At 71.5% G+C, this 55,156-nt stretch carries 57 protein-coding genes and 2 tRNA genes (2 of these 59 cut by a window edge); 27 read left to right on the forward strand and 32 right to left on the reverse strand.

Going from position 1 to position 55,156, the window contains the following annotated elements:
* Together CLV46_RS07025 and CLV46_RS07030 are read left to right on the forward strand one after the other, a co-directional pair.
* Positions 1-32: the end of a YdcF family protein gene (locus CLV46_RS07025; protein ID WP_100364116.1), read on the forward strand. Its footprint begins 535 nt before the window's first position; 32 of the gene's 567 nt are visible here — the last part of the coding sequence; its start codon lies off the left edge, out of view; its stop codon occupies positions 30-32.
* A gap of 130 nt (positions 33-162) precedes the next feature.
* Positions 163-1,917 carry a right-handed parallel beta-helix repeat-containing protein gene (locus tag CLV46_RS07030; RefSeq protein ID WP_100364117.1) on the forward strand — a complete coding sequence of 585 codons (1,755 nt, stop codon included), beginning with the start codon at positions 163-165 and terminating at the stop codon, positions 1,915-1,917.
* A gap of 64 nt (positions 1,918-1,981) precedes the next feature.
* Here CLV46_RS07030 and CLV46_RS07035 read toward each other — a convergent pair whose 3' ends face one another.
* From CLV46_RS07035 to CLV46_RS16660, 3 genes are all read right to left on the reverse strand, one after another.
* Positions 1,982-3,289, reverse strand: a complete 1,308-nt coding sequence (locus tag CLV46_RS07035) for a UDP-glucose dehydrogenase family protein (RefSeq protein ID WP_100364118.1) — start codon at positions 3,287-3,289, stop codon at positions 1,982-1,984.
* Between the two features lie 77 nt (positions 3,290-3,366).
* Positions 3,367-4,860 (reverse strand): sugar transferase, encoded by a 1,494-nt coding sequence (locus CLV46_RS07040; RefSeq protein WP_100364119.1) that lies wholly within the window; start codon positions 4,858-4,860, stop codon positions 3,367-3,369.
* A gap of 149 nt (positions 4,861-5,009) precedes the next feature.
* The gene (locus tag CLV46_RS16660; RefSeq protein WP_157802259.1) at positions 5,010-5,153 is read right to left on the reverse strand and encodes a hypothetical protein; all 144 of its coding nucleotides are present in this window, start codon (positions 5,151-5,153) and stop codon (positions 5,010-5,012) included.
* Between the two features lie 414 nt (positions 5,154-5,567).
* On the opposite strand from CLV46_RS16660, the gene CLV46_RS07045 reads away from it, so the two are divergent.
* The gene (locus CLV46_RS07045; protein ID WP_100364120.1) at positions 5,568-6,602 is read left to right on the forward strand and encodes an aldo/keto reductase; all 1,035 of its coding nucleotides are present in this window, start codon (positions 5,568-5,570) and stop codon (positions 6,600-6,602) included.
* Positions 6,603-6,639: 37 nt separating this feature from the next.
* Here the strand turns inward: CLV46_RS07045 and CLV46_RS07050 are convergent, their stop codons facing one another.
* From CLV46_RS07050 to glgX, 4 genes are read right to left on the reverse strand one after another with little or no spacing between them, the layout of a single operon-like run.
* On the reverse strand, positions 6,640-7,608 hold the full coding sequence (locus tag CLV46_RS07050; protein ID WP_100364121.1) for an LLM class F420-dependent oxidoreductase: 969 nt from the start codon (positions 7,606-7,608) through the stop codon (positions 6,640-6,642).
* A gap of 31 nt (positions 7,609-7,639) precedes the next feature.
* Entirely contained in the window at positions 7,640-9,403 is a 1,764-nt protein-coding gene (treZ, locus tag CLV46_RS07055) for a malto-oligosyltrehalose trehalohydrolase (protein WP_100364122.1), read from the reverse strand.
* Positions 9,400-11,772 (reverse strand): malto-oligosyltrehalose synthase, encoded by a 2,373-nt coding sequence (gene treY / locus CLV46_RS07060; protein ID WP_100364123.1) that lies wholly within the window; start codon positions 11,770-11,772, stop codon positions 9,400-9,402. The genes treZ and treY overlap by 4 nt, the downstream gene beginning before the upstream one ends.
* Positions 11,769-13,973: a glycogen debranching protein GlgX gene (gene glgX, locus CLV46_RS07065; protein ID WP_100364124.1), complete on the reverse strand. Its 2,205-nt coding sequence runs from the start codon at positions 13,971-13,973 to the stop codon at positions 11,769-11,771. The genes treY and glgX overlap by 4 nt, the downstream gene beginning before the upstream one ends.
* Before the next feature lie 131 nt (positions 13,974-14,104).
* On the opposite strand from glgX, the gene CLV46_RS07070 reads away from it, so the two are divergent.
* The 4 genes from CLV46_RS07070 to CLV46_RS07085 all read left to right on the forward strand — a co-directional run bounded on the left by CLV46_RS07070 (position 14,105) and on the right by CLV46_RS07085 (position 17,771).
* A complete protein-coding gene (locus CLV46_RS07070) occupies positions 14,105-14,950 on the forward strand; it encodes a DUF3097 domain-containing protein (RefSeq protein ID WP_100364125.1) in 846 nt (281 codons plus the stop codon).
* A 7-nt stretch (positions 14,951-14,957) separates the two neighbouring features.
* Positions 14,958-16,016, forward strand: a complete 1,059-nt coding sequence (locus CLV46_RS07075) for a VIT1/CCC1 transporter family protein (protein WP_100364126.1) — start codon at positions 14,958-14,960, stop codon at positions 16,014-16,016.
* Between the two features lie 104 nt (positions 16,017-16,120).
* Positions 16,121-16,852 (forward strand): hypothetical protein, encoded by a 732-nt coding sequence (locus CLV46_RS07080; protein ID WP_100364127.1) that lies wholly within the window; start codon positions 16,121-16,123, stop codon positions 16,850-16,852.
* A 40-nt stretch (positions 16,853-16,892) separates the two neighbouring features.
* On the forward strand, positions 16,893-17,771 hold the full coding sequence (locus tag CLV46_RS07085; protein WP_245866610.1) for an oxygenase MpaB family protein: 879 nt from the start codon (positions 16,893-16,895) through the stop codon (positions 17,769-17,771).
* A gap of 15 nt (positions 17,772-17,786) precedes the next feature.
* Here the strand turns inward: CLV46_RS07085 and CLV46_RS07090 are convergent, their stop codons facing one another.
* From CLV46_RS07090 to CLV46_RS07105, 4 genes are all read right to left on the reverse strand, one after another.
* Positions 17,787-18,119, reverse strand: coding sequence for a DUF7882 family protein (locus CLV46_RS07090; protein ID WP_100364129.1), 333 nt, complete (start codon positions 18,117-18,119; stop codon positions 17,787-17,789).
* Positions 18,120-18,265: 146 nt separating this feature from the next.
* Positions 18,266-19,915 carry a glutamate--tRNA ligase gene (locus tag CLV46_RS07095; protein WP_100364130.1) on the reverse strand — a complete coding sequence of 550 codons (1,650 nt, stop codon included), beginning with the start codon at positions 19,913-19,915 and terminating at the stop codon, positions 18,266-18,268.
* Positions 19,912-20,715 carry a TerC family protein gene (locus tag CLV46_RS07100; protein WP_100364131.1) on the reverse strand — a complete coding sequence of 268 codons (804 nt, stop codon included), beginning with the start codon at positions 20,713-20,715 and terminating at the stop codon, positions 19,912-19,914. Before CLV46_RS07100 ends, CLV46_RS07095 begins: the two co-directional genes overlap by 4 nt.
* 25 nt (positions 20,716-20,740) lie before the next feature.
* Positions 20,741-21,664, reverse strand: a complete 924-nt coding sequence (locus CLV46_RS07105; RefSeq protein WP_100364132.1) for an LLM class F420-dependent oxidoreductase — start codon at positions 21,662-21,664, stop codon at positions 20,741-20,743.
* 155 nt (positions 21,665-21,819) lie between these two features.
* Between CLV46_RS07105 and CLV46_RS07110 the strand changes: the two genes are divergently transcribed.
* The 4 genes from CLV46_RS07110 to CLV46_RS07125 are packed head-to-tail and all read left to right on the forward strand — an operon-like array spanning position 21,820 to position 25,146.
* Positions 21,820-22,428, forward strand: coding sequence for an ECF transporter S component (locus CLV46_RS07110; RefSeq protein ID WP_100364133.1), 609 nt, complete (start codon positions 21,820-21,822; stop codon positions 22,426-22,428).
* Positions 22,429-23,865, forward strand: a complete 1,437-nt coding sequence (locus CLV46_RS07115; protein WP_100364134.1) for an ATP-binding cassette domain-containing protein — start codon at positions 22,429-22,431, stop codon at positions 23,863-23,865.
* On the forward strand, positions 23,862-24,617 hold the full coding sequence (locus tag CLV46_RS07120; RefSeq protein WP_100364135.1) for an energy-coupling factor transporter transmembrane component T family protein: 756 nt from the start codon (positions 23,862-23,864) through the stop codon (positions 24,615-24,617). The genes CLV46_RS07115 and CLV46_RS07120 overlap by 4 nt, the downstream gene beginning before the upstream one ends.
* Positions 24,610-25,146 carry a nucleoside/nucleotide kinase family protein gene (locus tag CLV46_RS07125; protein WP_100364136.1) on the forward strand — a complete coding sequence of 179 codons (537 nt, stop codon included), beginning with the start codon at positions 24,610-24,612 and terminating at the stop codon, positions 25,144-25,146. Before CLV46_RS07120 ends, CLV46_RS07125 begins: the two co-directional genes overlap by 8 nt.
* A 5-nt stretch (positions 25,147-25,151) precedes the next feature.
* Here the strand turns inward: CLV46_RS07125 and CLV46_RS07130 are convergent, their stop codons facing one another.
* From CLV46_RS07130 to CLV46_RS07150, 5 genes are read right to left on the reverse strand one after another with little or no spacing between them, the layout of a single operon-like run.
* Complete coding sequence (locus CLV46_RS07130) at positions 25,152-26,399, reverse strand: D-alanyl-D-alanine carboxypeptidase family protein (RefSeq protein WP_100364137.1); 1,248 nt, start codon at positions 26,397-26,399, stop codon at positions 25,152-25,154.
* A gap of 43 nt (positions 26,400-26,442) precedes the next feature.
* Entirely contained in the window at positions 26,443-26,796 is a 354-nt protein-coding gene (locus tag CLV46_RS07135) for a metallopeptidase family protein (protein WP_100364138.1), read from the reverse strand.
* Positions 26,793-27,275: a DUF2017 family protein gene (locus CLV46_RS07140; protein WP_100364139.1), complete on the reverse strand. Its 483-nt coding sequence runs from the start codon at positions 27,273-27,275 to the stop codon at positions 26,793-26,795. Before CLV46_RS07140 ends, CLV46_RS07135 begins: the two co-directional genes overlap by 4 nt.
* Positions 27,272-27,556 (reverse strand): ATP-dependent Clp protease adapter ClpS, encoded by a 285-nt coding sequence (gene clpS, locus CLV46_RS07145; protein WP_100364140.1) that lies wholly within the window; start codon positions 27,554-27,556, stop codon positions 27,272-27,274. Before clpS ends, CLV46_RS07140 begins: the two co-directional genes overlap by 4 nt.
* 9 nt (positions 27,557-27,565) lie before the next feature.
* A complete protein-coding gene (locus CLV46_RS07150; protein ID WP_100364141.1) occupies positions 27,566-28,444 on the reverse strand; it encodes an alanyl-tRNA editing protein in 879 nt (292 codons plus the stop codon).
* 220 nt (positions 28,445-28,664) lie between these two features.
* On the opposite strand from CLV46_RS07150, the gene CLV46_RS07155 reads away from it, so the two are divergent.
* Entirely contained in the window at positions 28,665-29,825 is a 1,161-nt protein-coding gene (locus CLV46_RS07155) for an ice-binding family protein (RefSeq protein WP_170028546.1), read from the forward strand.
* Between the two features lie 64 nt (positions 29,826-29,889).
* On the opposite strand, the gene CLV46_RS07160 is transcribed toward CLV46_RS07155, so the two are convergent.
* The 3 genes from CLV46_RS07160 to CLV46_RS07170 all read right to left on the reverse strand — a co-directional run bounded on the left by CLV46_RS07160 (position 29,890) and on the right by CLV46_RS07170 (position 31,445).
* Positions 29,890-29,965, reverse strand: a tRNA-His gene (locus CLV46_RS07160).
* Between the two features lie 61 nt (positions 29,966-30,026).
* Entirely contained in the window at positions 30,027-30,650 is a 624-nt protein-coding gene (gene orn / locus CLV46_RS07165) for an oligoribonuclease (RefSeq protein WP_100364143.1), read from the reverse strand.
* Between the two features lie 9 nt (positions 30,651-30,659).
* Positions 30,660-31,445, reverse strand: a complete 786-nt coding sequence (locus CLV46_RS07170; protein ID WP_100365943.1) for an SGNH/GDSL hydrolase family protein — start codon at positions 31,443-31,445, stop codon at positions 30,660-30,662.
* A gap of 96 nt (positions 31,446-31,541) precedes the next feature.
* On the opposite strand from CLV46_RS07170, the gene CLV46_RS07175 reads away from it, so the two are divergent.
* Together CLV46_RS07175 and CLV46_RS07180 are read left to right on the forward strand one after the other, a co-directional pair.
* Positions 31,542-31,817 (forward strand): oligoribonuclease, encoded by a 276-nt coding sequence (locus CLV46_RS07175; protein WP_100364144.1) that lies wholly within the window; start codon positions 31,542-31,544, stop codon positions 31,815-31,817.
* Between the two features lie 88 nt (positions 31,818-31,905).
* Positions 31,906-32,109 carry a thioredoxin gene (locus CLV46_RS07180; RefSeq protein WP_245866614.1) on the forward strand — a complete coding sequence of 68 codons (204 nt, stop codon included), beginning with the start codon at positions 31,906-31,908 and terminating at the stop codon, positions 32,107-32,109.
* Positions 32,110-32,118: 9 nt separating this feature from the next.
* Here the strand turns inward: CLV46_RS07180 and CLV46_RS07185 are convergent, their stop codons facing one another.
* From CLV46_RS07185 to CLV46_RS07195, 3 genes are all read right to left on the reverse strand, one after another.
* Positions 32,119-33,348, reverse strand: a complete 1,230-nt coding sequence (locus tag CLV46_RS07185) for an MFS transporter (protein WP_245866617.1) — start codon at positions 33,346-33,348, stop codon at positions 32,119-32,121.
* Complete coding sequence (locus CLV46_RS07190) at positions 33,345-33,782, reverse strand: MarR family winged helix-turn-helix transcriptional regulator (protein ID WP_100364145.1); 438 nt, start codon at positions 33,780-33,782, stop codon at positions 33,345-33,347. Before CLV46_RS07190 ends, CLV46_RS07185 begins: the two co-directional genes overlap by 4 nt.
* Positions 33,783-33,900: 118 nt before the next feature.
* Positions 33,901-33,976: transfer RNA gene (locus tag CLV46_RS07195), tRNA-Arg, on the reverse strand.
* Between the two features lie 96 nt (positions 33,977-34,072).
* Between CLV46_RS07195 and CLV46_RS07200 the strand changes: the two genes are divergently transcribed.
* The 4 genes from CLV46_RS07200 to CLV46_RS07215 are packed head-to-tail and all read left to right on the forward strand — an operon-like array spanning position 34,073 to position 40,878.
* A complete protein-coding gene (locus CLV46_RS07200; RefSeq protein ID WP_170028548.1) occupies positions 34,073-36,595 on the forward strand; it encodes a hypothetical protein in 2,523 nt (840 codons plus the stop codon).
* Complete coding sequence (locus tag CLV46_RS07205; protein WP_100364147.1) at positions 36,595-39,282, forward strand: FtsX-like permease family protein; 2,688 nt, start codon at positions 36,595-36,597, stop codon at positions 39,280-39,282. Before CLV46_RS07200 ends, CLV46_RS07205 begins: the two co-directional genes overlap by 1 nt.
* Before the next feature lie 4 nt (positions 39,283-39,286).
* The gene (locus tag CLV46_RS07210) at positions 39,287-40,213 is read left to right on the forward strand and encodes an ABC transporter ATP-binding protein (RefSeq protein WP_100364148.1); all 927 of its coding nucleotides are present in this window, start codon (positions 39,287-39,289) and stop codon (positions 40,211-40,213) included.
* Positions 40,210-40,878 (forward strand): ABC transporter ATP-binding protein, encoded by a 669-nt coding sequence (locus tag CLV46_RS07215; protein ID WP_100364149.1) that lies wholly within the window; start codon positions 40,210-40,212, stop codon positions 40,876-40,878. Before CLV46_RS07210 ends, CLV46_RS07215 begins: the two co-directional genes overlap by 4 nt.
* Positions 40,879-40,902: 24 nt before the next feature.
* Here CLV46_RS07215 and CLV46_RS07220 read toward each other — a convergent pair whose 3' ends face one another.
* The 4 genes from CLV46_RS07220 to CLV46_RS07235 all read right to left on the reverse strand — a co-directional run bounded on the left by CLV46_RS07220 (position 40,903) and on the right by CLV46_RS07235 (position 43,759).
* Complete coding sequence (locus CLV46_RS07220; protein ID WP_100364150.1) at positions 40,903-41,364, reverse strand: NUDIX hydrolase; 462 nt, start codon at positions 41,362-41,364, stop codon at positions 40,903-40,905.
* Positions 41,365-41,403: 39 nt separating this feature from the next.
* Positions 41,404-42,324 (reverse strand): hypothetical protein, encoded by a 921-nt coding sequence (locus CLV46_RS07225; protein ID WP_211282162.1) that lies wholly within the window; start codon positions 42,322-42,324, stop codon positions 41,404-41,406.
* Between the two features lie 89 nt (positions 42,325-42,413).
* Positions 42,414-42,653: a hypothetical protein gene (locus CLV46_RS07230; RefSeq protein WP_100364151.1), complete on the reverse strand. Its 240-nt coding sequence runs from the start codon at positions 42,651-42,653 to the stop codon at positions 42,414-42,416.
* Between the two features lie 101 nt (positions 42,654-42,754).
* Complete coding sequence (locus CLV46_RS07235; protein WP_100364152.1) at positions 42,755-43,759, reverse strand: aldo/keto reductase; 1,005 nt, start codon at positions 43,757-43,759, stop codon at positions 42,755-42,757.
* 101 nt (positions 43,760-43,860) lie between these two features.
* On the opposite strand from CLV46_RS07235, the gene msrA reads away from it, so the two are divergent.
* The 6 genes from msrA (at position 43,861) to CLV46_RS07265 (ending at position 48,129) form a co-directional block, all read left to right on the forward strand.
* Positions 43,861-44,388: a peptide-methionine (S)-S-oxide reductase MsrA gene (gene msrA / locus CLV46_RS07240; RefSeq protein ID WP_100364153.1), complete on the forward strand. Its 528-nt coding sequence runs from the start codon at positions 43,861-43,863 to the stop codon at positions 44,386-44,388.
* A 70-nt stretch (positions 44,389-44,458) separates the two neighbouring features.
* Positions 44,459-44,677, forward strand: coding sequence for a methyltransferase (locus CLV46_RS07245; protein ID WP_100364154.1), 219 nt, complete (start codon positions 44,459-44,461; stop codon positions 44,675-44,677).
* Between the two features lie 186 nt (positions 44,678-44,863).
* Positions 44,864-45,322 (forward strand): single-stranded DNA-binding protein, encoded by a 459-nt coding sequence (locus CLV46_RS07250; protein WP_100364155.1) that lies wholly within the window; start codon positions 44,864-44,866, stop codon positions 45,320-45,322.
* A 64-nt stretch (positions 45,323-45,386) separates the two neighbouring features.
* Positions 45,387-45,878 (forward strand): DUF6993 domain-containing protein, encoded by a 492-nt coding sequence (locus CLV46_RS07255; protein ID WP_245866619.1) that lies wholly within the window; start codon positions 45,387-45,389, stop codon positions 45,876-45,878.
* Positions 45,879-45,953: 75 nt separating this feature from the next.
* Positions 45,954-47,636 carry an energy-dependent translational throttle protein EttA gene (gene ettA / locus CLV46_RS07260; RefSeq protein WP_100364156.1) on the forward strand — a complete coding sequence of 561 codons (1,683 nt, stop codon included), beginning with the start codon at positions 45,954-45,956 and terminating at the stop codon, positions 47,634-47,636.
* 10 nt (positions 47,637-47,646) lie between these two features.
* Positions 47,647-48,129 carry an acyl-CoA thioesterase gene (locus tag CLV46_RS07265; protein ID WP_100364157.1) on the forward strand — a complete coding sequence of 161 codons (483 nt, stop codon included), beginning with the start codon at positions 47,647-47,649 and terminating at the stop codon, positions 48,127-48,129.
* 42 nt (positions 48,130-48,171) lie between these two features.
* On the opposite strand, the gene CLV46_RS07270 is transcribed toward CLV46_RS07265, so the two are convergent.
* Positions 48,172-48,702 (reverse strand): DUF2231 domain-containing protein, encoded by a 531-nt coding sequence (locus CLV46_RS07270; RefSeq protein WP_100364158.1) that lies wholly within the window; start codon positions 48,700-48,702, stop codon positions 48,172-48,174.
* Positions 48,702-49,175, reverse strand: a complete 474-nt coding sequence (locus CLV46_RS07275) for a QcrA and Rieske domain-containing protein (protein WP_245866621.1) — start codon at positions 49,173-49,175, stop codon at positions 48,702-48,704. Before CLV46_RS07275 ends, CLV46_RS07270 begins: the two co-directional genes overlap by 1 nt.
* 120 nt (positions 49,176-49,295) lie before the next feature.
* On the opposite strand from CLV46_RS07275, the gene CLV46_RS07280 reads away from it, so the two are divergent.
* Together CLV46_RS07280 and CLV46_RS07285 are read left to right on the forward strand one after the other, a co-directional pair.
* The gene (locus CLV46_RS07280; protein WP_100364160.1) at positions 49,296-49,802 is read left to right on the forward strand and encodes a sigma-70 family RNA polymerase sigma factor; all 507 of its coding nucleotides are present in this window, start codon (positions 49,296-49,298) and stop codon (positions 49,800-49,802) included.
* Positions 49,799-50,470, forward strand: a complete 672-nt coding sequence (locus tag CLV46_RS07285; protein ID WP_100364161.1) for an anti-sigma factor family protein — start codon at positions 49,799-49,801, stop codon at positions 50,468-50,470. Before CLV46_RS07280 ends, CLV46_RS07285 begins: the two co-directional genes overlap by 4 nt.
* A 22-nt stretch (positions 50,471-50,492) precedes the next feature.
* Here the strand turns inward: CLV46_RS07285 and CLV46_RS07290 are convergent, their stop codons facing one another.
* On the reverse strand, positions 50,493-51,359 hold the full coding sequence (locus tag CLV46_RS07290) for an acyl-CoA thioesterase (protein WP_100364162.1): 867 nt from the start codon (positions 51,357-51,359) through the stop codon (positions 50,493-50,495).
* Between the two features lie 20 nt (positions 51,360-51,379).
* On the opposite strand from CLV46_RS07290, the gene CLV46_RS07295 reads away from it, so the two are divergent.
* The gene (locus CLV46_RS07295) at positions 51,380-52,057 is read left to right on the forward strand and encodes a DUF8185 domain-containing protein (RefSeq protein ID WP_100364163.1); all 678 of its coding nucleotides are present in this window, start codon (positions 51,380-51,382) and stop codon (positions 52,055-52,057) included.
* Positions 52,058-52,214: 157 nt separating this feature from the next.
* Here CLV46_RS07295 and CLV46_RS07300 read toward each other — a convergent pair whose 3' ends face one another.
* The 3 genes in view from CLV46_RS07300 to CLV46_RS07310 are tightly spaced (at most 34 nt apart) and all read right to left on the reverse strand, a layout consistent with a single transcriptional unit that may run on beyond the window.
* Entirely contained in the window at positions 52,215-53,906 is a 1,692-nt protein-coding gene (locus CLV46_RS07300) for an FAD-binding dehydrogenase (protein WP_245866624.1), read from the reverse strand.
* Between the two features lie 34 nt (positions 53,907-53,940).
* Complete coding sequence (locus tag CLV46_RS07305) at positions 53,941-54,360, reverse strand: globin (RefSeq protein ID WP_245866627.1); 420 nt, start codon at positions 54,358-54,360, stop codon at positions 53,941-53,943.
* Positions 54,357-55,156, reverse strand: the 3' portion of a protein-coding gene (locus CLV46_RS07310; protein ID WP_245866628.1) for a mechanosensitive ion channel family protein. Its footprint extends 244 nt past the window's final position; only the last 800 of its 1,044 coding nucleotides appear in the window; the start codon falls outside the window, past its right edge — the gene reads right to left on this strand; it ends in the stop codon at positions 54,357-54,359. Before CLV46_RS07310 ends, CLV46_RS07305 begins: the two co-directional genes overlap by 4 nt.

Consider the following 55,156-nt stretch of genomic DNA (forward strand, 5'->3'; position numbering starts at 1 on the left):
TCAAGGCGCTCACCGTCGCGACGGACTGCTGAGCCGCTTCACCCCCGCGCGGGTGCCCCCCGGAAACGGTGGAAGACAAATCGCTCCGGCTTCCTTACACTGAAACTGCGCCACGGTCGGGGGATCGGGCGTTTTCACTGAGACTTCCGGGGGGAAAAGTCCATGCTTCGTCGTTCGTCCACGAGGAACCGCCACCGCATCGGTCGTCGGCTGGCCATCGCCGCCGCCACCGTCGTCGCCGTCGCGGCCGGTTCGATCTCGTCCATCGCCCTCCTCCAGCCCGCCGCCGTGGAGGCGGCCGAGCCGACCGTCGTGACGCCGGGCTACTACGAGGAGACCTCCGCCGCGCTCGTCTACGAGGGCAGCTGGCGGGTCATGAGTTCCGCGAGCGACAGCGCGCGGGCCTCCAACTATCTCAACGGCGCCGGCTCGGTGTCGCTGACCTTCCGCGGTCAGGGCATCAAGTGGATCAGCCGCACGACCGCGAGTTCGGGCATCAACGACGTCTACATCGACGGCGTGCTCGTCGAGCGGGTCGACCGCTACTCGCCGTCCAACGTCTTCAAGAAGGTCGTCTTCGAGAAGAACGACCTCAGTGACGGGGTGCACACCATCCGGATCGAATGGACCGGCAAGCGCAACCCGGCCTCGACCGGCGGCAACGTGCTCGTCGACGCGTTCGAGGTGCCGAACCTGCGCGCCGTGCCGGCTCCCGCCGAGGTGCGGGCGGATGCGGTGGCCGTGCGCGGGATCACGCTCGGCTGGAGCCCGGTCGCGGTCTCCGATCTCGCCGCGTACCGCGTCTACCGCGCGCTTGCGGGGGAGACGCTCGAACCGATCGCCCAGCTGCCGGCGACGCAGACCACCTACGAGGACATCGGCATCGAGTCGGCCCGCACCTACCGTTACGCGATCACCGCGGTGCGCGCGAGTGGCACCGAGTCCGACCACAGCCCCGAGCTGCAGGTGAAGTCGGCTCCGATGACCGGGACCGTCGGCGCGCGTGCGGCGAACTGCCCCGCGGCGACCGTCGTCGTGCGCACCTCGGCCGAGTTCAAGGCCGCCCTCGCCGCGGCCGGACCCGGCACGAGCATCCACATGGCGCCCGGCACCTACCGGCTGAAGGGCGGGTTCAAGGTCTACGCCTCGGGCAGCGCCACCGACCCGATCTGGATCTGCGGTTCCGCACAGTCGGTCATCACGACCGGATCGCTCACGGCCGACCACGGCATCATGGTCAACGGGGTGCACGATGTCGTCCTGACCGGATTCGCCATCGACACCGCGCACAAGGGCGTCACGATCATCTCGAGCTCGCGGGTGGTCGTCTCCGACCTGACCGTGCAGAACATCGGCTACGAGGCCATCCACCTGCGCAACCAGACGACCGACGCCGAGGTGAGCTACAACACCGTGCGCAACACGGGCCTGGTCGAGCCGCGCTTCGGCGAGGGCGTCTACGTGGGCACCTCCGACGAGAACTGGTGCTCGGTCAACAACTGCCAGCCGGACCGCACCGACCGCGTCCGCGTGATGAACAACACCTTCTCGGGCATCGGCACCGAGCCGATCGAGGCGAAGGCCGGTACGAGCGACGGCATCGTCGCGGGCAACGTCTTCACCGACGCCCGTGCCGACGGCGTCGAGGACGCGTGGGTGCTCGTGAAGGGCAACGGCTGGTACGTCGCCGACAACCGCGGCTCCGAGAGCCCCGCCAACGGCTACGCCGTCAACGCGAGCGTCGTGGGTTGGGGCGAGAGCAACGTGTTCGCCCGCAACACGGCGATCGACGTCGCCGGCTACGGCACGTGGCTGCACCAGCCGGCCGGTCGCGGCGACCTCGGCAACCGGGTGGCGTGCACGAACGTCGTGCAGGACGCCGCGCTCGGCTACTCGAACGTGAGCTGCATGCCCTGATCCCGTGTGATCGATACGAAGCCCCGCGCGGATTCCGCGCGGGGCTTCGTCGATGCAGCAGGGGTCAGGGGCGGCCGAGCGCCCGGTAGCGCCAGCCGGCGGCGCGCCACTCGATCGGGTCGAGGCAGTTGCGACCGTCGACGACCGCGGGCGTACCCACCTTGGTGATGAGCTGCGACGGGTCGAGCTGCCGGTACTGCTTCCACTCGGTGAGCACCATGATCGCGTCGGCGCCCGAGACGGCCTCCTCGACGGTCTCGACGTAGGTGAGCTCGGGGAACCGGCGGCGGGCGTTCGGAATCGCCTCGGGGTCGGTGCACAGCACCGAGGCGCCCTGCAGCTCGAGCTGCGCCGCGACGTTGAGGGACGGCGAGTCGCGCACGTCGTCGCTGTCCGGCTTGAACGCGAGGCCGAGCACCGCGATCTTCTTGCCCAGGAGCGATCCGCCGCAGACCTCGCGGGCGAGATCGACGGCGCGGGCGCGACGGCGCATGTTGATCGAGTCGACCTCGCGCAGGAAGGTCAGCGCCTGGTCGGCGCCGAGCTCTCCGGCGCGGGCCATGAACGCGCGGATGTCCTTCGGCAGACAACCGCCGCCGAAGCCGAGTCCGGCGTTGAGGAACCGGCGGCCGATGCGGGCGTCGTGACCGATCGCATCCGCGAGCTGGGTCACGTCCGCACCGGTGACCTCGCACACCTCGGCCATCGCGTTGATGAACGAGATCTTCGTCGCGAGGAACGCGTTGGCGGCGACCTTGACCAGTTCGGCCGTCTCGTAGTCGGTGGTGATGCGCGGGGTGCCCGTCGCGAGGGCCTTCCCGTAGATCTCGTCGAGCATCGCCCGAGCGGTCTCGCCGCTCGCATCCTTCGACAGTCCGTACACGAAGCGGTCGGGCGTGAGCGTGTCCTCGATGGCGAAGCCCTCGCGGAGGAACTCGGGGTTCCAGGCGAGCATCGCACCGGATGCCTCGACCTTCTCGGCCAGGGCTCGCGCGGTGCCCACGGGGACGGTCGACTTGCCGGCGACGAGCGACCCCTCCTTGAGATAGGGTAGCAGCCCGTCGACGGCGGCGTTCACGTACCGCAGATCGGCGGCGTTCTCGCCCTTCTTCTGCGGCGTGCCGACGGCGATGAAGTGCACATCGGCCTCGGCCGCGGCGGACATGTCGGTCGTGAACTGCAGGCGGCCGCTGGCCATCGAGCGTTCGAGCAGTTCGGGCAGGCCGGGTTCGAAGAACGGCGCCTGAGCCGCCTGCAGCGCGGCGATCTTCGCCTCGTCGACGTCGATGCCGACCACCTCGTGGCCGAGTTCGGCCATGCTCGCGGCGTGCACCGCGCCCAGGTAGCCGCAGCCGATGACGGAAATGCGCACTTGTTCCTCCGTTGTGCTCAGGATGGGCGCACCGGACGGCGCACCCCTTCGGTGAAGTGGGGGGACGGGGTGAGCCGTCAGTACGCGCCGTCGCGTGCGAGCACGGCTTTCGCCGTGCGCCAGAGGATGATGAGGTCGCCGGTCATCGTCCAGTTCTCGACGTAGAACAGGTCGAGCCGCACGCTCTCCTCCCACGAGAGGTTGGAGCGGCCGCTCACCTGCCACAGGCCGGTGATGCCCGGCTTGACGAGGAAGCGGCGGTGCACGTGCCGCTCGTACTCCTCGACCTCGCTCTCCAGCGGGGGACGCGGACCGATGAGCGACATCGACCCCATGAGCACGTTGATCAGCTGCGGCAGCTCGTCGAGGCTGAAGCGCCGCAGCACGCGACCGATCGGCGTGACCCGGGGGTCGTCCTTCATCTTGAACATGACGCTGTTGCCCGCGTCGCGCTCGCGGTCGCGGAGCTCCTCGAGCACCGCTTCGGCGTCGGGCACCATCGAGCGGAACTTGAGCATGGTGAACGGCTCGCCGTTCTTGCCGATGCGGTTCTGGCGGAACAGCACAGGGCCGGGGGTGCTCAACCGCACGGCGGCGGCGATGAAGATCAGCACGGGGCTCAGCAGGAGGATGAGCAGGGACGAGACGACGATGTCGAAGATGCGCTTCGAATAGGTCTTGCCGCCCGCGTAGCGCGGGGTCTCCACGTGGATGAGCGGGAACCCGGCGACGGGACGCGTGTGGATGCGCGGACCGCCGATGTCGGTGAGGCTCGGGGCGACGATGAGGTGCTGACGGCCCGGTTCCAGCTGCCAGCTCAATTCCCGCACGCGGTCCGGCGGGAGCGCGTCGGAGCTCGTGATGATGACGGTGTCGGCGCCGCTGGCCTCGATGGCCGCGAGCAGTCGGTCGAACTCGCCGATGATCGGGACCTCGGCGGCCATGTTGATGTCGGTGGCCTGCCCGGGCGGCACGCACGCGCCGAGCACGTGGTATCCGGCTTCGGGCACCCGCGCGAGCTCGCGCGCGGTGTGCGACACCGAGACGGCCGATCCGACCAGCAGCACCTTGGCCGCGAACTCGCCCTCCTTGCGCTTGGCCGTGAGCCAGAGCCGCCAGAGGTGACGCACGAGCACGAGCGTCGCGAGCCCGATGGGAAGGGCGATCAGGAAGTAGCCGCGCGCGAGTTCCAAGTCGAACAGGTACGCGATGATCGCGAGCGACCCGAAGGTCGCGAACGACGCCTGCAGCACCCGGCGGTACTCGGTGAAGCCGATGCCAACCACGCGGCTGTCGCGGCTCGCGAAGAAGGCGAGCGCGGTGAGCCAGGCGATCGTGAGCACTACGGAGTAGACGGTGCCGAAGGGCACCGCCTCGCGGACGGGGACCGGCTCGCCCTCGAGGAACGAGAGCAGACGGACCCAGACGATCTGGGCGCCGAAGACGGCGGAGATGACGACGAGCGCATCGGTGAGCAGGAGCCGGCGCGCGTAGCGCGTCTCCCAGCCCACCCGAGCTGCGCGGTCGATGATCGTCGGTTCGTCGATCTCGTGGCGCAGCGCAACAGACATTATTCGATCCTTCGCTGGGGGGATTCCCTCAAGCTACCGCGAGCCCCCGACGGAGCGAAGCGCGGTCAACCGAAATTAATGAATGTGACAACGAGGTTTAACATCCTCGTAACACCCCCCACACGGGGGGTCCTCTATACGGGGGACAGTCAGGGCATCGACATCGCGACGACCACGATGATGGTCGTCAGCACGGCGCCTCCGGCGATCGAGGCCCAGGCAAGCAGGTCGGCGGCGGAGCGCGCGGGGCGGCGTCCCGTCAGATCGACGGTCTTGACATCGGAAAGGGCCATACCGCCAGAGTATTGATGCGCGCTCAGGCGCACTCGTCCCACTTCGGGGGACGTGTAGGCGGTCACCGGGATCGTGCCGGTGTTGGGTTCGGGTAGTGCTCGAGTCCACTTCATCGTGTGCTCCTCGTATGGGTGAGGTCAGGCTAGACCCAACGGGAGCGCGATTCAAGACCCTGATACGCGAGTGTCGTCCCCTCCGGCGCCGTCGGTGCCGTCGTGCTCGCCCGGTTCACCGTCATCGGAGCCGCGGGGTACAGAGTCCTCGTGGGTCGCCTCGACGGACCGTACGGCATCCGCGAGCTCGCGGTCGGCTGGTGAGTCGCTGGGCGTCGTCTCGCGTTCCATGCCGTCAGGGTAGGCGGGCGTATCGTCTCGACGCGGGTGTGCGGAGCGCACGCCCAGGAAGGCAGGACGATGGAGTACCGGAATCTGGGCGCGAGCGGCACGGTCGTGTCGGTGCACGCCCTCGGCACGATGACCTTCGGGGCGGAAGCGGACGAGAAGACCTCGCACGCCATCCTCGACCGCTACCTCGAGCGCGGCGGGAATCTCGTCGACACGGCCGACGTTTACAGCGCCGGCGTGTCCGAGGAGATCATCGGACGCTGGCTGAGCGCGCGGTCGGGCATCCGCGATCAGGTCGTGATCGCGACGAAGGGGCGGTTCCCCATGGGGGAGGGCCCGAACGACCACGGCACCTCGGCGAGACACCTGCGGGTCGCGCTCGACGCCTCGCTGCGCAGGCTCGGCGTGGAACACATCGACCTGTACCAGATGCACGCGTGGGACGCGCTGACGCCGATCGAGGAGACGCTGCGCTTTCTCGACGATGCCATCAGCTCCGGTCGGATCGGGGCCTACGGGTTCTCGAACTACCTGGGCTGGCAGATCACGAAGGCCGTGCACCGCGCGGATGCCCGCGGCTGGGCGCCGCCGGTGACGTTGCAGCCGCAGTACAACCTGCTCGTGCGCGACATCGAGCACGAGGTCGTGCCGGCCTGCCTGGATGCGGGCATCGGCCTGCTGCCCTGGTCGCCGCTCGCGGGGGGCTGGCTGAGCGGGAAGTACCGCAGGGACGAGCCGCCGCGCGGCGCCACCCGACTCGGCGAGAACCCGGAACGCGGGATGGAGGCGTGGGCGGCGCGCAACGCGGACGAACGCACCTGGCGGGTCATCGACACGGTCGACGCGATCGCGAGCGAGACCGGGTCCACCGCCGCGCGCGTCGCGCTCGCCTGGCTCGCCCAGCGGCCCGTCGTCACCTCGGTGATCCTCGGCGCCCGCACGATCGAGCAGCTCGACGACAATCTGGCGGCAGCGGAGTTGCACCTCGACGACGAGGCGATGACCCGTCTGACCGAGGCGAGCGCACCGCGCATCGACGACTACCCGTACGGCACGGCCGGCGTCGCGCAGCGCGAGCGCCGCATCGGCGGTGGGCGGGGCTAGAGAGGGTCGGGGCCGGCGCTGAGCCGGCCCCGAACGCTCACAGCGCGCGCAGCTTCTCGAGCAGCGGGCCGGCGGCCTCGTCGAGGAAGCGGTCCTGCCCCTCGTCGCCGACCTGCACGAGCGCGATGTCGGTGAAGCCCGCGTCCACGAAGGCGCGGAAGCTCTCGGCGATCTCGTCGAGATCCGGCCCGCACACGATCTGCTCCGCGACGTCCTCCGGCCGCACGTACTTGCTCGCGCCCGCGAAGCCGGCGGGGGTCGGCAGGTCGGCGTTGACCGCCCAACCGCCGGCGAACCAGCGGAACTGGTCGTGGGCCTTCGCGATCGCGGTGTCGCGATCCGGATCCCAGCAGATCGGGATCTGGCCGATGACCCGCGAGGAGCGGTCGCCCTTCTTCTCGTGCCAGGCCTCCACGAGCTCCTTGTCAGGCTCGGTGGTGATGAGGTGGTCGCCGAGCGGCGCGAAGTGCTCGATCGACTTCTCGCCCGAGACGGCGATGCCGATGGGGACGCCGCCGTCCGGGGCATCCCAGATCCGGGCGGAATCGACGCGGAAGTACTGCCCCTCCCAGGTGACGAGGTCTCCCGAGTGCAACTCGCGGATGATCTGTGCCGCCTCGACGAGCATGTCCTGGCGCTGATCGACCGGAGGCCAGCCCTCGCCGACGACGTGCTCGTTGAGGTTCTCGCCCGATCCGAGGCCGAGGATGAACCGCCCGTCCGACAGCTCCTGCAGGGTCGCGGCCTTCTGGGCGACGACGGCCGGGTGGTAGCGGATCGTCGGGCAGGTGATGTACGTCGCGAGCTCGACGCGTTCCGTCGCCTGGGCGACCGCGCCGAGCACCGTCCACGCGTAGGGGGCGTGACCTTGCGACATCAGCCACGGCGAGTAGTGGTCGCTCGACACCTCGAAGTCGAAACCGATGCGCTCCGCCGCGACGGCGTAGCGCACGAGGTCCTTCGGACCGCTCTGCTCGGTCATCAGGGTGTAGCCGAAACGGGTCATGTCTCCTCCTCGGGGCGGTGCAGGGGGTGGATCAGCGGGCGACCGTCGGGTCGATGCGGCGGATCACCGCGCCGGAGCGCGGTGCGAGCACGAGCCCGTCGTCGTCCAGGCGCGCGTCCGAGGTCGCGAGCAGGATCTCGCCGTCGGCGTCGAACCGCTGCTCGCCGTCGCCGAAGTTGACTATGACCTCGACGTCGCCCGCCTCGATGCCGGCGCGCACGAGCCGGAACCAGCGCGGGTCCTCGCTCGCCGTCGCCGACAGGGTCGGGAAGCGCGGATCGGTGAGCTCGGGCACCTCGCGGCGCAGTCGCGCGAGCGACCGGTAGAGATCGAGCAACCGCACGTGCGCCGATTCCCCGGCGTCGGGGTACGGCTCCGACCAGTCGAGCTTGGAACGCTCGAACGTCGCCGGGTCCTGCGGGTCGGGCACCACGTCGGGATCCCAGCCCATCTTCTCGAACTCGGCGATGCGCCCTTCGGCGGTCGCCTTGCCCAGATCCGGTTCGGGGTGCGAGGTGAAGAACTGCCAGGGCGTCGATGCGCCCCATTCCTCGCCCATGAAGAGCATCGGGGTCGACGCGGCGGTGAGGGTGAGCAGGGCCGAGAGGGCGAGTCCCCGCTCGTCGAGCGTCTCGCTCAACCGGTCGCCGGTCGCCCGGTTGCCGATCTGGTCGTGATCCTGGGCGAACGTGACGAGACGGAAGGCCGGGATGTGCGGGTCGATCGGATGCCCGTGGTCGCGTTCCCGGAACGACGAGTAGGTGCCGTCGTGGAAGAACCCCTTCGTCGAGGTCTTCACGAGCGCGTCGATCGGCTCGAAGTCCTCGTAGTAGCCGGTCGTCTCGCCGGTCAGGGCGACGTGCACGGAGTGGTGCCAGTCGTCGCTCCACTGGGCGGTGAGCCCGTATCCGCCGGCCTCACGCGCGCTGATGAGCTTGGGGTCGTTCATGTCCGACTCGGCGATGAGGGTCAGCGGCCGGCCGAGGTGCGCCGACAGCGCGTCGGTCTCCTCGGCGAGCTGCTGGAGGATGTGCGTGGGGGAGTCGTCGAGCAGCGCGTGGACGGCATCGAGACGCAGGCCGTCGACGTGGAGGTCGCGCATCCACATGAGCGCGTTGTCGACCACGAAACGTCGCACCGGCTCGAGACTGAAGTCGACCGAGTCGCCCCAGGTGTTCCGGCTCGCCTCGCGCAGGTAGGGGCCGAATCGCGGCAGGTAGTTGCCGCTCGGTCCGAGGTGGTTGTACACGACGTCCTGGATGACCGCGAGGCCGCGGGCGTGGCACGCGTCGACGAAGCGCTGATACGCGGCGGGACCGCCGTAGTTCTCGGTCACGGCGTACCACAGCACGCCGTCGTAACCCCAGTTGTGGGTGCCGTTGACGGCGTTCACCGGCAGCAGTTCGACGAAGTCGACTCCGAGGTCGACGAGGTGGTCGAGGCGCTCGATCGCCGAGTCGAGGGTGCCCTCGGGGGTGAACGTGCCCAGGTGCAGTTCGTAGATGAGTCCGCCGGCGAGCTGCCGGCCCGTCCACGACGCGTCCTGCCAGGGGTGCTCGGCGAGGTCGACGGTGCGGCTCAGCTCATGCACCCCTGCAGGCTGACGACGTGAGCGCGGGTCCGGCAGCGGTCGCTCGTCGTCGTCGAGCAGGTAGCCGTAGTCGATGCCGGCCTGCACGGGCAGGTCGGCGGCTCCGGCCCACCAGCCGTCGCCGACGGCCTCGAGATCGTGCCGGGTGCCGTCCAGTTGGACGGCGACACGCGTCACGCGCGGCGCCCACACCTCGTACGTCATGACTGCTGCTCCGTCTCCGTGTGCTGGGGGGTCTCGGTCGTCGGCTTCGCATGTGCGGCGTCGACCGGGGCGAGGAGAGCGACGGGGAACTCGCGCAGCACGTCGCGCACGCGCGTCACCCCGCCCGCGTGCCGCCGCCGGGTGAGTACGTCGATCCAGTGGCCGGCGGGCAGCACGATGCTCGTGTCGCCCCAGCCGCCGCGTTCCTCGAGTCCGAGCGGCAACCGGGTGGCGAGGGTGATGGCTCCGCCGCGATCGAACGAGACGAGGTGCTCGGACGCCTCCCCGGCGGCGGGAAGAGGCCGGTACCGGGTGAACAGCTCGGGGTGATCGCGTCGCAGGCGCAGGGCGCGCGAGGTGACGAGCAGCTTCGCGGCCCCGCCCTCGTCGACCTCCGGCATGCCTCCGGCGTCGAGGGCTGCGAGCAGCAGGCGGCGCTCGTCGAAGTCGACCGGCCGGCGGTTGTCGGGGTCGACGAGCGAGGTCTCCCAGAGTTCGCTGCCCTGGTAGACGTCGGGCACTCCGGGTGCGGTGAGCTGGATGAGCTTCGCCGCGAGCGAGTTCGACCAACCGGCCGGGGCGATCTGCTCGACGAACGCGTGGAGGATCGCCGTGACCCGCTCGTCGTCGAACGCGGAGTCGACGAGCGCGTGCATCCGCGCTTCGAATTCCTCGTTCGGAGCGGTCCACGTGGTACTCGAACCGGCCTCCCGCGACGCCTTCTCGGCGTACGCGTGCAGGCGTTCGCGGCTCGCCGGCCACGCCCCGATGATCGAGCTCCAGAGGATCGACTCGAGCGGCCCGTCGCCGAGGGGGGCGAGCTCGCGCAAGCGGTCGAGAGTGGCCGCCCATCGGTCGGGGATCTCGGCGAGGGCCGTGATGCGGGCCCGCGTGTCCTCGCCGCGCTTCGTGTCGTGCGTGGACAGCGTCGTCTGCGAGTGCGGCCATGACGACTGGCGTCGGCGCTGCGCGTCGTGGAACTGCTCGAGGGTGAGCGAGAACTCGGCGGGGTCGCCACCCACCTCGGTGAGGCTCGCGAGTCGCGCGTACCGGTAGAACGCCGTGTCCTCGACGCCCTTGGCCATCACCATGCCCGAGGTCTGCTGGAACCGGATCGCCGCGGGATGCGCGGGGTCCGACAGCAGCGGCACGAGGGCGTCGATGCGGTCGCCGAGGTCCGGGCGGTGGCGACGGGCGAGCTCCGCCGCCTCGTGCAGGTGCTCGATCCCGAGCGGCAGGTACGAGCGGTACACGGGGAAGCACGCGAGCAGTTCGGCGAGGGCGTCGTCGAGCTGGTCGACGCTGAAGTCGCCGGGCAGTCCCGCCCGCTCGATGTCGCGGGCGAGCCGCAGCACCTCCGAGCGGAGGATGCCGTCGGCGATCGCGCGCTTGGTCCCGCGGATGAGTCCCGCGAAGTCGGTGGGGTCGTCGCGGCCCGACAGGCGCGCCTCGAGCGCGTCGAGCTGCTCGCGGCCGGCGGGATCGACGAGCACGCGTTCGATCTCGGCCAGCGCGTCGTATCCCGTGGTGCCGTCGACCGGCCAGTGCGCCGGCAGTTCCTCGCCGTTCTCGAGGATCTTCTCGACGAGCAGGTAGCCGGTGCCGGTCGCCGCATCGAGCCGCTCGAGGTAGGCGCCGGGGTCCATCAGCCCGTCGGGGTGGTCCACGCGCACGCCGTCCACGAGGCCCTCGCGGAACCAGCGCACGATCTCGGCGTGCGAGTCGTCGAACACCCGGGGGAGTTCCACCCGGATCGCCGCGAGCGTGTTCACGGCGAAGAAGCGCCGGTAGTTCAGGTCGCCGTCGGCCCGGGTCCAGTGCACGAGCTCGTAGTGCTGCCGCGAGTGCACGGTCGCCGGGTCCGCTCCGTCGTCGGCGGTTCCGGACGCGAGCGGGAAGCGGTGGTCGTAGTACCGCAGCTCGCCGTCCTCGATCGTGAGGGGCGGATCCTCGTGCTCGCCGAGCACGGGGATGCGCAGGCGGCCGTTCCCGAAGTCCCAGTCCACGTCGAACGCGTCGGCGTACTCCGACTCGCGACCGTGGGTGAGCACGTCCCACCACCACGCGTTCTGCGCGGCGTCGGCGACACCCATGTGGTTCGGCACGATGTCGACGAGCACGCCCATCCCGTGCTCACGCGCGGCGGCCGAGAGGGCTTCGAGACCCGCGGCTCCGCCTCGCGCGGGGTCGATCGTCGTCGTGTCGGCGACGTCGTAGCCGTGGTCCGACCCCTTCTCCGCCGTCAACAACGGCGAGAGGTAGACCCAGTCGACGCCGAGCTCGTGGAGGTAGTCCACGAGGTGGGCGGCGTCGCGCAGGGTGAACGATTCGCGGATCTGCAGGCGGTACGTCGAGACCGGCGCGGTCATCGGCTCTCCTTCGACGGGATGGGTTCGTTGCTCTGCGGGATCCGGCCGAGGATCAGCGCGGCCGACGCGGCGGGAGACGGGTCGGGCTCCGGGGCCGGCGGGCGGTAGGCGCGCAGCACGACCGTGGACTTCGCCTGCAGCTCGAGCGCAGACCCGGCGGGACGCTCGGTGGGGTCGGCCTTCGCGGCCGTGTCGACGACGATCTCCCACGCCCGGGCGTACTCGTCCTGCGGCAGGGCCGCCTCGACGACGTCATCGTGGGCGTTGAAGTAGACGAGGAAGCTCGAGTCGACGATCCGCTCGCCGCGCTCACCGCGACCGCGGATGCCGTCGCCGTTCAGGTACATCCCGAAGCTGCGGGCGTAGCTGGTGTCCCAGTCCTCCTCCTCCATCGGCGTGCCGTCGGTGTTGAGCCACACGATGTCGGGCAGCGGTTCGCCGACGCGCCGGCGCACCGGGCGTCCGTGGAAGAAGCTGCGGCGGCGGAAGGTGGGGTGGCGTTCGCGCAGAGCGACGAGCGCCGAGGTGAACTCGATGAGCGGCGTGTCGGCCTCGTCCCAGTGCACCCAGCTGATCTCGGAGTCCTGCGCGTAGCTGTTGTTGTTGCCGTGCTGGGTGCGTCCGAGCTCGTCGCCGTGCAGGATCATCGGCACACCTTGCGAGATCATCAGCGTCGTGAGGAAGTTGCGCTGCTGACGGGCGCGCAGTTCGACGATGCGCGGATCGTCGGTCGGTCCCTCCACCCCGAGGTTGTAGGAGCGGTTGTGCGACTCCCCGTCGTTGTTCCCCTCGCCGTTCGCCTCGTTGTGCTTCTCGTTGTACGAGACGAGGTCGGCCATCGTGAACCCGTCGTGCGCGGTGACGAAGTTGATCGATGCCACGGGGCGGCGACCCGAGGTCTCGTACAGGTCCGCCGAGCCCGTGATGCGGGAGGCGAACTCACCGAGGGTCGCCGGTTCGCCGCGCCAGAAGTCGCGGACGGTGTCGCGGAACTTGCCGTTCCACTCCGACCACTGGGGCGGGAAGTTGCCGACCTGATATCCGCCGGGTCCGACGTCCCAGGGTTCGGCGATGAGCTTGACCTGCGACACCACCGGATCCTGCTGCACGAGCTCGAAGAAGCTCGAGAGACGGTCGACGTCGTAGAACTCGCGGGCGAGGGTCGAGGCGAGATCGAAGCGGAAACCGTCGACGTGCATCTCGGTGACCCAGTACCGCAGCGAGTCCATGATGAGCTGCAGCGCGTGCGGGTGACGCACGTTGAGCGTGTTCCCGGTGCCGGTGTAGTCCATGTAGAACTGCGGGTCGTCGTCGACCTGGCGGTAGTACGCCTGGTTGTCGATGCCCTTGAACGACAGCGTCGGCCCGAGGTGGTTGCCCTCGGCGGTGTGGTTGTAGACCACGTCGAGGATGACCTCGATGCCGGCCGCGTGCATGGCGCGCACCATCGCCTTGAACTCCTGCACCTGCTGGCCCGGTTCGTCCGTGGCGGCGTAGGAGCTGTGCGGGGCGAAGAACCCGATGGTGTTGTAGCCCCAATAGTTGCGCAGCCCCTTCTCGATCAGGGTGTTGTCCTGCACGAACTGGTGTACCGGCATGAGCTCGAGCGTCGTGATGCCGAGCTTCTTGAGGTGCTCGATGACGAGCGGGTGGCTGAGACCGGCGTAGGTGCCGCGCTCCTCCGAAGGGATGCCGGGGTGCAGCTGCGTGAGGCCCTTCACGTGCGCCTCGTAGATGACGCTGCGGCTGTACGGCACGTCGGGGGACCGGTCGCCGGCCCAGTCGAAGAAGGGGTTCACGACGACGCCGAGCATCATGTGCGACGCGGAGTCCTCGTCGTTGCGGGAATCCGGGTCGTCGAAGTCGTACGAGAACAGCGAGGGGTGCCAGTCGATCTCGCGGGCGGTCGCCTTCGCGTACGGGTCGAGCAGCAGCTTGTTCGGGTTGCAGCGGATTCCGCGCTCGGGTTCGTAGGGCCCGTACACGCGGTATCCGTAGAGCTGTCCGGGCTGCACCTCCGGCAGATACGCGTGCCAGACGTACGCGTCCATCTCGGTGAGCTCCACACGGGTCTCCGTGCCGTCTGCGTCGAAGAGGCAGAGCTCGACGCGTTCCGCCACCTCGCTGAAGAGGGCGAAGTTGGTGCCGTTGCCGTCGAAGGTGGCTCCGAGCGGGTAGGGGTTTCCAGGCCAGGTGATCACGTGACTCCTCCGGTCGTCGTCGCACACGATAACGGGCGACGCCGTCGGGGACGGCCCTCCCTGGGAGTCCGCCCACACGCTTCCGAGCGTGCCGCCCCCGCGCACGGCTCGACACGTTCTACCCTCGTGCGGTGACCTACGACCGCTACGGATCCGATGTGCTCGCCGCGGCCCGCGCCCGCCGGAAGCCGACCCCGCGCAAGGTGCCGGCGGAGCGGGACCTCGTCGTCGAGCACGCGGCGAGCGGGTACACGGGGGCGGTGGTGCGCGTGCAGAAGGGCGTCGTCGAGCTCGAGGACCGGCACGGTGCCGTGCGCGGCTTCCCCCTCGGTACGGGCTTCCTCATCGACGGGGTGGGGGTCGAGCTCGTGCCGGCCGTCGCGGCACCGGCGGGGAGGCTGCGCAGTGCGAGCGGCTCCTTCGCCGTGACGGACGCACCCGCCCGCGTCGCCCGTGCCGGACGCATCCTCGTCGAGGGTCGTCACGACGCCGAACTCGTCGAGAAGGTGTGGGGGCACGACCTGAGGGTGGAGGGCGTCGTCGTCGAGTACCTCGAGGGCGTCGACCTGCTCGAGCAGACCCTCGCCGAACGGCGTCCCGGTGCGGATGCCCGACTGGGCGTGCTCGTCGACCATCTCGTGCCCGGTTCGAAGGAGAGCCGGATCGCCGAGGCTGTCGCGCGCGGCCCCTACGCCGACCACGTGCTCGTGGTGGGCCACCCGTACGTCGACGTGTGGCAGTCGGTGCGCCCGCAGCGCCTCGGGCTGCGGGCGTGGCCGCAGATCCCGCGGAACATCGAATGGAAGCGGGGGATCTGCCGTGCTCTCGGCTGGCCCGCGGAGGACCAGGCCGACATCGCCCGCGCCTGGCAGCGCATCCTCTCGCGCGTGACCACCTACGCCGACCTCGAACCGGCGCTGCTCGGCCGGGTCGAGCAGCTCATCGACTTCGTCACCGAGCCCGCACCTGCGGGATGATGGGGTTATGACGCCCGCCCCCGATGCACGCCAGGTGCGGCGGTGGCGACGCTACCTCGCCGACGAACGCGCCGAGGCCGCCGTGTACCGCGACCTGGCGTCGCGCCGCGACGGTGAGGAGCGGGAGATCCTGTTGGCGCTCGCCGAGGCGGAGGGCCGTCACGAGGCGCACTGGCGCACGCTTCTCGGCGACCGCGTCGGATACCCCTTGCGCGGCGACCTCCGCACGCGCGTGCTCGGCTTCCTCGCCCGCCGGTTCGGCGGCGTCTTCGTGCTCGCTCTCGCGCAGCGCGCGGAGGCGCGGTCGCCGTACGCCGGCGACTCGGACGCGACCGACACGATGGCTGCCGACGAGGTCATCCACGGCGAGGTCATCCGCGGCCTCGCCGACCGCGGCCGCAGCCGGCTCTCCGGCACCTTCCGCGCCGCGGTGTTCGGCGCGAACGACGGTCTCGTGAGCAACCTCGCGCTCGTGCTCGGTGTCGGCGCGAGCGGACTGCCGACCTCGGCCGTCCTGCTGACGGGTGTCGCCGGTCTGCTCGCCGGCGCGCTCTCGATGGCGGCGGGGGAGTACGTGTCGGTGCGCTCGCAGCGCGAGCTGCTCGCGGCATCTCGCCCGGCGCCCGAGGCGGCCGCCGCCCTCCCTCTGCTCGACATCGACGAGAACGAGCTCGCCCTCGTCTACCGCGCCCGCGGTATGGACGAGGCGCAAGCCCGCCGGCACGCGGACGAGGTGCTCGCGGGCGGTCACGGCGACGCCCAGCCGGAGCACGACGACCACGAGGCCATCGGCAGCGCCCCGGCGGCCGCGGCGTCGAGTTTCGCGTTCTTCGCCTCCGGCGCGATCGTGCCGGTGCTGCCGTACCTCGTCGGGTTGAGCGGCGTCGCCGCGGTCGCGGTGGCCTCCGCGCTCGTCGGACTCGCGCTGCTCGCCACCGGCGCCATCGTCGGTGTGCTCTCCGGCGCCTCGCCGGGCAAACGCGCCCTGCGCCAGCTCGCGATCGGGTACGGGGCCGCGGCGGTCACCTACCTGCTCGGGCTCGCCTTCGGCACCTCGCTCGCCTGACGGCGACCGTTCGGCGCGCTGTCGACGAGCGTCGGGCCGGCGCAGAGCGCACTACCAGACGACGTGGATAGCGTTCAGTCATCCCCGATCGAGGAGAGACACCCATGGGACTGATGGACCGCATCTTCGGCCGCGAACCCGAGCAGCCGACCGCCCCGCCCGTGCCCCAGGCGCCGCATCGTGCGGGCGCCTACGACAGCGCGCCGCCGCAGCGGCAACCGCGCTCCGACGACGAGATCGCGATCGAGCGGTACCGCTATCTGCTCCGGACCGCGCCGCCCGAGACCATCGAACAGGTGCACGCCGAGGCGTTCGCGAAGCTGACCCCGGAGCAGCGGCAGCAGGTCTTCCGCGAGCTCAGCGACCAAGCACCCGAGGGTGAGAAGCCGCGCAGCGATTCGCCCGAGGCGCTCGCCCAGTCGGCGACCCGTTCCGAGCTGCGTCAGCCCGGGACGATGGAGCGCACCTTCGCCGGACGTGGCGGCGGCATGGGCGGCGGCATGGGCTTCGGCGGCATGATGGCCTCGTCGCTGCTCGGCACCGTGGCCGGCTACGTCATCGGCTCGGCCCTCGTCGGCGCGTTCCTGCCCGATCCGGGTGCCGATCAGGCCGCAGGCGAGGGCGACGCGGGCGGCGAGGGCGACGGAGGCGGCGACGCCAGCGGCGACGGCGGCGGCGACCCGGGCGCGGACGCCGGCGGCGACGCGGGCGGTGATCCCGGTGCGGATGCCGGTGCCGACGCGGGCGGCGGCTGGGGCGACGGCGGATTCGGCGACTTCGGCGGAGGGGACTTCGGCGGTGGGGACTTCGGCGGGGGCGACTTCGGCGGGTTCTGACGACCGGCGGCGCGAACCCTTCCGTGCCCGCCTCCTGCGGATGTTCTCGGGGGAGCCCGACGGCTCTCCGCCGTGGGTACGGGAACTCGAAGCCGGGGACGACGCCGGATTCTTCGGGCCGGGCTCAGCGGTCTGGGCGGTGCACGGCGGCACGGCGACCCTCGTCGCCGGCATCCGGGCCCTGCTCATGCAGACCCTGCATCCGGGGGCCATGGCGGGAGTGCACGACTGGTCGCGTTACCGCGAGGACCCTCTCGGCCGGCTCGCCGGCACCGTGCGGTGGGTCATCACGACGACCTTCGCCGACCGCGCCGGCGCGCTCCGCGCCTCCGCGAGGGTGAGCCGGCTGCACGAGCGGGTGCACGGGGAGTACATCGCGCACGACGGCGCGTCCACCGACTACTCGGCCAACGACGCCGAGCTCGTCGAGTGGGTGCACTGCGCGTTCACCGAGTCGTTCCTGGTCTGCCACGAGATCTGGGGCGGCCCGATCCCCGGCGGTTCCGACGCGTATGTGCGCGAGTGGGCGGCCGCGGGCACCGCGATGGGGCTGCCGGAACCGCCCACCGATCGGCGCGGTCTGGAACGACGGCTCGCCCACCTCGGCCCGCGCCTGCGCGGCGACGACCGGGTGCGCGAAGCCATCGCGTTCATCCGTCGACCGCCGCTGCCTGCCGGCACGATGCTCGGCTACCGCGTGCTGTTCGCGGGCGCGGTGGCGTCGCTTCCGCCGGCACACCGGCGGCTGCTCGGACTGCGCCGACCGTGGTGGCCGGCCGTCACGGCGACCCGACTCGTGCTGTGGCTCGTCGAGCGCATCCTCGGGCGCCCCTCGACGAGCGAACTCGCCGCGCGCCGTCGGCTGGCACGTCTCGACCGGGAGCGGGACGCGAGTGGCACAGGGGGAGTGTCGCCGTGAGTCCGTTCCGTGGGTTCAGGCGTTCGAGCGCGGCGGATGCCCGTTGTGGTTGCCGGGCTCGTCCATCAGCTGCAGGCCGTGGGAGGAGTGCGCCGACTGCGTGAGCAGTTCGAGCCACTCGCGGTTGATGTCGGGGAGCCGTCCGCCGAAATACTTGAAGTACAGCGGGATGGCGGCGTCGATCCAGATGGAGCTGCGGCCGTCGCCCACGCTGGGGTCGTCGCGCCAGCTCAGGAAGAAGCTCTCGCGGCGGCGCAGCTTGGCGCCGATGACGATCTGCAGATGAGCGAGCGCACGATCGTCGAATTGGATCTCGACCTGCGAGTCGCCGTACAGCAGCTTGCCCACGCCGCCCTCCTTCCGCCCGCGGGGAGCGCGGGTTCACCTTCGATTATGCCGCCCGCCGACACGCCGCGGGGACGGCGGCCGGGAGTTCGCCCCATCATCTCGCGGGCGGCCGGATCCGTCGCGATCCTCGGCCAGAATGCGCGCGTTCAGGCCCCGAGCGCCGAGGCGCGTCGCCGCACCTCGTCGGCCCCGAGCACGCGAGCGACCTCCCACAGGTCGGGGCTGCGCGACGCGCCGGTCAGCAGCACGCGCACGACGTTCGCGACGATCCGGAGCGGGCCCTTGTACCGCTCCGGTTCGGCCTTGAGCTCGGCCGGACCGGGCGCGTACCCGTGCCGCACCGCGAGCTCGCGGATTTGAGCGAACCAGACGTCGCGGTCCGCGTCGTCGCGGTACGACTCGACGAAGTCGCGCGCCACCGCGACGGCCGTTGCGGGCTCGATCTTGCCGAGCCGCTCGTCGGCCGGATCGGTGACGGGGGTGAAGAGCGCGGGGAAGAGGAAGCCGTAGGCCGCGCGCGCGTCCGACCAGCGCGCGAGGTCCTTCCGCACGTTCTCGCTGCCGCTGCGCTCGACGTCGAAGACGCGACGGGCGTACTCGCGGTCGGCCGCGATGACCTCGGCGAGCTCCCGGTCGAATGCGGTCGCCCATCCGGAGACGGCGTCGAGCACCTCGTCGGCGGTGAGGTCGCCGATCACGTCCTTGGCGATGTTGTCGAGCTTGGCCGTGTCGACGAGCGCTCCGGTGACCCCCGCCTCGTCGAGACGGATGGGGGCGGCGAGCGCGTCGGCGATGGGCAGCTCCGCGAGACGGCCGTTGACGAGCCCGCGCAGGTAGTAGAGCACGGCATCCCGTGGATAACCCGCCTCGATGTAGAAGTCGACCGAGGCCTCGGGGTCTTTACGCTTCGAGAGTTTGCGCTTGCTCGAGCCCTCCTGCTTCAGCAGCGGGGCGATGTGCGCGTAGGGGATGCGGTCGAAGCCGAGGGCGTCGAACAACTGGTGGTGCACCGGCACCGACGACATCCACTCCTCGCCGCGGATCACCGGGCTCACCCGCATCAGGTGGTCGTCGACGACGTGCGCGAGGTGGTAGGTCGGCAGCCAGGGGCTCGAATCGGAGCGCTTGAGCAGCACGAAGTTGTTGCGGTTGTCGTCCTGGTCGATGCGGCCGCGGATGAGGTCGGTGAACGATGAACGGGCGCCGGTGAACTCGGGCGCGCGGAAACGCACGACGAACGGGGCGCCGGCGGCGAGCTGTTGTTCGACCTCGGCCTGGCTCGCGTCGCGCCACGGCGCCCAGCGGCCGTAGTAGCCGGGCTGGGCCTTGAGCGCGCGCTGCTCCTCGGTGATCGCCGCGAGCTGCTCCGTCGTCGCGAAGCAGAGGAACGCCTTGCCCTCGCGCAGCAGCTGCCGCACGTAGCTGTGGTAGATCCGCTCCCGCGAGGACTGCAGGTACGGACCGTACGCTCCGTCGGGATCGCTCTCGTCGGGGTGCACACCGAAGTACTCGAACGCGCGCGCGAACTGCACGGCGGAGTCGGCGACCTCACGGGCCTTGTCGGTGTCCTCCACCCGCACGAAGAAGCGTCCGCCGGATCGCAGCGCCACATCCTGCGCGATCATCGCCGTGTAGATGCCGCCGATGTGCACGAAGCCGGTCGGACTGGGGGCGAAGCGGGTCACGGCGGCACCCTCGGGCAGTTCCCGCGGCGGGTACAGGGACTCCCAGTGCTCCACCTCGGGCAGGTCGTCGGGGAACAGCGAGTCGACGACCTGGCGGTCGAGCGTGGTCACTTGGTGGCTCCGTTCGTGGTGCTGTCGTCCTCCGGCACGTAGGCCGCGCGCAGGTGCACCGGCTCCACGGTCTCGTGGCGCTTCTTCGCCTGGCGCGACTTGTAGACGAGGTTGAGGGTCTCGACGATGATCGCGAAGGCGATCGGACCGTAGATGAGCGCCTTGTCGATGTGCACGTCGAAGCCCTCGGCGATGAGGGTCGTGCCGATGAGCACGAGGAAGGCGAGGGCGAGCATCTTGACCGTCGGGTGCTTGTTGACGAAGTCGCTGATCGCGCCCGCCGTGAACAGCATGATGCCGATCGCGAGCACGACGGCCGCGATCATGATGTAGAGCTCGTCGACCATCCCGACCGCGGTGATGACCGAGTCGAGCGAGAACACGACGTCGAGCAGCAGGATCTGCACGATGACGGCGCCGAAGCTCGCCGCCTTGGCCCCGCGCCCGTGACCTTCGGAGCCCTCCAGCCGCTCGTGGATCTCCATGACGGCCTTGTAGACCAGGAACGCCCCGCCGAGGATCAGGATGAGATCGCGTCCGCTGAACTCGAGGGCGTCCGCGTCGCCGATCGAGAAGATCGGGTCGGTCAGCCCGATGATCCATGAGGCGGCGAACAGCAGCGCGATGCGCAGCACGAGGGCGAGCGACAGTCCGACGGTGCGGGCGCGCGCCTGCTGCTCCTTCGGCAGCTTGCCGGCGAGGATCGAGATGAAGACGACGTTGTCGACGCCGAGCACGAGCTCGAGGACGAACAGGGTGAGGAAGGCGATCCAGAGGTCAGGGCTTGTGAAGAAGTCCATGCCCGAGATCCTACGGGCGCGCGGCCTACCCGAGTTGCGCGAGCACCTCGGCGCCGAGCAGTTCGAGGTGCTCGAGGTCGGTCATGTCCATGGTCTGCAGGTAGACCCGGTCGGCACCGAGCTCGCGCAGACGGCCGAGCTTGTCGACCGCCTCGGCGGGACTCCCGGCGACGTTGACCACGGCGAAACCCTCCGGGTCCTCGCCGATCGCCCGTGCGCGGCGCTCGTACTCGTCGCGAGTCGCACCGACCACGGTGGGCAGCGCGACGGAGTAGCGCAGGTCCGCGGGATCGCGGTCGTGGTCTTCGCACGCCCGGCGCACGACGGCGAACTTCTCGGCGATGGTCGACTCGTCGGTGAAGCCGATGTTGTACTCGGTCGCGAACTGCGCGGCCAGGGCGGGCGTGCGCTTGGGGCCGCCGCCGCCGACGACGACCGGGATGCGCGACTGCACGGGCTTCGGCAGGGCGGGGGCGTCGGTGAGCGAGTAGTGCGCGCCGTCGAACGAGAACGTCGCGCCCTCGGGGGTCGACCACAGGCCGGTGACGATCGCGAGCTGCTCCTCGAGCAGGTCGAAGCGCTTCTCGGGGAACGGGATGCCGTACGCGGCGTGCTCCCGTGCGTACCAGCCGGTGCCGAGACCCAGCTCGGCCCGTCCACCGGACATCTGGTCGACCTGCGCGACCTGGATCGCGAGGATGCCGGGCACCCGGTAGGTCGCCGACGACACGAGGGTGCCGAGGCGGATGCGCGAGGTCTCGCGGGCGAGGCCGGCGAGCGTGGTCCAGGCGTCGGTCGGGCCGGGCAGCCCGTCGTGGTCGCCCATCACGAGGTAGTGGTCGCTGCGGAACCAGCCGGTGAACCCGAGCCGCTCGGTCGCCTGGGCGTGGGCCAGGATCGTCTCGTAGGAGGCGCCCTGCTGGGGTTCGGTGAAGATGCAGATTTCCACCGGCACATCCTATGCTTGGCCCGTACACGGGAGTCCGGTGAGCCGGGCTGAGAGGAAGCTGCTCCAAGCTTCGACCGTCGAACCTGATCTGGATCATGCCAGCGCAGGGAGGCATTCTCGAGACCCGTGCCGTTCCTCCACGTGAAAGGCACGTCATGACCACCGCAGTCCCCACCGCATCCGGTACCCGATCGCGCTACTCCTGGCGTGTCGTCGACATCGTCGTCGCGAGCGTGATCGGCGTCGCGAGCGGAGTCGTTTTCTGGGCGTGGGGCATCTTCTGGAACGTCGGGAGCATCCCGCTGGCGTTCCTGCCCGGACTGTCGGCCCTCCTCGCCGGGGGATGGCTGTTCGCCGGGGTGCTCGGCGGACTCGTCATCCGCAAGCCCGGCGCCGCCCTCTACACCGAGGTGATCGCCGCCCTCGTCTCCATGGTGATCGGCACCCAGTGGGCGTGGCTGACGCTCCTCTCCGGCGTCGTGCAGGGGATCGCTATCGAGATCGTGTTCGCGATCCTCGCCTACCGCGCATGGCGGATGTGGACGGCGGTGCTCGCCGGGATGGGCGGCGCCGTCGGCCTCGTCATCACCGACCTGACCGTGTGGTACCCCGCGACGGACGCGGTCTTCAAGACGGTGTACGCGCTCTCGGCGCTCGTCTCGGGCGCGCTGCTCGCCGGTCTGCTGAGCTGGTTCGCGATGCGTGGACTCGCCCGCAGCGGAGCGCTCGCGCGCTTCGCCGCCGGGCGCGAGGTCTCGGCCTAGGTGATCGCCCCGGTCGGGGCGGAGGCGCGCGGCTGGGGCTGGACGTACGCCGGGCGCCGCGCCCCCGTCGCGACGGGGCTCGATCTGCGCATCGAGCCGGGGGAGCGTGTGCTGTTGCTCGGTGCATCCGGGTCCGGCAAGTCGACGCTCCTGCACGCCCTCGCGGGCGTGCTCGGCGACGACGAGGGTGACCAGCACGGCGCGCTGTTCGTCGGGGGCGGGCCGCCGGCCGCGGCGCGCGGGAGCGTCGGGCTCGTGCTGCAGGACCCCGACTCCCAGATCGTGCTGTCCCGAGTGGGCGATGACGTCGCCTTCGGGTGCGAGAACCTCGCCGTGCCGCGCGAGGAGATCTGGCGCCGGGTCGAGCAGAGCCTGCGCGACGTGGGGCTCACCGTGCCGCTCGATCGTGCGACGTCCGCCCTGTCGGGCGGTCAGAAGCAGCGGCTCGCGATCGCCGGGGCCCTCGCGATGCACGCCGGCCTGCTCCTGCTCGACGAACCGACCGCGAACCTCGATCCGGCGGGGGTGCTCGAGGTGCGCGACGCCGTCGCGCGCGCCGTGGGCGCCACGGGCGCGACGCTCGTGGTGGTCGAGCACCGCGTCGCGGTATGGCGCGACCTCGTCGAGCGGGTGGTCGTGATCGACGGCGGGGCGGTGGTCGCCGACGGCGCCCCCGATGCGGTGCTCGACCGCGAGGGCGACCGGCTCGCGCGACTGGGGGTCTGGGTGCCCGGTCGGAAGCCGGCCCCGCCGACCCGCGCGCGGGACCCGCGCTCCTCCGGCATCGAACTGCTCACGACCGAGGGACTCGTCGTCGGTCGCGACCGGATGCCCGTCGCGTCGGTCGACGTGCCGGCACTGCGACCCGGGCGGATGCTCGGACTCAGCGGAGCGAACGGGTCGGGAAAGTCGACCCTCGCCCTGACCCTCGGTGGACTGCTCGCCCCGGTGGCCGGCGAGGCGATCGCCGGGCCGCTCCTCGCCGACGGCGCCGGGCCGCTCCCGCACCGCTGGCGGTCCCGGCAGCTGCTCACCCGCATCGGATCGGTGTTCCAGCATCCCGAGCACCAGTTCCTGACCGGATCGGTGCGCGCCGAACTCGAGGTCGGGCCGCGAGCTCTGCGCATGCAATCCGGTGAGATCGCCCGCCGCGTCGAGCCGCTGCTCGAGCGGTTGCGGCTCTCGGCGCTCGCCGGGGCGAACCCCTTCACCCTCTCGGGAGGCGAGAAGCGCCGGCTGTCGGTCGCCACGGCGCTCGCGACGGCGCCGCGGGTGCTCGTGCTCGACGAACCCACCTTCGGGCAGGACCTGCGCACCTGGACCGAGCTCGTGGCCCTCCTCGCCGAGCTGCTCGACGAGGGCCGTGCCGTCGTCTCCGCCACGCACGACGCCGAGTTCCTGGATGCTCTCGCCGACGATCGGCTGGTGCTCGCGTGAACGCGCTCGCGCGGGTCAATCCCGTCACGGCCTTCGCCGCCGCCCTCGTGCTCTCCGTCAGCCTGCTCGTCTCCCTCGACATCGTCACCGCGTCGGTCGCCCTCGCGGCGGAGCTGCTGCTCATCCCGTTTGCCGGGGTGCCCTGGCGCACCTTCTGGGTCCGCACGGCGCCGGTGTGGATCGCGGCACCGCTCGCCGGGGTCACGACCGCGCTGTACGGCGAGGACTCAGGCCGGGTGCGGCTCGAGCTCGGGTTCGTCACGGTCACCGACGGGTCGCTCGAGCTCGCGGCGGTCATCGCGCTCCGCGTCCTCGCGGCGGGCATCCCCGCCATCGTGCTGTTCATCACGGTCGACCTCACCCGCTTCGCCGACGGGCTCGCGCAACTGCTGCACCTGCCCGCCCGCTTCGTGCTCGGCGCCCTCGCCGGGCTGCGGCTCGTCGGACTCTTCGTCGAGGACTGGCGCGCGCTCGAACTCGCGCGCCGCGCGCGAGGGGTGGCCGACCGCGGGCGGGTGCGCCGGTTCGCGGGTCAGGCGTTCGCCCTGCTCGTGCTGAGCGTGCGGCGCGGCACCAAACTCGCCACGGCGATGGAGGCGAAGGGTTTCCGCACCGATGCGCCCCGCACCTGGGCGCGGCCCTCGTCGGTGGGCCGGGCCGACGCGGTGCTGATGCTGCTTGCGATCGTGATCGTCGTCGCCGCGATCGTCACGTCGGTCTCCGTGGGGGCGTGGAGGTCGATCCTTGGCTGAGCGCGGCCCGGTGCTCCTCATCGACGGGCGGTCGGGGGCGGGCAAATCGGATCTCGCGCGCCTCGTCACCGGTCGGGTGCCCGGCGCGCAGCTCGTGCGCCTCGACGACGTCTATCCCGGATGGGACGGGCTCGCCGCGGGCAGCGCGCACGTCGTCGCGCACGTGCTCGATCCGGTCGCGCCGGGGTGGCGCGCGTGGGACTGGGCCGCCGAACGGGAGGGGCCGTGGGGCCCGCTCGACCCGGCACGCCCGCTGATCGTCGAGGGCTGCGGCGCCGCGAGCGCGGCGGCCCGGCAACGCGCTCACCTGACCGTGTGGGTCGAGCTCGATGCCGGCACACGCCGGCGTCGCGCCCTCGAGCGCGACGGTGACGCCTACGCCCCGCACTGGGAACGATGGGCCCGGCAGGAGGACGCCTTCCTCGCCGCCGAGCATCCCCGGGAGGGCGCCGACCTCGTCGTCGACGGCGTCGACGTCGCCGCATCGGTGGACCTCGTGGTCGACCGGTGGCTGGCGCCGGACGGGTGAGGCGGTCAGCCGCCGAAGAGCGCGCCGACGCGCGCCGACATCTCCACCGGGTGCGTCAACCGCCATCCGGGTCCCGGGTCGCGGATGGAGCCTTCCGCCCGGAGGGCGACGCGTTGCGTCGACCCGGCGACATCGAACGCGGCCGTGCCGACGTTGCGGCCGTCGGTGACGAAGCCGCCGCCCACGACGTCGACCGTCGCCGGGGGGAGCGACCCGGCGAACCCGGATCCGCTCAGCCCTCGGTCGGCCACGAGAGTCGCCTCGTCGCCCCACGCGGTACGCACCCGGGCGATCTCGGCGCCCTCGGCCACGACCTCCGTGGGCACGAGGGCGGCAGGAGCCGCCGCGAGGACGCCATCGAGCGCCGCCGACAGCGCGGGGTAGCTGTCCTGGGCGAGCATCGAGACATACACCGTCACCGGTTCGGCGCCCTCGGCCGTCGGCAACGGCATCGCGAAGAGCAGGCACACGCCGGCCGCGTCGGTGTAGCTGCGAGAGATGCCGCTGATGCCGGTCTCGGGTCGGTACTCGGCGTAGTCCTGCAATCCGCGACCGTTGCTCGAGTCGACACCGCGCTCGGCGTAGAGCGTCGAGAGCACCGGGTCCGTACCCGCGAGCTGTGCGATGCGCGCGAGGTCGGCGGCCGAGGCGACATCCGCGGCCGCGATCCCGGTCGCATCCACGACCTCGGCGGAATCGAGACCCTGCTCGTCGAACCAGGCCGCCGCAGCATCCAGGTAGGCCGCGACCGATCCGAACGCCCAGCGCGCGAGGGTCTCGGAGAGGTTGTTGCTCGAACCGAGCGCGACGGCGGCGAGCAGTTCGCGCTGCGTCCAGGTGGATCCCGCGGTCACCGGCGTCACGCGCGCGCCCTCGGCGGAGTACTTCGCGAACGCCGTCACGTCATCCGCCGTGATCGTCACGGTGTCGCCATCGCCGTCGGCGATCGGATGCGCATCGAGCGTCACGAGGCCGAGCACGGTCTTCGCGGCCCCGGCCATGGGCACGGCGTCGGGGGAGCCGCCGGTGCCGAGCACGGTGCCGTCGGCGCTCACCAGAGCAGAGGCCCCCGCTGCGGGCAGCGGCACCGCGAGCGGCGGCATCTCCGTCGGCTCGGTGAACGCGGTCTGCACCACCCGCGGCTCCGGAAGCGGCGGCAGCAGCGTGACGGCGCCGTAGACGCCGGGGGTCAGGATGGCGAGCGTGCCGATGAGCACGCCGATCCCGCGCGCGATGCGCCTGCCCTCGACCATGCGGCCAGGCTAACCGCCGCGCAGGCCCGATCCGGGCAGCGACTCAGGCCCAGCCGAGCTCGTGCAGCTGATCGTCGTCGATGCCGTAGAAGTGGGCGATCTCGTGCACGAGTGTGACGTGGATCTCGTCGCGCAGTTCGTCGAGATCCGCCGCGATGGCCAGCAGGGGCTCGCGGTAGAGCACGATGCGGTCGGGCAGCTCACCGAACCCATACTGACCGCGTTCGGTCAGGGCGACGCCGTCGTACAGGCCGAGCAGGTCGAGGGACCCGTCCTCCGGGCGGTCCTCGGTGACGAAGACGACGTTGTCGAGGCCCTCGACCATCTCCTCGGGCAGCTCGTCGAGCTCGTCGGCGACGATCTCCTCGAACTCCTCCGGACTCAGTTCGAGACTCATGCGGGCTCGTCGATCGCGTGCAGCAGCGACTCCTGCAGGTAGCCGAGCCAGTCGTACACCATCCGCATGCCCTCGTCCGGCGCCCCGGGGTCGTCATCGTGCTCGATGCCGAGTCGTGACGCGACGACGAGACGCAGATCGGTGAGCGTGCGCAGCCAGGAGAGCACGAGTCCGTCGTCGAGCTCCACTCGTGCTCCGTCGTCGGCCGTGTCGTCGACCCGGGCGAGCGCCGCTCCGACGCGGACCGCGTCGGCGCGCTTGCCGTCGAGGAGGGAGCGCCCGGTGAGCTCCCGGAACTCCTCGGAGGCGGGGGCGTCGTCCCGATGGGCGTCGGGCAGCAGGCGGGCCACCGCGGGGTCGTCCCGGCCGCCGTCGAGCACCGTCGGCAGCTGTCCCACGAGCTGCGCGAGCAGGTCGCGTTCTTCGCGCGCGAGCTCGACGGCGACACGGCCGTCGGGCATCCGTTCGAACCCGATCACGCGTCCTCCCGCTGCAGCGTCGCCCACAGCCCGTACGCGTGCATGGCCTCGACGTGGCGCTCCATCTGCTCGCGGGGTCCGCTCGCGACGACGGCGCGCCCCTCGTTGTGCACGAGGAGCATCAGGCGCTCCGCCTCCTCCCGCGGGTGACCGAAGTACGTGCGGAAGACGTAGGTGACGTACGACATCAGGTTCACCGGGTCGTTCCAGACGATGGTGACCCAGGGCACGTCGGGTGCGACGCGCGTGGCGGCGTCGGTGCGTTCCTCGGTCAGCGGCACGCGTCCAGCCTACGGGCGGGGCGGATGGGCGCGGGTGGTCATGACGAGCCGGACCGCGCCCTCCTCGGCGGAGGTCTCGAGGCCGACGGTGATCCCGCCGGTCTCGTCGGTCGAGGAGGCGTGGGTGCCGCCGCAGGGGATCGTCACGACGCCGTCGGGCAGCTCGGCGCGCCACCGGCGACGGTCGGTCAGATCGGGGCCGTCGCTCTCGATCGTGATCGGGATGCCGGCCGCCGTCCATTCGGCGAGCCGGGCGTTCACGACCGAGCCCACCGCCTGGACGTCGTCGAGTGCCGCGGGGTCGAACCCCTTGCGCCGCAGGGACTTGCCGATGCGGTAGACGTCCACGGAGCCGTCGGCGGTGATGGTCGAGGTTTCGATCGCGAGGGCGTCGAAGTCCGGCGAGCCGGCGGCATCGGGCTGCACCTCTTTGCGCCACGCGGAGGCGAGCGCGGCGTTGAGCGCGAGCGAGGCGAGGTGGCACGCGGTGTGGCCGACCGAGAGCGCCCGCCGCAGGTCGCCGTCGACGCTCACGGTGACGGTGTCGCCCTCGGCGGGCGCACCGGCGGCGTCGACGAGGTGCGCGACGACGAATGCCCACCCGTCGGTGCCCTTGCGCACGGGGACCTCGCGGCCCAGGTGCAGCGAGGCGCCGTCGGTCGCCGCGACGACCGCGTCGACGATCGGCACCCGGGTGTCGCCGACGAGGAGCTCTCCCGCGTCGGCACCCTGGTCGGGCCAGGCCTCGTCGCGGGGGTGGAACGCGGTCGCCTCGAGCAGCACGGCCGCGCGCGCATCGCCGAGCGCCTCGACGTGCAGCACGGTCGTCGTGTTGCCCAGGGCGCTGGAGGGGTAGAGCACAGTCGTGTCACGCGCGGGAAGGGTCATGCCTCCACGCTAGAGGGCCGCGCGACGCTCACTCAGCCGCTGTCCCGCCCGGCTGCGCGTGGCCTGCCAATGTCGAGTCGACTTCGGTTTTCCCTCGCTATCCGAGAAGCGATGTGATACCCCTCAGGTAGCAGGGGCGGAACGTATGGGGCATTCCGGGTTTCTCCTCCAGACAGGCAGGGGGCCCGCTGTGGCCGTTCGTTCTTCTTCCCTTCGCACCTTGTGCGCGGTCACCGTGACGGGGGTGCTCGCTCTGGGCATCTGCGTCGCCTCGGCGTCGAGCGCGACCGCCGCGACCGTCATCGACGGGCCGATCGACCTCGGCACGGCCGAGACGTTCGGCGTCCTCGGCGCCAGCGCCGTCACCAACACCGGTCCGTCGGTGGTGAACGGCGACCTCGGGGTCAGCCCGGGCACCTCCATCACCGGCTTCGAAGGACCGCCCGCCGGTGACGTCACCGGCACGATCCACCAGACGGACGCCGTGGCATCCCAGGCGCAGACCGACCTGACCGACGCCATCGGCGACGCGGCCGGCCTCACCCCGACCACGTCCGGCGTCGGCGAGCTCGCGGGACTCTCGCTCACGCCGGGCGTCTACTCCGGCGGCGAGCTGTCGCTCAGCACCGGCGGCCTGCTCACCCTCGCGGGCGCCGCGGATTCGATCTGGGTCTTTCAGGCGGCGAGCACCCTCACCGTCGGGTCTGCGGCACAGATCCAGGTCACCGGCGGGGCGACCTCGTGCAACGTGTTCTGGCAGATCGGCAGCTCGGCCACGATCGGCAGCGGAGCGGACTTCGTCGGCACCGTCATGGCCGGCGCCGCGATCACCGCCAACACGGGGGCGGACATCGAGGGCCGACTCCTCGCGAACGGCACCGCCGTCACCCTCGACACCAACGACATCACGGTCCCCGACGGCTGCGAGCCCGGCTCCGAACCGGTCGAGACCGACAGCCCCGAGTTCACGTCCGAGGCCCCCTCGAGCGGAACTGTCGGCACGCCGTACACGCACACCGTCACCGCGACGGGCACCCCTGCTCCGACGTACACGGTGACGGACGGCACGCTCCCCGAGGGTCTCGCGCTCGATGAGGTCACCGGCGTCATCTCCGGCACCCCGACGACGCCGGGCACGTTCACCTTCACGGTGACGGCGAGCAACGGAACCGAGCCCGACGTCTCGGCGATCACGACGATCACGATCGCGCCGGCCGCGGTCGTGCCGCCGCCCGCTCCCGTCGCCCCGGGAACCGGCACATCGGGCGCCGCCGAGCTCCCCGCGACGGGAACCGACCCGGCGCTCGCCGCGATTCTCGCGACCCTCCTGCTCGCGCTCGGAGCGGCGTTCACCGTCCGGCGCGCGGCCCGACGGGCCTGAACGGGGCGCTAGCGCCCGGTCCCGCCGCAGCCATCGACGACCCGCTGCGCGGGTCGGAGGAGATTGGGGTGGACGACGGGACTCGAACCCGCGACATCCGGCACCACAAGCCAGCGCTCTACCAACTGAGCTACGCCCACCATGCGCCTCGCGTGGCGAGGCAACCGGATGATCATAGTACGAAAGCCGGGGCCTCCGTGCTCACGCGAGGCGCGTGGCCCAGGCTTCCGTGACCTCGGCCGAGGCGAGCTGAACTTCCTCGGTCGTCGGACCGGGATCGGGCACGAACGCCGCGCGACGGTAGTACTGCAGCTCCCGGATCGATTCGAGGATGTCGGCGAGGGCGCGGTGGCCGCCGTTCTTCGCGGGGGCGTTGAAGTAGACGCGGGGCAGCCAGCGTCGGCACAGCTCCTTGATCGACGACACGTCGACGTTGCGGTAATGCAGGTGCGCGTCGACGCGCGGCATGTACTTGGCCAGGAACATGCGGTCGGTCCCGATGGTGTTGCCGGCGAGCGGTGCGTGCTGGGCCGAGGGCACGTGAGCGAGGATGTACTCGATCACCTCGTACTCGGCCTCGGCGAGGCTCTTGCCGTGCGGGATCTCGTCAATGAGTCCGCTCTCGGTGTGCATGTTCCGCACGAACTCGCTCATGTTGTCGAGGGCCGACTGATCCGGCTTGATCACCACGGTGAAGCCCGGATGCACGGGCTCGAGATCGAAGTCGGTGACGACGACGGCGACCTCCACGAGCTCGTCGACCGCGAGGTCGAGTCCGGTCATCTCGCAGTCGATCCACACCAGACGGTCGTCAGCAGCAGCCATTCGGCCACTCTAGCGAGGGGGCACGACCGTGATCGGCATCGGCAGCTTGGCGGCGATGCCGTCGCCGGTCGACACCCGGCGCAGGCGCCGGCCCACCCAGGGCAGCGCATGCGTGGTGAGCCAGCCCATCGTCGTGAGCGTGCGCACCGGCTCGGCCGCCGCGGTCGGTTCCCCCGGCACCTCGAAATACGGCACGCCGAGCGACGAGGCGGCGCGGCGCGCGAGCACGCGATGGCCGGCGCTCGTGAGGTGCACCCGATCCTGCGACCACATCGCCCGATCGCGGAACTCGCGGATGCCCCAGAGGTCGAGCGTGTAGGTCTGCTGCGTCCGCGCGATGGACCACATGTGCGCGTTGAAGACGGCGGCGCGTCCCCGCAACGGACGCAGGAAGAGCGCGAACTGGGGATCGAAGCAGTTAGCGAGCAGCACGTCGACGCCCGCCTCGCGCAAACGGCGCACCCCGAGATCGATGCGGTCCGCGAGCGCGTCCGGGTCGGAACGGGGAGTCATCAGATCGTTGCCGCCGACCATCACGGACACCAGATCCGGTTTGAGATCGAGCGCGGCGGGGATCTGTTCGTCGACGACGTCGCGCACCCGGCGACCGCGCACCGCGAGGTTCGCGTAACGGATGCCGTCGCCGTTCCCGAGCCGGGCGTTGCCGTCGAGGATGGCGGCGAGGCGGTCGGCCCAGCCGAGCCAGGGCTCGCCGGATCCGACGATCGGGTCGCAGAATCCTTCGGTGATCGAGTCACCGAGGGCGACGTAGCGGGTCCATCCCGGTCGGTCCATGAGCACAGTGTTGCCCCGGACCGCGCACCGGACCACCGCGTCGCGGCCGCCTTTCCTCACCGGAAAGCAAGAATTCAGCCCTCGTACACTGGGGGCATGTCTGACACCACCCCCCGAGTCGCCCAGGGCGACGAGTACGTCGTGCTGTTCTCCGGCGGTCCCTTCGACGGCCAGACCGAGCGGCGCATCAGCACCGACGGCACCTGGGATGACGAGGTCACCGTCATCGTCTCGCAGGAGGGCATCGACACCCAGCTCGTCTACGCCGCCAAGAGCGCCGTCGACGTCGGTCACGAGGTGCACGTCACCTACATCTGGGATCAGCTCGACAGCGAAGAGCTCGAGGATCCCATGGAGAGAAACGACCGCTGAGAGAGGCGACGCGGACGCCCCGGCAGCGGGCATCCGCGTCACCTTCTTCAGCTCCGCCTTCTGCGAGCCGTGCGCGCGCACGCGTGCGGTGCTGGACCGTGCCGAGGCGGTCGTCCCCGGGCTCGTCGTGGACGAGCGGGACGTCGCCCGTCACGTCGACGAGGCCGAGGCGCGCGCCATCCGGTCGACCCCCACCGTCACGATCGACGACCGGGAGGGCGCTGAGGTGTTCCGTGCCGAGGGCATCCCGACGCTCGACCAGGTGCTCGTCGCGATCGCGAAGGCAGTCTGAACCCGTCGGTCAGGCGGCGTCGCCGATGGTGATCGCCTCGGCTTCGGTGAGCGTGCTCTCAGATCCGTCGTCGATGCGGGCGAGAGCGCGCCGGCCGAACAGCACGACGAGGGCGGCGATCAGCACGCTCGCGGCGGCGACGACGTAGGGCATGCTCTCCGACACGCTGTCGGCGAGCACCGTCGCGAGGGGCGGGGCGACCGCGCCGCCGATGAAACGCACCGCGGAGTACGCCGACGACGCGACGGATCGAGGCAGATCGGTCGCCTCCATCACGCTCTCGGTGAGCACCGTGTTGAGCACGCCGAGCAGGAGGCCGCCGACGACGACGCACGCGACGAGCGCTGCGGGGGACCCGACGGTGACCGCGGCGACGAGCAGGTCGACCGCGAGCAGCGGAAGCACGACCGCGAGCACCGTCGTGCGTCGCGCGCGGGCCGTGAGCAGCGGGGCGACCCACACGGACGTGATCGCGAGCCCGACACCCCACCCGAAGAACGTGAGCCCGATGCCCATCGCGTCGAAGCCGAGCGGGAACGGCGTGTAGGCCAGCAGCACGAAGAACCCGATGTTGTAGAACAACGCGGTCACGGCGAGCAGGGCGAGGGCAGGCCGGCCGAGGGCGCGCAGGGGAGCGCTGAGTCGCGTGCGCTCGCGCGGTTCGTCCGCGTCGGTTCTCAGCAGCACCGCGATCGCGATGAACCCGATCGCCATGAGCGTCGCGGTGCCGAAGAACGGTCCGCGCCAGGAGATCCCGCCGAGCAGGCCGCCGAGCAACGGCCCGATCGCGATTCCGAGTCCCAGGGCGGCCTCGTAGAGCACGATGGCGGAGGAGGTGCCTCCGCTCGCGGCGCCGACGATCGTCGCGAGGGCGGTGGAGATGAACAGCGCGTTGCCGAGTCCCCACCCGGCGCGGAATCCGATGACCGCCTCGACGTCACCGCTCAGTGCGGCCGCGAGCGCGAATACGACGATGAGCCCGAGACCGATGAGCAGGGTGCGCTTCGGGCCGAGCCGGCTCGAGACGAAGCTCGTGACGAGCATCGCGAGACCGGTGATGAGCAGGTAGCTCGTGAACAGCAGTTCCGCCTCGGTCGGGCTGGCGTCGAGGTCAGCGGCGATCGCCGGGAGGATCGGATCGACGAGGCCGATGCCCATGAACGCGATGACGCTCGCGAAGGCGACGGCCCACACCTGTCCCGGCTGCTTGAGGATGCTCGACCCGTGGGTGCCGCTCACGCGACCGCCTCCCCGTGCCCGAGGTGCTGGGTCAGGAGTCGCGCCGCGCGGTCGAGCGTGGCCCAGTCGGCGGCGTCGAGGTCGCCGAAGTGCGGTTCGAGGGTCTCGGCGAGCCGGGTGCGCCAGGAGTCGAGGGCTCGCGAACCCTTCGGGGTGATCGCGATCGTCCAGGCCCGCGCGTCGTCGCTGTCGGCGATGCGGTACACGAGCTCGTCGGAAATGAGCTCGCGCAGGAGCTTCGTCATCGCCGGTTGGCTGATGCGGCTGCTCGCGGCGAGCTCGCCGACGCGCATCCCGCCTTCGGCTTCGAGGATGGACAGGGTGCGCCAGACGGCCGCGGGGGTGGTGCTGCCCGTCTCCTGGGCGGCGAGCCGGGTGAGCCGGTGCGTCGCGACGAGCAGCGCCTCCAGGGTGTCGGAGTGCGAAGTGGTCATGTCACAATCGTATAACCTGGATATATAACCAGGTTATCCGTTCGCGCAGGGCGATGCGCCTCGCGGCGGAGCGACGCGGAGCCGACGGTTGTGCCGCGGAGACGCGCGGCGAGGGTGATGGTGCCCCCGGCAGGAATCGAACCTGCGACCGACAGATTAGAAGGCTGCTGCTCTATCCGCTGAGCTACGGGGGCGCGCCTCCGAGGGTACTACGCCGCTCCGAAAGGCCTTGCTACGCTGCGTGAGGCTTCATCGGACTCGCCGGCGCGGCATCCGGCGAGACGGCGGAGGTGACGATGGGGTGGTGGCGTCTTTCCGCGCGCCGTGCTCGTCGTCAGGCGTCCCTGCTCCTCGCCGTCGCCGCGGTGACTGCGCTCGTGACGGGTGGACTCTCGGTGGTCCTGGCGGTGGGCGACGACGCCCTGCGCGACGGCGCGCGAGGGATCGTCGCGGCCGCGACGCCGCAGGCGGCCGCGGTGCGACTCGAGACGGCGTACGACCTCGATGATCCCGACGGGCAGACGGCCGAGGTCGATGCGGTGCTGGCCGGTGCCCTACGTGACGCGCCGGTGCGGGTGGATCGCACGGTGACCGCTCTGCCCGTGCCCCTCCCTGACGGGCGATCCGTGGTGCTGACCTGGTTCCCGGCCGACCACGAGGTGCGCGTGCTCTCCGGGGCCTGGCCCGTCGACGCCGGGCAGACGGCCGTGTCGACGGGCGCGGCGGAACGTCTGGACGTCGCGGTCGGCGACCGCATCGCGACCGGCGTCGGCGACCTCGACGTCGTCGGGGTGTGGGAGGCGCGGGACGTCCACTCGGCGCGCTGGAACGCGGACCCGCTGATCCGACGCGGTGAGTCGGCGGAGGGTCTCGGTCCGCTCGTCGTCGCGGAGCCCGTGCTCGCCGACGTGGCGCGTGCCGACGTGTCGTGGACCATCCGCCCCGAGCCCTCGGCCCTCTCGGTGGCGACCGTGCCCGGGCTCCTGCTCGCGTTCGAGCGGCTCCGCGCGGCGATCCCCGACATCGGGGACGGCAGCGACGCCGTCACTCTCGACGGCGCGCTCGACGGCACGCTCGACCGGGTCGTCCGAGCGGATGCCACGGCACGGGCGCTCGCCGCCGTGCCGATCACCCTGCTGCTCGTCGTGTGCACGCTCGTGCTCGCGCTCCTCGGCCGTGAACTGGGTGCGGCCCGCGCCCCGGACACCGTACTGATGCGATCGCGCGGCGCGTCCGCCCGCGCGCTCACCGCCGTCGTCGGGGTGGAGGCGCTCGCGGCGGCCGCCGTCGGCGCCGCGGTCGGCGCCGCCGTGGTCGCCGGGTCGTCGGCGCTCGGAGTGCCCGCACGGGTCGACACGGTGATCGTGGTCGCCGGCGCCGCCGTGGCGGGGGCCACGTCGACGCTCCTGGTCGCGGGACGCCCGCGGTGGGAGCCCGCGCGCGAGCCGTCCGGTCGCGCCGCCGTGCTCGCGGACCTCGGGGTGCTGCTGCCGCTCGTCGCGGTCACGGTGCTCGCCGTCGCGCAATTGCACAGCGGCGGACTCGTGCACGGGGGACTCGACGCCGTCGACCCGCTCGCGGCCGGGGCGCCGTCGCTGCTCGTCGTCGCGCTCCTGCTGATCGCGCGGATCTTCGTGGGTCCCGTGCTCGGCGCGGCCGCGCTCGTCGCCGCTCGAGGTCGTGGGCTGCTGCCGGTGTACCCGCTGCGGCAGCTCGCACGACGCGCGCGCTCCGTGTCGGCGGGCTTGCTCGTCATCGCGCTGGGCGCGGCCGGCATCCTCTTCGCGGCGACCGTGCAGCGCACCGTCGCCGCGTCGGATGCGCGGGCGGTGTCGGCGGTCGTCGTGGCCGACGCGCGGGTGCGGTTCGCCCCGCGCGACCTGCCCGACGACCTGACCGGGCTCGCGGAGGCGATCGGCGGGAGCGACGGGGTCGACGCCGTGCTCCCGGCGCTCGTGAGCGAGGGCGACCTCGGCGGCTCGCCGGTCGACGTCGTCGCGGCCGACGTCGACAGCGTCGCCCGACGGGCACCCGGGTTCGCTCTGCCTGACCGCGTCGGCGACGACCCCGCGCGGCTGGATGCCGTCATCACCGACGATCTCGCGCGGCGGGCCGCCCTGCGGGTCGGTGACTCCGCACACCTCGCCATGCGGGGCGTGCCACCCGAGCTTCCGCTCGAGGTCGCCGCGGTCGTCGCCGACATCCCCGCGGGCGTCGGTCCGGACGGGGTCTTCCTCGACCGCGCCGACCTCGACGCGGCCGTCGAGGCGGCCGGAGCAACACCCCCGGGCGATGACGAGCTGTGGGTGCACGGGCATGGTCCGCTCGAGGACACCGTGTCGGCGGCGCTTCCCGTGCGTGCGGAGGTCGTGACGCCGACAGCCGTCTCCGACGGGCCGGTGCTGGGCGCGGTGGCCGGGCTCTCGTGGGCGACGGCCGCAGCGACCGGGGTCGTGGGGATGCTCGGCTTCATCGCGGTGCTCGCTGCCCTCGCACGCGCCCGTGCGCCCGAAGTGCTGCCGCTCCGCGTCGCCGGAGCCTCACCGCGCCTGCAGGGGCGCTCGCGATTCGTGGAGACGGTGGGGTTGGCGGCGCTCGGCGGCGTCACCGGTGCCGCCGGGGGTGTGGCGGCCGCCGTCTTCACCGTGCCGCTCGCCACTGCATCCATCGCCCGCGCGGCACCGGGGGTGGAGTGGCCACCGGTCGCCTGGGCCGCCCTCGCCGGTGCCGCCGTCGCCCTGGCCATCGGGGGCGCCGCGGCCCGCGCCGTGCAGCGACTCGCCTCCGCCCCCTCGCGACGGGAGGGACTGTGATGAACCCCACCCGGCTCGGCTGGAAGGCGTCGACGACGACGCCCGTCGTCTCGGTGCTCGTCGCCGCTGTGGTGGCTCTCGTGTCGCTCGTCGGTGCCGCCCTGCCCGGGGTACTGGCCGCGTCGCGCGATGCCGAATCGTCGTGGGTGCTCGACCGCGTGCAGCCGCTGACCCGCGACCTCTCCGCACGGCCGATCCCCGCGTCCCCGGTGCCCGGCGAAGGGTCGGGGCGCACCGCGATGGCGCTGCCCGAGGGCGCCGAGGCGTGGGGTGCGGCCCTGGACGACCTCGACCGGTACGCGTCGGGACTCGACCCCGCGTTGCGTGACGTGCTCGGGGTGCCGCAGGCGATCGTGCACCTCGAGGATCTCCGGCTCACGACGGAACGCCGGCCGGTGCCGCCGATCGGATCGCTCATCCTGCATCTCGACCCGCGCTGGCAGGAGCGGGTGCGCATCGTCGACGGGGTGGCGCCGGAGTGGGGCGGCGCTCCCGCCGACGGCGTTCTCGACATCGTGCTCACCCGCACGATCGCCGAACCCCTCGACTGGCCGGTGGGGGAGACGCGCACCTGGGGGGTGGGGGAACGCAGCCGCCCGTTGCGTCTCGCGGCCATCGCCGAACCGCTCGACGACGACGCCGGATCGTGGATCCGCACGCAGAACGCGCTCGTGCCGACCGTGGAGGACGCGAACAACCAACAGGTCCTGCACGGCGGTGCGTTCGCCGATCCTGCGCTGATCGAGCAGCTCGACCGATTCGGCGTGCGCAGCACGGACCTGTGGTTCCCCCTCGTGCCCGACCGGCTGGAGACCGACCGGATCGACGAGCTCTTGCGCGCCACCCTCACGGTTCCCCCGCTGCGGTCGGACTTCGTCGATGCCGAGGACAACCGCCTCACCGACGCGGAGCTGTCCACGGGGATGGCCGACGGGTTGCGAGCGGCGCTCGACCGGGTCGACGGCCTCGATGCGATGGCGGGCATCGTGGCCGCCGGGCCCCTCGGACTGCTCGTCGTCGTGTCGACGCTCGCGGCGCGTCTGCTCGCGGTGCGCCGTCGGTCGACACTCGTGCTCGCCGCGGCCCGCGGCGCCTCGCCGGCACTCCTCGCCGGCTGGCTCGCTCTCGAGGGTCTGTCGATCGGGGTGGTCGGAGCGGTCGCCGGCTGCCTCGCCGGATCGCTCCTCGCGCCCGGCGGCGGACCCGCCGTGCTCGTGCTCCCCGCACTCGCCGCACTCGTGCCGGCGGTGACCCTCCCGTTCGCCGGCCTCGACGCGACGGCCGCCTCTCGTCGTCGCGACCTCGACGCCGGAGTGGGCGGTCGAGGGCGGGTGCTGTCGGAAGTCGGCGTCGTGCTCGTCGCCGCGTTCGCGGTGGTGCCCGTGCTGGCCACTCCGCCGGACGGGGAGGCCGCGCCGTCCGCGAGCGCCCTCGTGCTGCCGATCGCGATCGCCACCGTGGGTGGACTCGCCGCGGCCCGGGTGCTTCCCCCCGTGTTGACGGTGCTCGCCGCGACCCTCCGACGCGCGCGCGGCCCGGTCGCGCTCGTGGGACCGGCACGTGCCATCCGCGACCCCGCGCTGCGGGTGCTCGCCCTCGGCGCCATGGTGGGCGCCGTCGCGATCGCCGTGTTCGCGGCCGGCCTGTCGGCGACCGTCTCGGGCGGCATCCGCGACGCCGTGCGGTACCGCGTGGGAGCCGATGCCCGGATCGTCGCTCCGTTCGTCGATGCGGACGCGATCGCGGCGATCCGTGCACTGGACGGGGTGGAACGAGCTGCGCCGGTGTACGCCGATGAACGGCGCGAGGTGACCTTCCCGGTGGGCAGCGGCCGCGCCACCGTCTACGTCGTCGATGTGGCGGAGATGCGGGCCGTGCAGTCCGGCGGTTCCGCCCTGCCGTGGGTCGACCGCCTCACGCGGGCCGGGGAGCCCGTCCCGGTGATCGCGTCCGAGGAGTTCGCGCGGCGTGCCGGCGGCGAGACGGTGCAGATCCGTTCCCATGATCTCGACATCGTCGGCGTGGCCCCGAGCGACGGGCCGCTCGGTCCGGGGCGATTGTGGGTCGCCGTCGACCGCTCGGTCGCCGAGCAGATCGTGCGCACCCCGTTCTCGCCGGCGGTCGTGCTCGTGAAGCTCGATGCGGGGGCTTCGGCGGGCGACCTCGCGGCGCCCGTCCGCCGGCTCCTCGGCGACGCCGCCGGCGTGACGGGGGTCGAGGAGGCGGTCGTGGATCGCGCCACCGAACCGGTCGTCGGCACGCTCGTCGGGGTGGCGGCGGCGGCGTCCTCGCTCGCGGCGGCGTTGCTCGCGGTGACGGTGGCGCTCTCGCTCATCCTCGCGGGCCGCGCACGGGCCCGGGATTTCACCCTGCTGGGAGCGCTCGGGGTGCGGCGCCGACAGCAGTGGGGCCTCGTGCTGTGGGAGATCGTGCCCGCCGCGGTGGTCTGCGCACCGTTCGGCGTCGCGGCCGGCATGACCCTCGCGGCGCTCGTCGCACGCGCGAGAGACCTCCGCGTCTTCACCGGAGGCACCGTGGCGCCTCCCGTCGAGGTCGACCCGTGGCTCGTGCTCGTGCTGCTCGGCGGCTTCGGTCTCGTCGTCGCGCTCGCGACGACGATCGCGCTCGCGACCGCGCGTCGCACCGACGTCGCCGGCACCCTGCGTTCGATCGATCCGGAAGGATGACCCCATGACCGCCTCCGCCGACGATGAGCCGGACATCCTGTGCTCCGAACTCGTGCGCATCTTCGTGGCCAAAGGCATCGAGGTGCAGGCCCTGCAAGGCCTCGGGCTGCGCGTCGATCGCGGGGAGCTGGTCGCCCTCGTCGGCGCCTCGGGCTCCGGCAAGTCGACGCTGCTCACGATCCTCGCCGGACTGGACACCCCCACCGCCGGCGCCGCGCGCGTCGCCGGTCACGACCTCATCGCCATGCGCGGAGCCGAGCGATTGCGGTATCGCCGCGAGAGCGTCGGGTTCATCTGGCAGCAGACCGCCCGCAACCTGCTGCCGTACCTCTCGGCCGAGGAGAACATCGCCTTCGCCCACACCGTCGCCGGGGTGGTGCCGCGTCGACGCCGTGCCGAGGTGGCGGACGGGCTGCTCGACCTCCTGCGTCTCGGTGATCTGCGGGCACGGCGCCCGCACGAGCTGTCGGGCGGTCAGCAACAGCGCGTCGCGATCGCGGTGGCGCTGGCGAACTCGCCGCGGGTGCTGCTCGCCGATGAACCGACGGGCGAGCTCGACGAGGCGACGAGCGCCGACGTGCTCGCCACGATGGAGGAGGTCAACCGCGAGCGCGGCGTGACGACGCTCATCGTGACCCACGACCCGGCCGTCGCCGATCACGTCGACCGCACCGTCCGCATCCGTGACGGTCGCACCTCGACCGAGGTGCTCCGCCGCACCGAGACCGACCACACCGGTCAGGAGGTGCGCGTCGCCGAGGAGTTCGCCGTGCTCGACGCGGTGGGGCGGATGCAGCTCCCCGCCGAGTTCACGCGGACGCTCGGGCTGCGCGAACGGGTGCGACTCTCGCTCGAGCCCGATCACGTGGCCGTGCGACCGGGGCAACGGTCCGCGAACGCCGATGTGCCGGTCGAGGGGAGCGACGGATGAGCGAGCCGGTGCTGCGGGCGATCGGAGTGCGGCGCGTCTACGGCGACGGCACGGCCGCCGTGACGGCGCTCGACGGCGTCGACCTCGACCTGCACCCCGGTGAGTTCGTCGTGCTGCGGGGGCGATCCGGGGCGGGCAAGTCGACTCTGCTCGCGATCCTGAGCGGGCTCGACGCGCCGACCGCGGGTCGCGTGGAGCTCAACGGCCGCCCGGTCGCCGACGCCGATGCGGTGCGGCGTGGGCGCGTCGCCTCGGTGTTCCAGAGCTTCGCGCTCATCCCGGTGCTGAGCGCGTCCGAGAACGTCGAGGTGCCGTTGCGGGTGCGGCGCGTGAGACCCGACGAGCGGCGTCGGCGGGTGGCGGAGGCGCTCGCGGCGGTCGGTCTCGCCGGGCACGCCCTGCAGCGGCCGGCGGAACTCTCGGGAGGCCAGCAGCAGCGGGTGGGCATCGCCCGGGCGATCGTCGGCCGGCCCTCGGTGCTGCTGGCCGACGAGCCGACCGGTCAGCTCGACAGCGAGACCGGGCGCAGCGTCGTCGACCTGCTCGTGCGTCTCGTGCACGAGCGTTCGATGAGCGCCCTCGTCGCGACCCACGACCCGTCGGTCGCCGAACGGGCCGACCGGGTGGTGGAGATCCGCGATGGGCGGCTCGTGCATCACCGCTGAGCGCGGTACGGCGCGGTCGCGCCGTCAGTCGGAGAGACGCTCGACGAGACGCTCGACGAAGGCGCCCTGTGCTCGCACGAGCCGCGTCACCGCGACGGCGGGCTCGAACCAGCCGACCCGGTCGATCTCCGGGACGGTGATCGTGCGTCCGGACCCGCGCGGCAGCTCGAGCTCGAAGGTCCCCGGTCGGATCGACGCGGGGTCGAGATCGGCGCGCACCGCCCACGCGATCACCGTCTTGCCGTTCGACTGACGCACCTCGCCGAGGGGCACGGGGTCGCCGTCCGGCGCGGGCACGCCGAGCTCCTCGGTGAACTCGCGGCGGGCCGCGTCGAGCGGATCCTCACCGGGCTCTACCTCGCCCTTCGGGATCGACCACGCCCCGGCGTCCTTGTGACGCCAGAACGGACCGCCCATGTGCGCGATGAGCACCTCGAGGTGCGGCGGATCACCGCGATACAGCAGCAGTCCGGCGCTCAGCACCATGCGTGCGTCGCCTCGACCCGTGGTCGGTCGCGACCGGCGTCAGCGCTCGTCGTCGGGCGTCGGCGCGATGCGCTGACGCACCGCGCTCGCGGTGACGGGCGGCGGGGCGTCGTGCTCCGGTCGCACGCCCGAGCGGATGCCCTCCGCGCGATCGATCGCTCCGGTGACGCGTTCCGGTTCGGTGGCGTCGACCGGCCCGGTCGACGAGGGGTCGTCCGACGCGCTCGTGCTCCCCGTGTCAACGGGTCGCGCGGCGGTGGTCGTCGCGGTCGCCGCCGGGAGGGCGGTTGTCGTCGCCGTCGGAGCGGCGGGGGCGAGCGCCGACGTGGGGAGCGGTGTGGCCTGCGTCGTCGGGGTCGACGTCACGACCGTCGGGGTGGAACTCTCCCGCTCCGCGGGAGCGGAGTCGACCTGCGAGGCGGCCCACTCGCGCTGGCGGTCGAGCAGCGGGTCGGTGGATTCGGGCTTGTCGAACTTCCAGCGCTCGAGGTCCTGCTTGAACAGCTTGCGGGCGCGTCCGGGCCGGTGCTGCCACTCGATCAGCCGGTCGCGGAACTCCTCGAGCGTCTGATCGGCCTGGAAGCTGAAGTTCGCGGAGTTGCGCTTCATCTCGGCGATCTGGTGGGCGGCCCAGTCCGCCGCGAGCGTCGATCCCGAAAGCGGCAGGAGGCGCACGCGCACCTCGGCCTCGCTCAAGAGGTGCTCGTAGTGCTCCTGCTCGCCGGTCGACAGGTTGTTCCAGGTCGCCGCCTTGCGGCCGCCCGCGATGAGGGTCGCGACAGCGGACGCCTTGTACTCACGGTCGTGGTGCCGGATTTGTCCGCGGATGGCGGCACGGGCGATGAGCGCCGCGAGCACGCCGGCGATGAGGATCGCCAGGAACGGGAAGACGGCGGTCGAGAGCACCCGCCAGCCGTCTTCGGAGCCCAGCCAATCGAGGAAGTCGGTCCACCACTGCATGCCCGTACCGTACGACGCGGGCCGGGACGGCCGGGGATCGCGCGCCGGTACGGCGAAGATTGCACTCACTGCAAGGAGTGCGGGGCGGGTCAGAACCGGAAGCAGCTCACCGCATCCTCGAACCGCCAGAACTCGCCGACCGGCGAGAAGCGTCGCTGGGTGGGCAGGTAGCGCTTCGCACGGAACCGGTCCCCGCCGGGTGTGCGTTCCGACTCCACATACCCCAGCACGTCTCCCGTCGAGCGGCAGATGCGCCACAGCCCGTCGTGGAGCTGGATGAGGGACAGGCCGGATCGGGTGACGGCGGTGTCCGCGAGGTCGAGTCGCATGGTGCTCCCTTCTCGTGACCGCCGGCCCGGTCGGTTCGAGAGCAACCTATGCACCGCCACCGACATCCGGACGGGAGGCCGTCCGGATGCCGGTGGAGGGATCAGCGCGTGCCGGTGCCGTCGACCGCGAGCGGCTCGATCGCGGCGATCTCGTCGTCGCTGAGCGCGACGTTCTCGAGCGCGGCCACGTTGTTCTCGAGCTGCTTGACGCTGCTCGCCCCGATGAGGGCGCTCGTCACCTGGGGGTGACGCAGCACCCACGCGATGGCGAGCTGGGCGAGCGTCTGACCGCGACCCTGCGCGATCTCGTTGAGCGCCCGGGCCCGGTCCAGGTACTGCTCGTCGATGTTCTCCTCGGTGAGCCAGCGCCCTTCGGCGGCGCGGGAGTCCGACGGAACGCCGTTCAGGTAGCGGTCGGTGAGCAGCCCCTGAGCCAGCGGCGAGAACACGATGCTGCCCGCGCCCACCTCGTCGAGCACGGGGAAGAGGCCGTTCTCGATGTGACGGTCGAACATGTTGTAGCGGGGCTGGTGGATCGTGAGGGGGATCTTGTGCTCCGCGAGGGCGGCCGCGGCGGCGCGCGTCTGCTCGGGGGAGTAGTTGGAGACGCCGACGTAGAGCGCCTTGCCCTGCTGCACGGCGCTCGCGAGCGCACCCATCGTCTCCTCGATGGGCGTCTCCGGGTCCGGACGGTGGTGGTAGAAGATGTCGACGTAGTCGAGCCCCATGCGGTTGAGGCTCGCGTCGAGCGACGACAGCAGGTACTTGCGGGAGCCCCAGTCGCCGTAGGGGCCCTCGTGCATGTAGTAGCCCGCCTTCGTCGACACGATGATCTCGTCGCGGTAGGGGCGGAAGTCGTCGGCGAAGACCCGGCCGAAGTTCGATTCGGCGGCTCCGGCCTCGGGACCGTAGTTGTTTGCGAGGTCGAAGTGGGTCACGCCCAAGTCGAACGCGCGGCGCAGGATGGCCCGCTGCGTCTCGAGGGGACGGTCCGTCCCGAAGTTGTTCCAGAGACCGAGCGAGACCTGGGGCAGTCGCAGCCCGCTGCGGCCCACCCTCGCGTACTCGATCCGGTCGTAACGGTCTGATGCGGCGTTGTACGGCATGCGGTCAGCCTATTGCGGCACGGGAACAGCGGAGCGGGTATGCGGGTTGCACCCGGTGGATGTGGAGCCGGGTCCCACCCGGCGGGAAGTAGGTTCGGAACATGCAGACGTTCGTTGTCGCCGGTGGTTGTTTCTGGTGTCTGGATGCGGTGTACCGCACGCTCAAGGGCGTGTCGGATGTCGTGTCGGGCTACACGGGAGGCGCCACGGCGAACCCCAGTTACGAGGCGGTGTGCACCGGTGCGACCGGTCACGCCGAGGCCGTCGCGGTCACCTTCGACGAGACGGTGATCCCCGTCGAGACGATCCTCGACGTGTTCTTCACCCTCCACGACCCGCGGCAGCTCAACCGCCAGGGGGCCGATGTCGGCACCCAGTACCGCTCGGCGATGTTCTACGCGGACGAGCAGCAGAAGGCGCTGTTCGAGGCCGCGCGCGACCGTGCGTCCGAGGTGTGGGACGGCGGGATCGTCACGCAGATCGAGCCGCTCGGCGAGTTCTACCGTGCCGAGGAGTACCACCAGGACTTCTTCGCGAAGAACCCGAACCAGGGCTACTGCCTCGCGGTCGCGCTGCCCAAGGTGAACAAGGTGCGCAAGTCGTACGCGCAGTACGTGCTCGCCTCCTGACGGTCCGCTGCGGATCCCGGCCGTCGCTTGACGGCGAGCGTACGGTGAGCAATCGGAAAGGAGTGGTGCGATGAACGACACGACCACGACTACGAAGAACGGCACCTGGGTGGCCTTCGGCGACGCCGGTGCGGTGGGTTCCATCCACCGTATGGAGGACGGGTACCTCGTCCGCCTGCTCGGCGATGAGCAGGTGAGACCGGTCTACCCGTCGCTCGAGGTGGCGAAGAGCGCGCTCGTCGCGGCCCTGCCCTCCGGGAGCGGCCGCCCGGAGTTCCGCGAACACTGATCCGCTCCGGCGCTCGACGCCGGCGCGACTCCTCACCAGCGACACCGACGCCGGTCGTCCCCACATTCCGGGGGCGACCGGCGTCGTCGTGTGTGCGGCCGGCGCAGGCTGGAGGTAGGGATCCGGGGCGGATCGCCCCGGCACGAGCCCCGCCCCGGATCCGTCCGCATCGACGAAGGAGGAACCATGTCCGACACCATCACGCTCACCGGCGTCGTGGGCACCGAGCCGAATCAGGTGGTCGCGAGCGGGAGTCTGGGCATCACGAGCTTCCGGCTCGCCTCGACCCACCGCTACTTCGACCGGCGCGAGCAGAAATGGGTCGACGGCGACACGAACTGGTACACCGTGAGCGCGTTCCGCCAACTCGGCGACAACGTGCGCTCCTCCGTGCACAAGGGGCAGCGCGTCATCGTGCGGGGCCGGCTCAAGGTGCGCACGTGGGAGAAGAACGACCGCAGCGGCGTCACCGTCGACATCGAGGCGGATGCGGTCGGTCACGATCTCAACTGGGGCGCCGGTTCGTGGTCGCGCACGCTTCACGCGGTGTCGGCCAGCGAGCCGCCGGCATCCGACGCGGAGGCGTGGGCGCGGCCGGGAGCGGACGACGAGAGCGTGTCCGTGCTCGAGCCGACGCCGTTCTGACCGTCGGCGCGCGGCGCCGCCCGCCTGCGACGGTCGCCGCGTCCGGCCGCCCTAGACTCGAGGCGTGAAGCGACCCCTCGAGGCCCCCGCGCGTCGACCGGCCCTCATCGGCACCGTGGTGCTCGCGCTCGGCGCCCTGCTCGCGATCGCGGGCTGCACGGGCGGTCCGGCGCCGGCGCCGGAACCGAGCAGCAGTTCTCCATCGCCGAGCGGAACGCCCGCCCCCGATCCGGTCTTCGACCCGGTCGGCGGCGCTGAGCAGAACCTCGACTACTTCGACTTCGTCAACGAGCGCCTGCTCGGTCAGAACGGCGACCCCGACGGGCGCACGCTGATCGAGAACCTCGTCACGGCCGGATTCGACAAGGCCGCGATGGAGGTCACTCCCGATCGCACGGCCGTCGACCTCGATGCCGACAATGTGCAGTTCGCCGTGCGTTTCGCGGACGGGTGCCTTGTCGGGCAGGTCGGCAACACGGGCTACGTGAGCGCGGTCGCGCCGATCCTCGGCACCGGCAAGTGCCTCGTCGGCGCCACCCGGCCCATCGACTGGTAGACCTCCCCGCCCGGCCGGGAGGGGTGGCGCGTCGCGTCGTCGGGGCGCCCATCTCGTCATCCCTAGACTGGACGCATGGCCGAATACATTTACTCGATGGTCCGCGCCCGCAAGGCGGTCGGCGACAAGGTCATCCTCGACGACGTGACGATGGCGTTCCTGCCCGGCGCGAAGATCGGCATGGTCGGCCCGAACGGTGCCGGTAAGTCGACGATCCTCAAGATCATGGCCGGGCTCGACACCCCGAGCAACGGCGAGGCGCGACTCAGCCCCGGATACTCCGTCGGGATCCTCATGCAGGAGCCGGAGCTCGACGAGAGCAAGACCGTGCTCGAGAACGTGCAGGAGGGCGTCGGCGAGATCAAGGCCAAGGTCGACCGGTTCAACGAGATCTCGGCTGCGATGGCCGAACCCGACGCGGACTTCGACGCCCTGCTCGCCGAGATGGGGGTGCTGCAGGAGGCGATCGACGCCGCCGACGCGTGGGACCTCGACTCGCAGCTCGAACAGGCCATGGACGCGTTGCGCACCCCGCCGGGCGACGAAGCCGTCGGCAACCTCTCGGGCGGTGAGAAGCGCCGCGTGGCGCTGACCAAGCTGTTGCTGCAGAAGCCCGACCTGCTGCTGCTCGACGAGCCCACCAACCACCTCGACGCCGAGAGCGTGTTGTGGCTCGAGCAGCACCTGCAGAAGTACTCCGGCGCCGTCATCGCCATCACGCACGACCGGTACTTCCTCGACAACGTCGCCGAGTGGATCGCCGAGGTCGACCGCGGTCGCCTCATCGGCTACGAGGGCAACTACTCCACGTACCTCGAGAAGAAGGCCGAGCGCCTTCAGGTGCAGGGCAAGAAGGACGCGAAGCTCGCCAAACGGCTCGCGAGCGAACTCGACTGGGTGCGCAGCAACGCGAAGGGCCGCCAGGCGAAGTCGAAGGCCCGGCTCGCCCGCTACGAAGAGATGGCGGCGGAGGCGGAGCGCACCCGCAAGCTCGACTTCGAGGAGATCGTCATCCCGGCCGGCCCGCGCCTCGGGCAGGTCGTCATCGACGCGAAGAAGCTGCAGAAGGGCTTCGGCGACCGTCAGCTGATCTCCGACCTCAGCTTCACCCTCCCGCGCAACGGCATCGTCGGCGTGATCGGACCCAACGGCGTCGGCAAGACCACGCTGTTCAAGACGATCGTCGGGCTCGAGCCGCTCGACGGGGGAGAGCTCAAGATCGGCGAGACGGTCGACATCTCGTACGTCGACCAGAGCCGCGGGGGCATCGACCCCAACAAGAGTCTCTGGGAGGTCGTGTCCGAAGGGCTCGACTACATCCAGGTCGGCAAGACCGAGATCCCGTCGCGCGCCTACGTGAGCCAGTTCGGCTTCAAGGGGCCGGACCAGCAGAAGAAGGCGGGCGTGCTCTCCGGTGGTGAGCGCAACCGACTGAACCTCGCCCTCACCCTCAAGCAGGGCGGCAACCTGCTGCTGCTCGACGAGCCGACCAACGACCTCGACGTCGAGACGCTCGGCAGCCTCGAGAACGCGCTGCTCGAGTTCCCCGGTTGCGCCGTGGTCATCACGCACGACCGGTGGTTCCTCGACCGCATCGCGACGCACATCCTCGCCTACGAGGGCACCGAGGAGAACCCGTCGTACTGGCACTGGTTCGAGGGCAACTTCGAGGCGTACGAGCAGAACAAGATCGAGCGACTCGGGCCCGACGCGGCCAAGCCGAGCCGGTCGACCTACCGCAAGCTCACGCGCGACTGACGGACGCGGCATGACGCGACTGCACGTCCCCATCCGTCTGCGCTGGAGCGACCTCGACGCCTACGGGCACGTCAACAACGCCGAGATGCTGCGTCTGCTCGAAGAGGCCCGCATCCAGGCGTTCTGGGAGACCGACGAGGTGAGCGCGGAACACGCGATCGGCGGGTCCACCGCCGTGCTCGACGGCCGGCCGGGCGCCGACACGTTGACCCTCATCGCCCGCCAGGAGATCGAGTACCTCGCGCCCGTGCCGTACCTGCGTCAGCCGCTCGACGTGCAGATGTGGCTCGGACGTCTCGGCGGCGCGAGCCTCGAGGTCTGCTACGAGGTCTTTTCGCCGGTCGGCGCTGAACCGCGCACGGCCTACGCCCGCGCGGCCACGACGATCGTGCTCGTCGACGCCGCGAGCGAGCGGCCGCGGCGGATCAACGACCGGGAACGCGCGGCGTGGACGCCGTTCCTCGACGACCCGATCGTCTTCACCAAGCGGTGACCGTCGTCGCCCGCGCCGGAGGGCGCGGGCGACGACGCCGGGTCAGCCTTCGAGCGGCTCGTCGGCGACCCCGCCCTCCCAGACGGCGCGGGAGCCGGACTCGCCGATCAGATAGACCTGCACGACCGAGCCTGCGGAGGCCACGAGCGCGAGCGCGGCGAGCGCGACCGTGATCGCGGTTCCGGCCGGACGGCGGCGCAGCTCCCGGGAGTTTGGCCTCTCCGCACCGGGCTCGGTGCCGCGCTGCCGGCGGCGTTCGAGCAGGTCGCGCACCCAGAGGGCGACGGCGATCACGAACACGGCGATCGACCACGGCAGCAGGTTGCGGCCGATGCTCGCGTGCTCGCCGATGAGCGGCGCCTGCGGCACCCGGGCGATGAGCCACTGTCCTGCGGCGACCGTGATGGGCACGAGCACGAGGGCGACCAGCGCCGTCAACGGGGTGAGGAAGCCGAGGCGCCGACGGGCGGCGGGCCACACCGCCGACACCGAGACGAGCAGGGCGGCGAGGGGCACGAAGATGACCGTCGCGTGGACGACGAGCGGGTGCAGGGGCAGGCCGTTGATCTCCATCAGGCCGACACCAGCACATCGTCGCCCTCGACCGTGACGGTGAGGGAGGGGAGCGGCTCGAGGGCGGGTCCCTCGAGAGGTTCGCCGTTCGCCGGATCGAACCGCGAGTTGTGGCACGGGCAGTCGAACGACGTCTCGGCGGGCTCGACCTTGCACCCCTGGTGCGTGCAGATGGCGCTGAACGCGACCACCGCTCCCACGGTCGGCTGGGCGAGCAGGATGGGCTGGCCGTCGAGCTCCGCGGCGGCCGTCCCGCCGACCGGCACGTCCGCGAGCGACGCGACCCGGGTCGGTTCGCTCGGGGCCGCGGCGCCGCCCGACCCCTCCCCGGCGCCCGCTCCTCCAGAGCCGGAGTCGGATGGTGCCGCGCACCCCGCGAGGAGGAGACCCCCGGCGCCCACGGCGGTGCCGCCGAGGGTGAGCGCCGTCCGGCGGCTGATGACGGATGTGGTGGTGCGCTGCGGTGCGGTCACGTGGATCTCCGATCGTTGGGCGACGGGCGTCGAAGATGACACGAGAAGTGGGGGCGGGGGGTTCAGCGTCGCCGTGAACTTTTCCCGTTCCGGCGACGTAGTCCCCATGATGGGAGAGTGATGACCGAGGGACGACCGGAGCTGCTGAAGGCGCTCCACGACGAGCACGCGCCGGCGCTCTGGCGCTACGTCGTGTCCCTCACTCGCGACCACGCCCTCTCCGAAGACGTCGTGCAGGAGACCCTCATCCGCGCCTGGCGCACGCCCCGCGTGCTCGAGGAGCCCGCCGGCGCCCGGTCGTGGCTCTTCACCGTGGCCCGCAACCTCGTCGTCGACCACTGGCGCAGCGCGCGCTCCCGCCACGAACTGCCCACCGACGAGCTGCCCGAGCGGGTGCAGAGCGACCAGGTCGACGCCGCGCTGGACTCATGGGCCATCGCGGACGCGCTCCTGGCCATCACCCCGGAGCACCGGGCCGTCGTCGTGCTCGCCCACTACGGAGGACACACGGTCGCCGACATCGCCGAGCGGCTGGGTGTTCCTCCCGGAACGGTCAAGTCGCGGCTCCACTACGGCCTGCGCGCCCTGCGTCTGGCCCTGCAGGAGCGGGGGGTGACCCGACCGTGAGCACCGATCCGTACCGCGAGTGGGACGCCGCCTATCTCCTCGGTGCCTTGAGCCCCGCCGAGCGCCGCGAGTTCGAGGAGCACCTCGCGACGTGCCCCGCATGCGCCGAGGCGATCGCCGAACTCGCCGGAGTGCCGGGCACGCTGCGCGGGCTCGACGCCGAGACGGCCCGCGCGCTCGACGAGCACCCGGTTCCGGACACCCTGCTGCCTCGGATGCTCAGAGTCGCGGCCCGTCGCCGCCGCCGCGTGATCGGCGCCGTCGTCGGGGCGGTCGCTGCCGCAGCTGCGGTCGTCGCTCTCGTCGTGCCCCTCGTGCTCGGCGGTGGGGTCGAGCGGCGCGAACTGACCCTCGAGCCCGTCGTTCCCGGACCGCTCAGCGCGGAGGTCACGCTCGTCTCGCACGACTGGGGCACCCGGCTCGACACCCACTGCAACTACGAGATCCGTCCGGAACGCCCCGGATACGCACCCGACGACGACGCCGTCGCCTACGCGATGTGGATCACCGGTCGGGATGGCAGCAGCGAGGAGGTCGCGACATGGACCGCGGCGCCCGGCACCTCCGCGACGCCGAGTGCGACGACCCGGCTGTCTCCGTCCGAGATCGCGGTGGTCGACATCCGCGCCGTCGATTCGGGGGACGTGCTGCTGCGGGCACGCCCCTGAGCCCGCGCTGCGCCTGAGCGCCTCAGCGTGGGACGCGGACCATGCCCTCCTGCGCGACGCTCGCAAGCAGCACGCCCTCGCGCGAGTAGATGTGTCCGAGGGCGAGTCCGCGACCGCCGACCGCGTTCGGGGACTCCTGTGCGTAGAGGAACCAGTCGTCGACCCGCCCGAACCGGTGCCACCACATCGCGTGATCGAGACTGGCGGCCTTGAGTCCCGGGCTCGCCCACGAGACGCCGTGTCGGCGGAAGATCGACTCCAGGATCGAGTAGTCGCTCGCGTAGGCGAGGGCGGCGCGGTGCAGGTTCTCGTCATCCGGGAGGGTACCGAACGCGCGCATCCACACCGCCTGGTGGGCGACGTGCTCGCCCTCGACGGAGAAGTAGACCGGCGACGGGACGTGCCGCATGTCGAAGGGCCGCTCGGTCGCCCAGTACTCGGCGATCGGATGGTCGACGCCGCGCAGCGCCTCCGCCGCGCTCGGCAGCTCCTCGGGCGAGGGGAGGTCGGCGGGCATCTCGATCTGGTGCTCGAGACCCTCGTCGACGGTCTGGAACGAGGCGATCATCGACAGGATGGGGTTGCCGTTCTGGTAGGCCTGCGTGCGCCGGGTGGAGAACGAGCGGCCGTCGTGGATGCGGTCGACCGAGAAGGTGATCGGCAGGCTCGCGTCGCCGGGGCGCAGGAAGTAGCCGTGCATCGAATGCACGATCCGCTCGGCATCCGTCGTGCGGATCGCCGCGACGAGCGACTGCGCGAGCACCTGACCGCCGAACACCCGACCGAGCGGAGCCCACTGGCTCGGCCCGGTGAAGATGTCCTCCCGGGTGCGTGCGCCCGTGTCGGTGAGGTCGAGAGTCGCCAGCAGGCCGGTCAACGGGTCTCCCATGCCCGTAGTCTAGAGGTCGCATGTCCAGCACATTCACGCTTCCCGACGCCTCTGCTCGCGACGATCTGCGCACCTTCCTCGGCCGCGCCCAACGCGTGGAAGACGGCTCCGTGCGACTCATCTCCACCGGCGGTGTGCTCGCCGCGTACGTCGCGGTGCTGTACCCGATCGGGCTGCTCGACGAGACGCCGACCGTGCTCGGCCTCCGCACCGTCGCCCTCGTGAAGCCGGAGGACTTCGACGCCGTCGTGCCCATCCAATCGTTCCTGCACCGTCTCGAACTCGCCACAGCGGATGCCGACGGACGGGTCGAGGTCGCGGTGCCGCACGAGGTCGCGACCGTGACCTGGGCGGGGATCTCGCCGCCCCGCGGCGGTTGGCTGACGCTCGACCCGACGCGGGCCGGCGTGCTCGAACGCAACGCGAAGGCGGGCATCGAGGAGGTCGCCGCCGCGGTGCCCACCGGCACCGGGGCGCAGCTCGTGCAGCGGGTGCGCACCGAAGTGTGGGGCCGGCCGATGGACGAGCTCGAGCACGTGCCGGCGGGGGCGGCGTTCGCCGCCGTGAGCCTCGGCTTCCTCGGGGGCAGCGGCGCGGACGACGAGGTGGCGATCCTCGAGAGCGGACCGTGGACCCGGCTCAGCACCCCGCGCGGTCACGTTCTCGTGAAGCGCCGCGCCTGGACACTCGCGCGCTGATCCGCTCCTCGCCGGTCGCCGCGTGCACCGAGCACGGATGATCGGCGTGGCGCGCCGTCGTCGGCGAGCGGACGCCGGCGCGTCGCGGCGAAAGTCCGCTCCCCGTGCCGCGCTCGGCTCGGCTGCGGTGCACGGGCGGCCCGCTGATCCGCCGACCTCAGACGGCGGCGGCCATCGCCCGCCCGGCCTCGCGTCCGGAGAAGAGGCAGCCGCCGAGGAAGGTGCCCTCGAGCGACCGGTAGCCGTGCATACCGCCGCCGCCGAATCCGCTCGCCTCGCCGGCGGCGTACAGTCCCGGCACGACGCGCCCGCCCGCACCGCGGACGCGGCCCTGCAGATCGGTCTCGATGCCGCCGAGGCTCTTGCGGGTGAGCACGTGCAGCTTGACGGCGATGAGCGGGAAGTGGTCGCGGTCGAGGAAGCGGTGCGGAGCCGCGACCCGGATGAGCCGATCGCCGCGGTACTTGCGAGCCGACCGCACCGCGGTCAGTTGCGGGTCCTTGCCGAAGGCGTTGTCGAGCGCGCGGTCGTGCGCCTCGAGCTCGGAGCGCACCCGCGTCCCGTCGAGCGGAACTCCCGGCGCGAGAGCGCGCATCCCGCCGAGCAGCTCGTCGAGCGTGTGCGCGACGACGAAGTCCTCGCCCCGCTCCTTGAACGACTCGACCGGACCCGGGGCGCCCTTCCCGATCCGCTTGAGCAGCTGTCGCAGGCTCTTGCCGGTGAGATCCGGGTTCTGTTCGCTGCCGGAGAGGGCGAACTCCTTCTCGATCACGCTCTGGGTGAGCACGAACCAGCTGTGGTCGTACCCGGTGGTGCGCAGATGGGCGAGCGTCGCGAGCGTGTCGAATCCGGGGAAGAGCGGCGCGGGCAGGCGACGCCCGGTGGCATCGAGCCACAGGCTCGACGGTCCGGGCAGGATGCGGATGCCGTGCGAGGGCCAGACGGGGGAGTGGTTCACGATCCCCTCGGTGTAGTGCCACATCCGATCGCCGTTGATCAGGCGCGCGCCGGCCCGCTCGCTGATGCCGAGCATCCGTCCGTCGACGTGGGCGGGCACGCCGCTGAGCATGTGCTCCGGTGGTGCGCCGAGTCGTGCCGGCCATTGGGCGCGCACGAGGTCGAGGTTGCCGCCGATGCCCCCGCTCGCCACGAGCACCGCCCCGGCACGGAACTCGAAGTCGCCGACGACCTCGCGTGAGCTGGACACACCGCGGAGGGCGTCGTCGGGCGCGAGTCGGGTGCCCCGGATGCCCGTCACCTCGCCGTTCTCGACGATGAGGCTGTCCACGCGATGACGGAACGCGAGCCGCAATTGACCGGTCGCGGTCGCCGCGCGGGCGGCGCGCACGAACGGGGCGAGGATCGCGGGCCCCGTTCCCCACACGATGTGGAAGCGCGGCACGGAGTTGCCGTGCCCCACGGCCCCCGAGCCGCCGCGCTCGGCCCAACCCACGACGGGGAACAGGCCGATCCCGTGCTCGCGCAGCCAGGAGCGCTTCTCGCCGGCCGCGAACTGCAGGTACGCCTCGGCCCAGGCTCGTGGCCAGTCGTCCTCGGGGCGGTCGAAGCCCGCGGTGCCGAACCAGTCCTGCCGGGCGAGTTCGTGGCTGTCGCGCACCCCCATCCGGCGCTGTTCCGGGGTGTCGACGAGGAAGAGCCCGCCGAACGACCACCAGGCCTGACCCCCGAGGTTGGATTCGGGTTCCTGCTCGACCACGAGCACCTTCTTGCCGGCCTTCAGCAGCTCGGCGGTCGCGACGAGCCCCGCGAGCCCGGCCCCCACCACGATCGCATCCGCGTGGTACATCGTCGACCCCGATCCGCGGCGTCGGCGCCGCGCTTCCATCATGGGGGAGAACGCGAAGCGGTTTCGACCTCCGGGCTCAGTCCTCGAAGGTGTTGACCATCGCCTGCGCGGCGCGTTCGAGGTAGCCCCACAGCATCTCCCGGTGCAGCGGGCTCAATCCGAGCTCGTCCACCGCGACGCGCATGTGCTGCAGCCATCGGTCCCGGGCGAGCGGGTTCACCTTGAACGGCATGTGCCGCATCCGCAGTCGCGGGTGCCCGCGCTGCTCGCTGTAGGTGCCCGGTCCGCCCCAATACTGTTCCAGGAAGCCGGTGAGTCGCTGCACCGCGCCCTCGAGGTCCTCCTCCGGATACATCGGCCAGAGAACGTCGTCGCCGCGGACCCCCTCGTAGAAACGCCGCACGAGCCTCTCGAAGGTGGGCCGGCCGCCCACCTGCTGCCAGAAGCTCGTCTCGACGGGCGCACCGTCACTGCCGCGCAGGGTGAGGTCGCTCACGGGGTCTCCTTGTCGCGGGCGGGGCGGCGGCGCGGCTTCTTCGGCTCCGCCGGGACATCGACCGGTCCGGTCCGCGGGGGACGCGCCCCCTTCACCGACGCGGCGCCCTCGAATCCCGAGAGCACGATCGTGTTGAGGGCGGGAAGTCGCACGCCCATCTCGTCGAGCGAGCGCTTGAGACGCACCCGCAGTTCGCGGGCGACGTCGTCCTTCACTCCCGAGCGGGTCTTCACCACGAGGCGCACGACGACGGCCTCGGCCGAGATGGACTCGATGCCCCAGATCTCCGGCTTCTCCACGACGCGGGCCCGCCACTTCGGATCCGCGGCGAGTTCGTTCGCGGTCTCGAGCATCCGCTGCTGCACGGTGTCGACATCGGCCTCGTACGGCACCGCGAGGTCGAGGATGACGCGGGACCAGCCGAGCGACATGTTGCCGACGCGCAGGATCTCGCCGTTGCGGACGAACCACAGCGTGCCGTTCACATCGCGCACCTGGGTGATGCGGATGCCGACGGTCTCCACGACGCCCGTCGCCGGGCCGAGGTCGACCACATCACCGACGCCGAGCTGGTCCTCGATCACCATGAACAGGCCGTTGAGCACGTCCTTGATGATGTTCTGCGCGCCGAAGCCGAGTCCCGCGCCGAGGGCGGCGGTGATGAGCGCGAACGCGCTCGTCACGTTCGGCACGACGGTCGTGAGCACCATCAGCAGGCCGATCACGACGACGACGGTCGTGACGATGTTGCTCAGCACCGCGCCGAGGGTGCGCGTGCGCTGCACGGTGCGCGCGG

This window comes from Diaminobutyricimonas aerilata (genome assembly GCF_002797715.1).
Taxonomy (GTDB): Bacteria; Actinomycetota; Actinomycetes; order Actinomycetales; family Microbacteriaceae; genus Diaminobutyricimonas; species Diaminobutyricimonas aerilata.

Excerpts from the sequence above, each read along its gene's own strand:
- CLV46_RS07030 (WP_100364117.1), top strand. The coding sequence starts at position 163 with ATGCTTCGTCGTTCGTCCACGAGGAACCGCCACCGCATCGGTCGTCGG.
- CLV46_RS07040 (WP_100364119.1), bottom strand. The coding sequence starts at position 4,860 with ATGTCTGTTGCGCTGCGCCACGAGATCGACGAACCGACGATCATCGAC.
- CLV46_RS16660 (WP_157802259.1), bottom strand. The coding sequence starts at position 5,153 with ATGGCCCTTTCCGATGTCAAGACCGTCGATCTGACGGGACGCCGCCCC.
- CLV46_RS07045 (WP_100364120.1), top strand. The coding sequence starts at position 5,568 with ATGGAGTACCGGAATCTGGGCGCGAGCGGCACGGTCGTGTCGGTGCAC.
- CLV46_RS07050 (WP_100364121.1), bottom strand. The coding sequence starts at position 7,608 with ATGACCCGTTTCGGCTACACCCTGATGACCGAGCAGAGCGGTCCGAAG.
- treZ (WP_100364122.1), bottom strand. The coding sequence starts at position 9,403 with ATGACGTACGAGGTGTGGGCGCCGCGCGTGACGCGTGTCGCCGTCCAA.
- treY (WP_100364123.1), bottom strand. The coding sequence starts at position 11,772 with ATGACCGCGCCGGTCTCGACGTACCGCCTGCAGATCCGCGAATCGTTC.
- CLV46_RS07075 (WP_100364126.1), top strand. The coding sequence starts at position 14,958 with ATGACGCCCGCCCCCGATGCACGCCAGGTGCGGCGGTGGCGACGCTAC.
- CLV46_RS07080 (WP_100364127.1), top strand. The coding sequence starts at position 16,121 with ATGGGACTGATGGACCGCATCTTCGGCCGCGAACCCGAGCAGCCGACC.
- CLV46_RS07085 (WP_245866610.1), top strand. The coding sequence starts at position 16,893 with ATGTTCTCGGGGGAGCCCGACGGCTCTCCGCCGTGGGTACGGGAACTC.
- CLV46_RS07100 (WP_100364131.1), bottom strand. The coding sequence starts at position 20,715 with ATGGACTTCTTCACAAGCCCTGACCTCTGGATCGCCTTCCTCACCCTG.
- CLV46_RS07110 (WP_100364133.1), top strand. The coding sequence starts at position 21,820 with ATGACCACCGCAGTCCCCACCGCATCCGGTACCCGATCGCGCTACTCC.
- CLV46_RS07130 (WP_100364137.1), bottom strand. The coding sequence starts at position 26,399 with ATGGTCGAGGGCAGGCGCATCGCGCGCGGGATCGGCGTGCTCATCGGC.
- CLV46_RS07135 (WP_100364138.1), bottom strand. The coding sequence starts at position 26,796 with ATGAGTCTCGAACTGAGTCCGGAGGAGTTCGAGGAGATCGTCGCCGAC.
- CLV46_RS07150 (WP_100364141.1), bottom strand. The coding sequence starts at position 28,444 with ATGACCCTTCCCGCGCGTGACACGACTGTGCTCTACCCCTCCAGCGCC.
- orn (WP_100364143.1), bottom strand. The coding sequence starts at position 30,650 with ATGGCTGCTGCTGACGACCGTCTGGTGTGGATCGACTGCGAGATGACC.
- CLV46_RS07170 (WP_100365943.1), bottom strand. The coding sequence starts at position 31,445 with ATGGACCGACCGGGATGGACCCGCTACGTCGCCCTCGGTGACTCGATC.
- CLV46_RS07175 (WP_100364144.1), top strand. The coding sequence starts at position 31,542 with ATGTCTGACACCACCCCCCGAGTCGCCCAGGGCGACGAGTACGTCGTG.
- CLV46_RS07190 (WP_100364145.1), bottom strand. The coding sequence starts at position 33,782 with ATGACCACTTCGCACTCCGACACCCTGGAGGCGCTGCTCGTCGCGACG.
- CLV46_RS07205 (WP_100364147.1), top strand. The coding sequence starts at position 36,595 with ATGAACCCCACCCGGCTCGGCTGGAAGGCGTCGACGACGACGCCCGTC.
- CLV46_RS07210 (WP_100364148.1), top strand. The coding sequence starts at position 39,287 with ATGACCGCCTCCGCCGACGATGAGCCGGACATCCTGTGCTCCGAACTC.
- CLV46_RS07215 (WP_100364149.1), top strand. The coding sequence starts at position 40,210 with ATGAGCGAGCCGGTGCTGCGGGCGATCGGAGTGCGGCGCGTCTACGGC.
- CLV46_RS07220 (WP_100364150.1), bottom strand. The coding sequence starts at position 41,364 with ATGGTGCTGAGCGCCGGACTGCTGCTGTATCGCGGTGATCCGCCGCAC.
- CLV46_RS07225 (WP_211282162.1), bottom strand. The coding sequence starts at position 42,324 with ATGCAGTGGTGGACCGACTTCCTCGATTGGCTGGGCTCCGAAGACGGC.
- CLV46_RS07230 (WP_100364151.1), bottom strand. The coding sequence starts at position 42,653 with ATGCGACTCGACCTCGCGGACACCGCCGTCACCCGATCCGGCCTGTCC.
- CLV46_RS07235 (WP_100364152.1), bottom strand. The coding sequence starts at position 43,759 with ATGCCGTACAACGCCGCATCAGACCGTTACGACCGGATCGAGTACGCG.
- msrA (WP_100364153.1), top strand. The coding sequence starts at position 43,861 with ATGCAGACGTTCGTTGTCGCCGGTGGTTGTTTCTGGTGTCTGGATGCG.
- CLV46_RS07245 (WP_100364154.1), top strand. The coding sequence starts at position 44,459 with ATGAACGACACGACCACGACTACGAAGAACGGCACCTGGGTGGCCTTC.
- CLV46_RS07250 (WP_100364155.1), top strand. The coding sequence starts at position 44,864 with ATGTCCGACACCATCACGCTCACCGGCGTCGTGGGCACCGAGCCGAAT.
- ettA (WP_100364156.1), top strand. The coding sequence starts at position 45,954 with ATGGCCGAATACATTTACTCGATGGTCCGCGCCCGCAAGGCGGTCGGC.
- CLV46_RS07265 (WP_100364157.1), top strand. The coding sequence starts at position 47,647 with ATGACGCGACTGCACGTCCCCATCCGTCTGCGCTGGAGCGACCTCGAC.
- CLV46_RS07270 (WP_100364158.1), bottom strand. The coding sequence starts at position 48,702 with ATGGAGATCAACGGCCTGCCCCTGCACCCGCTCGTCGTCCACGCGACG.
- CLV46_RS07280 (WP_100364160.1), top strand. The coding sequence starts at position 49,296 with ATGACCGAGGGACGACCGGAGCTGCTGAAGGCGCTCCACGACGAGCAC.
- CLV46_RS07290 (WP_100364162.1), bottom strand. The coding sequence starts at position 51,359 with ATGGGAGACCCGTTGACCGGCCTGCTGGCGACTCTCGACCTCACCGAC.
- CLV46_RS07295 (WP_100364163.1), top strand. The coding sequence starts at position 51,380 with ATGTCCAGCACATTCACGCTTCCCGACGCCTCTGCTCGCGACGATCTG.
- CLV46_RS07300 (WP_245866624.1), bottom strand. The coding sequence starts at position 53,906 with ATGATGGAAGCGCGGCGCCGACGCCGCGGATCGGGGTCGACGATGTAC.